This is a genomic window from Flavobacterium agrisoli (genome assembly GCF_016522065.1).
GTDB classification, from domain to species: Bacteria; Bacteroidota; Bacteroidia; order Flavobacteriales; family Flavobacteriaceae; genus Flavobacterium; species Flavobacterium agrisoli.
In genome coordinates this window covers 1-57,671 of the sequence record NZ_JAEHFV010000010.1, presented here as the reverse complement: position 1 = coordinate 57,671, position 57,671 = coordinate 1, and the positions used below count along the sequence as shown (strand labels likewise).

Annotated in this window: 53 protein-coding genes (1 of these 53 running past the window's edge); 51 read left to right on the top strand and 2 right to left on the bottom strand. The window is 33.0% G+C overall.

Annotated features, from left to right (window positions below; genetic code table 11):
- The 36 genes from I5M07_RS15780 to I5M07_RS15605 all read left to right on the top strand — a co-directional run.
- Positions 1-939 carry the 3' portion of a glycosyltransferase family 2 protein gene (locus tag I5M07_RS15780; RefSeq protein ID WP_200107415.1) on the top strand. The gene continues 72 nt to the left of window position 1, outside the view, so 939 of the gene's 1,011 nt are visible here — the last part of the coding sequence; its start codon lies off the left edge, out of view; the stop codon is at positions 937-939.
- A complete protein-coding gene (locus I5M07_RS15775) occupies positions 926-2,212 on the top strand; it encodes an HAD family hydrolase (RefSeq protein ID WP_200107414.1) in 1,287 nt (428 codons plus the stop codon). Before I5M07_RS15780 ends, I5M07_RS15775 begins: the two co-directional genes overlap by 14 nt.
- The gene (locus I5M07_RS15770) at positions 2,190-3,269 is read left to right on the top strand and encodes a glycosyltransferase (protein ID WP_200107413.1); all 1,080 of its coding nucleotides are present in this window, start codon (positions 2,190-2,192) and stop codon (positions 3,267-3,269) included. The genes I5M07_RS15775 and I5M07_RS15770 overlap by 23 nt, the downstream gene beginning before the upstream one ends.
- Positions 3,266-4,375 carry a right-handed parallel beta-helix repeat-containing protein gene (locus I5M07_RS15765; RefSeq protein WP_200107412.1) on the top strand — a complete coding sequence of 370 codons (1,110 nt, stop codon included), beginning with the start codon at positions 3,266-3,268 and terminating at the stop codon, positions 4,373-4,375. Before I5M07_RS15770 ends, I5M07_RS15765 begins: the two co-directional genes overlap by 4 nt.
- On the top strand, positions 4,375-5,454 hold the full coding sequence (locus tag I5M07_RS15760; RefSeq protein WP_200107411.1) for an acyltransferase family protein: 1,080 nt from the start codon (positions 4,375-4,377) through the stop codon (positions 5,452-5,454). The genes I5M07_RS15765 and I5M07_RS15760 overlap by 1 nt, the downstream gene beginning before the upstream one ends.
- 33 nt (positions 5,455-5,487) lie before the next feature.
- Positions 5,488-6,642, top strand: coding sequence for a glycosyltransferase family 4 protein (locus I5M07_RS15755; RefSeq protein WP_200107410.1), 1,155 nt, complete (start codon positions 5,488-5,490; stop codon positions 6,640-6,642).
- Positions 6,635-7,240, top strand: a complete 606-nt coding sequence (locus tag I5M07_RS15750; protein WP_200107409.1) for a sugar transferase — start codon at positions 6,635-6,637, stop codon at positions 7,238-7,240. The genes I5M07_RS15755 and I5M07_RS15750 overlap by 8 nt, the downstream gene beginning before the upstream one ends.
- Positions 7,227-7,841 carry an acetyltransferase gene (locus tag I5M07_RS15745; protein ID WP_200107408.1) on the top strand — a complete coding sequence of 205 codons (615 nt, stop codon included), beginning with the start codon at positions 7,227-7,229 and terminating at the stop codon, positions 7,839-7,841. The genes I5M07_RS15750 and I5M07_RS15745 overlap by 14 nt, the downstream gene beginning before the upstream one ends.
- Positions 7,842-7,960: 119 nt before the next feature.
- On the top strand, positions 7,961-9,109 hold the full coding sequence (locus I5M07_RS15740; protein WP_200107407.1) for a DegT/DnrJ/EryC1/StrS family aminotransferase: 1,149 nt from the start codon (positions 7,961-7,963) through the stop codon (positions 9,107-9,109).
- 452 nt (positions 9,110-9,561) lie between these two features.
- Positions 9,562-10,356, top strand: a complete 795-nt coding sequence (locus I5M07_RS15735) for a polysaccharide biosynthesis/export family protein (RefSeq protein ID WP_200107406.1) — start codon at positions 9,562-9,564, stop codon at positions 10,354-10,356.
- A 13-nt stretch (positions 10,357-10,369) separates the two neighbouring features.
- Positions 10,370-12,739 (top strand): GumC family protein, encoded by a 2,370-nt coding sequence (locus tag I5M07_RS15730; RefSeq protein WP_200107405.1) that lies wholly within the window; start codon positions 10,370-10,372, stop codon positions 12,737-12,739.
- A gap of 597 nt (positions 12,740-13,336) precedes the next feature.
- Complete coding sequence (locus I5M07_RS15725) at positions 13,337-14,335, top strand: mannose-1-phosphate guanylyltransferase (protein WP_200107404.1); 999 nt, start codon at positions 13,337-13,339, stop codon at positions 14,333-14,335.
- Positions 14,336-14,469: 134 nt separating this feature from the next.
- Positions 14,470-15,516: a dTDP-glucose 4,6-dehydratase gene (gene rfbB, locus I5M07_RS15720; protein WP_200107403.1), complete on the top strand. Its 1,047-nt coding sequence runs from the start codon at positions 14,470-14,472 to the stop codon at positions 15,514-15,516.
- A 125-nt stretch (positions 15,517-15,641) separates the two neighbouring features.
- Positions 15,642-18,074 (top strand): SLBB domain-containing protein, encoded by a 2,433-nt coding sequence (locus I5M07_RS15715; RefSeq protein ID WP_200107402.1) that lies wholly within the window; start codon positions 15,642-15,644, stop codon positions 18,072-18,074.
- 412 nt (positions 18,075-18,486) lie between these two features.
- A complete protein-coding gene (locus I5M07_RS15710; RefSeq protein WP_200107401.1) occupies positions 18,487-19,557 on the top strand; it encodes a Wzz/FepE/Etk N-terminal domain-containing protein in 1,071 nt (356 codons plus the stop codon).
- Between the two features lie 159 nt (positions 19,558-19,716).
- On the top strand, positions 19,717-20,415 hold the full coding sequence (locus I5M07_RS15705) for a GNAT family N-acetyltransferase (RefSeq protein ID WP_200107400.1): 699 nt from the start codon (positions 19,717-19,719) through the stop codon (positions 20,413-20,415).
- Entirely contained in the window at positions 20,403-21,536 is a 1,134-nt protein-coding gene (rffA, locus tag I5M07_RS15700; protein ID WP_200107399.1) for a dTDP-4-amino-4,6-dideoxygalactose transaminase, read from the top strand. Before I5M07_RS15705 ends, rffA begins: the two co-directional genes overlap by 13 nt.
- Before the next feature lie 3 nt (positions 21,537-21,539).
- Positions 21,540-22,901, top strand: coding sequence for a lipopolysaccharide biosynthesis protein (locus tag I5M07_RS15695; RefSeq protein WP_200107398.1), 1,362 nt, complete (start codon positions 21,540-21,542; stop codon positions 22,899-22,901).
- Positions 22,870-24,177, top strand: a complete 1,308-nt coding sequence (locus I5M07_RS15690; RefSeq protein ID WP_200107397.1) for a glycosyltransferase — start codon at positions 22,870-22,872, stop codon at positions 24,175-24,177. Before I5M07_RS15695 ends, I5M07_RS15690 begins: the two co-directional genes overlap by 32 nt.
- Before the next feature lie 75 nt (positions 24,178-24,252).
- Positions 24,253-24,888, top strand: a complete 636-nt coding sequence (locus tag I5M07_RS15685) for an LbetaH domain-containing protein (RefSeq protein ID WP_200107396.1) — start codon at positions 24,253-24,255, stop codon at positions 24,886-24,888.
- Positions 24,885-26,120, top strand: a complete 1,236-nt coding sequence (locus I5M07_RS15680) for a glycosyltransferase family protein (protein ID WP_200107395.1) — start codon at positions 24,885-24,887, stop codon at positions 26,118-26,120. Before I5M07_RS15685 ends, I5M07_RS15680 begins: the two co-directional genes overlap by 4 nt.
- Positions 26,120-27,265: a glycosyltransferase family 4 protein gene (locus I5M07_RS15675; RefSeq protein WP_200107394.1), complete on the top strand. Its 1,146-nt coding sequence runs from the start codon at positions 26,120-26,122 to the stop codon at positions 27,263-27,265. Before I5M07_RS15680 ends, I5M07_RS15675 begins: the two co-directional genes overlap by 1 nt.
- A complete protein-coding gene (locus tag I5M07_RS15670) occupies positions 27,262-28,533 on the top strand; it encodes an O-antigen polymerase (RefSeq protein ID WP_200107393.1) in 1,272 nt (423 codons plus the stop codon). The genes I5M07_RS15675 and I5M07_RS15670 overlap by 4 nt, the downstream gene beginning before the upstream one ends.
- The gene (locus tag I5M07_RS15665) at positions 28,530-29,618 is read left to right on the top strand and encodes a glycosyltransferase family 4 protein (RefSeq protein ID WP_200107392.1); all 1,089 of its coding nucleotides are present in this window, start codon (positions 28,530-28,532) and stop codon (positions 29,616-29,618) included. Before I5M07_RS15670 ends, I5M07_RS15665 begins: the two co-directional genes overlap by 4 nt.
- Positions 29,615-30,364, top strand: a complete 750-nt coding sequence (locus I5M07_RS15660) for a glycosyltransferase family 2 protein (RefSeq protein WP_200107391.1) — start codon at positions 29,615-29,617, stop codon at positions 30,362-30,364. Before I5M07_RS15665 ends, I5M07_RS15660 begins: the two co-directional genes overlap by 4 nt.
- Positions 30,365-30,386: 22 nt before the next feature.
- Positions 30,387-31,505 carry a GDP-mannose 4,6-dehydratase gene (gene gmd, locus I5M07_RS15655; protein WP_200107390.1) on the top strand — a complete coding sequence of 373 codons (1,119 nt, stop codon included), beginning with the start codon at positions 30,387-30,389 and terminating at the stop codon, positions 31,503-31,505.
- Between the two features lie 178 nt (positions 31,506-31,683).
- The gene (locus I5M07_RS15650) at positions 31,684-32,616 is read left to right on the top strand and encodes a GDP-L-fucose synthase family protein (RefSeq protein ID WP_200107389.1); all 933 of its coding nucleotides are present in this window, start codon (positions 31,684-31,686) and stop codon (positions 32,614-32,616) included.
- 70 nt (positions 32,617-32,686) lie between these two features.
- Positions 32,687-33,742, top strand: a complete 1,056-nt coding sequence (locus tag I5M07_RS15645) for an EpsG family protein (RefSeq protein ID WP_200107388.1) — start codon at positions 32,687-32,689, stop codon at positions 33,740-33,742.
- A 64-nt stretch (positions 33,743-33,806) separates the two neighbouring features.
- Complete coding sequence (locus I5M07_RS15640; protein WP_200107387.1) at positions 33,807-34,763, top strand: MraY family glycosyltransferase; 957 nt, start codon at positions 33,807-33,809, stop codon at positions 34,761-34,763.
- Positions 34,764-35,126: 363 nt separating this feature from the next.
- The gene (locus I5M07_RS15635; protein ID WP_200107386.1) at positions 35,127-35,549 is read left to right on the top strand and encodes a WxcM-like domain-containing protein; all 423 of its coding nucleotides are present in this window, start codon (positions 35,127-35,129) and stop codon (positions 35,547-35,549) included.
- A gap of 27 nt (positions 35,550-35,576) precedes the next feature.
- The gene (rfbC, locus tag I5M07_RS15630; protein ID WP_200107385.1) at positions 35,577-36,125 is read left to right on the top strand and encodes a dTDP-4-dehydrorhamnose 3,5-epimerase; all 549 of its coding nucleotides are present in this window, start codon (positions 35,577-35,579) and stop codon (positions 36,123-36,125) included.
- Between the two features lie 343 nt (positions 36,126-36,468).
- Complete coding sequence (locus I5M07_RS15625; protein WP_200107384.1) at positions 36,469-37,218, top strand: hypothetical protein; 750 nt, start codon at positions 36,469-36,471, stop codon at positions 37,216-37,218.
- A gap of 164 nt (positions 37,219-37,382) precedes the next feature.
- The gene (rfbD, locus tag I5M07_RS15620; protein WP_200107383.1) at positions 37,383-38,249 is read left to right on the top strand and encodes a dTDP-4-dehydrorhamnose reductase; all 867 of its coding nucleotides are present in this window, start codon (positions 37,383-37,385) and stop codon (positions 38,247-38,249) included.
- Between the two features lie 14 nt (positions 38,250-38,263).
- A complete protein-coding gene (locus I5M07_RS15615) occupies positions 38,264-38,569 on the top strand; it encodes a GxxExxY protein (RefSeq protein ID WP_200107382.1) in 306 nt (101 codons plus the stop codon).
- A gap of 123 nt (positions 38,570-38,692) precedes the next feature.
- Entirely contained in the window at positions 38,693-39,553 is an 861-nt protein-coding gene (gene rfbA / locus I5M07_RS15610) for a glucose-1-phosphate thymidylyltransferase RfbA (RefSeq protein ID WP_200107381.1), read from the top strand.
- A gap of 347 nt (positions 39,554-39,900) precedes the next feature.
- On the top strand, positions 39,901-41,829 hold the full coding sequence (locus I5M07_RS15605; RefSeq protein WP_200107380.1) for a polysaccharide biosynthesis protein: 1,929 nt from the start codon (positions 39,901-39,903) through the stop codon (positions 41,827-41,829).
- 282 nt (positions 41,830-42,111) lie between these two features.
- Here I5M07_RS15605 and I5M07_RS15600 read toward each other — a convergent pair whose 3' ends face one another.
- Positions 42,112-42,852 carry a tyrosine-protein phosphatase gene (locus I5M07_RS15600; protein ID WP_200107379.1) on the bottom strand — a complete coding sequence of 247 codons (741 nt, stop codon included), beginning with the start codon at positions 42,850-42,852 and terminating at the stop codon, positions 42,112-42,114.
- A 145-nt stretch (positions 42,853-42,997) separates the two neighbouring features.
- Between I5M07_RS15600 and I5M07_RS15595 the strand changes: the two genes are divergently transcribed.
- The 15 genes from I5M07_RS15595 (at position 42,998) to neuB (ending at position 57,289) form a co-directional block, all read left to right on the top strand.
- Positions 42,998-43,861 carry an ABC transporter permease gene (locus I5M07_RS15595; RefSeq protein ID WP_200107378.1) on the top strand — a complete coding sequence of 288 codons (864 nt, stop codon included), beginning with the start codon at positions 42,998-43,000 and terminating at the stop codon, positions 43,859-43,861.
- 88 nt (positions 43,862-43,949) lie between these two features.
- Complete coding sequence (locus I5M07_RS15590) at positions 43,950-44,324, top strand: four helix bundle protein (RefSeq protein ID WP_200107377.1); 375 nt, start codon at positions 43,950-43,952, stop codon at positions 44,322-44,324.
- 144 nt (positions 44,325-44,468) lie between these two features.
- The gene (locus tag I5M07_RS15585) at positions 44,469-45,788 is read left to right on the top strand and encodes an ABC transporter ATP-binding protein (protein ID WP_200107427.1); all 1,320 of its coding nucleotides are present in this window, start codon (positions 44,469-44,471) and stop codon (positions 45,786-45,788) included.
- Positions 45,776-46,624 carry a class I SAM-dependent methyltransferase gene (locus tag I5M07_RS15580; protein WP_200107376.1) on the top strand — a complete coding sequence of 283 codons (849 nt, stop codon included), beginning with the start codon at positions 45,776-45,778 and terminating at the stop codon, positions 46,622-46,624. Before I5M07_RS15585 ends, I5M07_RS15580 begins: the two co-directional genes overlap by 13 nt.
- A gap of 6 nt (positions 46,625-46,630) precedes the next feature.
- Complete coding sequence (locus I5M07_RS15575) at positions 46,631-47,629, top strand: glycosyltransferase family 2 protein (RefSeq protein WP_200107375.1); 999 nt, start codon at positions 46,631-46,633, stop codon at positions 47,627-47,629.
- On the top strand, positions 47,626-48,477 hold the full coding sequence (locus tag I5M07_RS15570; protein ID WP_200107374.1) for a glycosyltransferase: 852 nt from the start codon (positions 47,626-47,628) through the stop codon (positions 48,475-48,477). The genes I5M07_RS15575 and I5M07_RS15570 overlap by 4 nt, the downstream gene beginning before the upstream one ends.
- Positions 48,471-49,391, top strand: coding sequence for a glycosyltransferase family 2 protein (locus tag I5M07_RS15565; RefSeq protein ID WP_200107373.1), 921 nt, complete (start codon positions 48,471-48,473; stop codon positions 49,389-49,391). The genes I5M07_RS15570 and I5M07_RS15565 overlap by 7 nt, the downstream gene beginning before the upstream one ends.
- On the top strand, positions 49,370-50,209 hold the full coding sequence (locus I5M07_RS15560; protein WP_200107372.1) for a glycosyltransferase family 2 protein: 840 nt from the start codon (positions 49,370-49,372) through the stop codon (positions 50,207-50,209). Before I5M07_RS15565 ends, I5M07_RS15560 begins: the two co-directional genes overlap by 22 nt.
- Positions 50,210-50,239: 30 nt before the next feature.
- Positions 50,240-51,109: a beta-1,6-N-acetylglucosaminyltransferase gene (locus I5M07_RS15555; RefSeq protein ID WP_200107426.1), complete on the top strand. Its 870-nt coding sequence runs from the start codon at positions 50,240-50,242 to the stop codon at positions 51,107-51,109.
- Entirely contained in the window at positions 51,106-52,047 is a 942-nt protein-coding gene (locus I5M07_RS15550) for a glycosyltransferase family 2 protein (RefSeq protein ID WP_200107371.1), read from the top strand. Before I5M07_RS15555 ends, I5M07_RS15550 begins: the two co-directional genes overlap by 4 nt.
- 49 nt (positions 52,048-52,096) lie before the next feature.
- Complete coding sequence (locus I5M07_RS15545; RefSeq protein ID WP_200107370.1) at positions 52,097-53,302, top strand: glycosyltransferase family protein; 1,206 nt, start codon at positions 52,097-52,099, stop codon at positions 53,300-53,302.
- 57 nt (positions 53,303-53,359) lie between these two features.
- Positions 53,360-54,355: a glycosyltransferase family A protein gene (locus tag I5M07_RS15540; protein WP_200107369.1), complete on the top strand. Its 996-nt coding sequence runs from the start codon at positions 53,360-53,362 to the stop codon at positions 54,353-54,355.
- Positions 54,342-55,262 carry a glycosyltransferase gene (locus tag I5M07_RS15535; RefSeq protein ID WP_200107368.1) on the top strand — a complete coding sequence of 307 codons (921 nt, stop codon included), beginning with the start codon at positions 54,342-54,344 and terminating at the stop codon, positions 55,260-55,262. Before I5M07_RS15540 ends, I5M07_RS15535 begins: the two co-directional genes overlap by 14 nt.
- Before the next feature lie 265 nt (positions 55,263-55,527).
- Positions 55,528-56,217, top strand: coding sequence for an acylneuraminate cytidylyltransferase family protein (locus I5M07_RS15530; RefSeq protein WP_200107367.1), 690 nt, complete (start codon positions 55,528-55,530; stop codon positions 56,215-56,217).
- Positions 56,218-56,248: 31 nt separating this feature from the next.
- Positions 56,249-57,289 (top strand): N-acetylneuraminate synthase, encoded by a 1,041-nt coding sequence (gene neuB / locus I5M07_RS15525; protein ID WP_200107366.1) that lies wholly within the window; start codon positions 56,249-56,251, stop codon positions 57,287-57,289.
- A gap of 194 nt (positions 57,290-57,483) precedes the next feature.
- Here neuB and I5M07_RS16035 read toward each other — a convergent pair.
- Positions 57,484-57,671, bottom strand: a 188-nt coding sequence (locus I5M07_RS16035) for a hypothetical protein (RefSeq protein WP_233622085.1), incomplete at its 5' end; no start/stop codon positions are given.

The following is a 57,671-nucleotide window of genomic DNA, read 5'->3' as shown; positions in this document are numbered from 1 at the left end:
ATATTGAGTCAAACTTTTTCAAACTTTGAACTTTTAATTATTAATGATGGTTCATCTGATGATACAGAAAGTATTGTGAAGTCATTTAATGATGTGCGCATAAAATATATTAAAAATGTGCTTAATTTAGGGTTGATTGCTTCTTTAAATAAAGGGATTTCATTAGCTACAGGCAAGTATATCGCTAGAATGGATGCAGATGATCTCTCTAGACCAGAAAGATTTGAGAAACAAGTTACGTTTTTAGAAAACAATCCAGACTATGTAATATGTAGTTCTGCAAGAACTGAATTTACAGATAATTCAGAAATTAAACATAATAGTTATTTACCTATAGATGATACATCGATTCGTATTTCTGCAATATTTAGCACTCCATTTACACATCCATCTGTTATGTTTAAGAAATCTGTTTTTGTAGATAATGATTTACAATATAGTCCTAATTTTAAATATGCCGAGGATTACGAATTGTGGGTTAGATTTTTATCCTATGGGAAAGGATACAATTTTAGTGAAGTTTTAATTGATTATAGAAATACACCAAATAGTCAAACAAGTGTGGGCGGCATTGATTATCAAGAAAGAAAGAATACTATATCAAAAATCCAGCAAAGTGCATTGAAAAATATTGGTTTAACTTTATCTCCTAAGGATTTAGATTTTCTTTTTATGTTATCATTGAGTGAATACATCTGTAAAGTTGATTTTGAAATTTATACCATTTCCTATATAAAAGATTTTTTTAATTTGTTGCAAATTCATTTTGAAAAACTTTATCCCGAAGAGAAATCAAAAGTTTATTCTGTTTTAGGTAAAAGATACCTAAAAATAATTGTTTTTAATAAAAGGAAATTGACAATTTCAGAAATTACACGTTTAACCAATTTTAAACTAATAGCAGGTGCTATAAAAAATCTTAGAAATGGAAAAAAATAAATTAACGAGAAATAATTTTATATTATGCAATTTATTTTCTACTATAATAACTTTTCTATATATTTTTAAGGTGCCTGTTGTTTTTGTTGGTGTTTTTTCTATTTTAATTATGGGGTTACTTTATTTTAGATTCTATAAAAAAATTAATTTTGATTTTTTTTTATTATTAATGTTAGTATATACCTTACCATTCAGTTTTATATCTATCTTAGGAGAAAGTTTTTTAAGTTTATTTGTTATTATACAATTAATCTTGACATTATATTTATTTGGTAATGGTAAATATTATTATAAAAATATTTCTTTACATATATTATGTTTGATTAGTCTTTTTTTTATTTTAATTGTGTATACAATTAGTCAAAATATAAACCCAGATTATTATTTTGAAAGCTTAATTAAAATTTTATTATTTATTTTGATGATTTTGGTCGTTTCGACTAAAGCAAAAATAAAAAATAATGAAATTGATCAACTTTTAAAAGCTTATGTTATAAGTGCTTTTATTTCTGGTTTAGCCGTTTTAACACAATATTTGTTCTTCAAATATTTAGGACGAAATGATATCGGATTGCAGAGTGAAATGGGGGCAACAAGATTGGGGTTTGCAGGATTATTTTATGATTATAGTATTTCCTCTGTTTTCATTGCATCATCAACTATAATACTGATTCATGAAAAAATAAATAAAAAAATATTATTTACTAAATATATTGATATTGCATTGATGCTTTTTTTAATTTTTTTTAGTGTTTTAACTTCTGCAAGAACTGGGATAGCATCTTTATTTGTTGTATTTTGTATATTATTGATCTATTTTAAAAAAATAAAATGGATTCTTTTAAGCGTAATAATTGCATTACCTGTTGGTAAAATTATATTATTTATTTTTGAAGAAAATAGAGGTACAGATCTATCAAACGATTCAGGAAGATTAGCTAATTATCTAGATGCAATTGTTTTTTTTCAGGACAATTTTTTATTTGGTGCAAAATTTTTAGGATATTTTGAAATATCGCATAAGATGCTTGCGCATAATTTTTTGCTAGATTTTTTAGTTCAATATGGTGCTATTTTTTCAATTGTATTGATCTTTATTTTTGCTTATATTTTAGTTACGGCATATAAAATTAAGCCTGTATTGTTTTTTTTATTTTTATTAATGATTGTAGGAGGTAATTTTCATGCTTCATTTTTAAATACCCATTATATTATGATTCCAATTATTTTAATTCTAGCTTTAAAGAATTATGAAACTTTATCATGTAATTAATAGTTTGAGATTTGGTGGAGCTGAAAATCTTGTAGTAGATTTATTGGTTCAGTTCAATGCTACTGTTGAAGGAAAGATAGTAATAATTTTATTAGATGGAGTGGAGACACCTTTAAAAAGAAAACTATCCGAACACAAAAATATAAATATTGTTAGCTTAGGAACTTCACTATATTCTCCAAATATATTTATTCAATTAATTAAATTGTTAAAAGATGCAGATGTAATTCATGTGCATTTATTTCCTGCGTTATACTGGGTTAGTCTAACTCATTTTTTTTCATGTAATAAAGCAAAACTCATTTTTACCGAACACAGTACTGAAAATAATAGACGGAATAAATTGATTTTTAAAATTTTGGATCGTATTATTTATAATCAATTTTATAAAATAGTCTGTATATCAAATTCAACCCAATCTAATTTATTGAAACATATCGGATTAGGATATGAAAATGTTTGTACCATTATAAATAATGGTGTTAATTTAAAACAAATAGATGATTCTATTGCTTTGAATAGAACAGAAATAGCTTGTAACAAGAATGATATTATATTGTTACAAGTAGCGAGTTTTCGAGCTGCTAAAGATCAACCTACTGTGTTAAAAGCCTTGAGCAAGTTGCCTCAAAATGTGAAGTTGGTCTTTATAGGAGAAGGTCCTTCTTTAAAATCTTGCCAATCTTTAGCTGCTAAATTAAATATAGAAAAGAGAGTTCATTTTTTAGGAATTAAGAGCAATGTAGGCGATTATATGAAAATGAGCGATATAATAGTTGTTTCGTCAAATTATGAGGGTTTTGGGATCGTAGCTGTTGAAGGTATGGCATGTAGAAAACCAGTTATAGCTTCAAATGTGCCGGGCTTATCTGAAGTTGTTATAAATCATGGAGTTTTATTTGAAAAAGGAAACAGTGAAGAATTAAAGAATAAAATAGTTCAATTGATAAATAATCAATTGTTGTACGAACAAATATCAGACAAATGCTTTTTACGAAGTCGTGCTTTTAATATTAAATTAGTTGCTCAATCCTATCTAAATTTATATAAAAAATGAAAAAGCTATTTGTTTGTGCATGTATATTTTTAAATACTTTACTATTTGCCCAATTTAAATATAATGAAGTACCACTTAATTATATTAAGACTGTCGATATGGGAAATGATTATTTAAAATATTTGCATAGTGCTTATGATTTGGCTCAGGTACTCCCTAAAGGATTTGTAAAGGATGGAAGTATAGAATATACAGAATACATCCAAAGTGCATTAAATAAATATAAAATTGTAAAATTACCTAATTTTCCACTAGCAGTAAATAATAAAGGTTTGTCGTTAAGTTCTAATAGTGTTTTGATTTTTGATAAAAATTCTGAATTAATAATGATTCCCAATAATAAAAATGGATATTCTCTTATTCAAATAGTAAATAAAAATAATGTTAAAATATATAGTCCTAAACTTACTGGTGAGAGAGATAAGCATTTTGGTGTAACAGGGGAATGGGGAATGGGAATTAGTGTTAAAAATTCTGATAGCGTTTGGGTTTTTAATTGTAATATAAAAAATTTTTGGGGCGATGGTATTTATATTGGTGGAGTAAAATGCTCTTCTAATATTAATATTTCAGGAGGTTTTTTGGATAATAATCGAAGAAATGGGATTAGTATTATAAATGGAGATAAAATTTCATTAAATAATTTAGTTATCTCAAATTCAAATGGAATAAATCCTATGACAGGAATTGATATTGAACCAAATGATAATTCTAATATTTTAAGTAATATTTTCCTAGATAATATTATAACTTATAATAATGGAATTAGTGGTTTGTCTATGTATTTAGGTAGGCTTAAATCATTAAAAATTAATGTAGATATAGGGATTTTTGTTAATAATTATAGAGATATATATTCTAAGCGCGGAATTTCATTCTCGAATGTGAAATCTTCAAAATTAAAAGAACTTGGTGGAGAGATTAAGCTTTCTAATTTTTATTTAATTGGAAATAAAGTGCCTATAGCTTTTTTGTTTCATAACACTTCTTTGGATAATATTGTACTTAGTATGAAGAATTTCAATATTCTACATAAGGATAAAACAAAGTACATGAATGATATTAAGGAATTTCAAGAAAAAAAAATTATTTATAATAGAAATTAATGCAAGATCAAAAAATCAGAATTTCATTTTTAGATGGTATCAGAGGAGCCAGTGCTTTATTTGTTGTTTTATTTCATGCTATGCTTTTTACTAAAAGCGGATTTCATTTCTCAGATAATTTATTCCTTAATGTATTACAAAAGATAAATTCTATTGGACATATTTCTGTTTCAATATTTATTGTCCTATCTGGTTTTTGTTTAGCAATTCCTGTAGTAAATAATGATCTTTTATTAAAAAAAGGTTTTATAGTATATATTAAAAGGAGGTCAAATAGAATTATTTTCCCGTATTATATGGCGCTACTTTTTAGTATTATTTTATATTATATTTTTCCAATACTCCAGGAACCAGCTAATACTGTTTGGGATAGCAAGATTCCATTAACAGCACCAAGTGTAATTGCGCATGTTTTTTTAGTTCATAATTGGAATGTAGATTGGATTTATAAAATAAATGGAGCTCATTGGAGTGTTGCTACTGAATGGCAAATATATTTTGTGTTTCCAGTACTATTGTTTTTTTGGAGAAAATTTAATCTGATTACAGCCATTTTTTTTAGTCTAATTCTAACGATTATACTATACAAACTAGTTCCCTTTGCTGAACCACAATTTATTTTATTATTTTTTATGGGAGTTATTTCAGCTTATTTTACATTTTCAAATTCTTTCGAAATAAATGAAGTTCAATTATTGCCATGCTGTTTGTTATTGTTTATTCCTATGTGTTTAGCAGTTTATTATAAATTCCCTGCTAAAGCTATATATCAGGTTTTTTTCGGATTAAATTTCGCCTTTTTATTATATCTATTAACGAAGATTCAATTAAATGGTTTGTCTAATAAATTAATTAATGTTTTGTCTGGTAAGTGTCTCGGTTTTTTGGGTAAGATATCCTATAGCTTATATTTAATTCATGGGCCAATATTAGCTCTTTTTAATCTTTATCTCATGAAATATTTTATAATAAGTTATAATAATACATTGATGATTATGTGTTTTTTAGTAGTTCCATTTTGTGTTTTAATTTCATATGGATTTTACTATTTAATAGAAAGAAAATTTCAAAATAATTAGTCGTAATGAGACTCTAAGTTTTTATTAAAAGTAATGAAACAAAATAAATTAATACGCATAACGACTGTTCCTATTTCCCTTGATAAATTATTATCGGGGCAACTGAAATTCATGAGTTCCTTTTATGAAGTCATTGCCGTTTCTTCCGATAGCAATGCACTTAATAAAATTAGTAAAAAAGAAGAAGTGAAAACTTTTGCGGTGGAAATGACTAGGAAAATAACTCCTCTTCAGGATCTCAAAGCCGTTTGGCATTTGTATCAGTTTTTCAAAAGAGAACAACCCTTAATTGTCCATACCCATACACCAAAAGCGGGTACAGTAGGAATGATAGCAGCAAAACTGGCAAGAGTTCCTCATAGATTACACACTGTAGCAGGATTACCACTTTTAGAAGCCACAGGAAATAAAAGAAAACTATTGAATTTTGTTGAAAAAATTACCTATAAATGCGCCACTAAAATTTATCCCAATTCTTTTGGGTTAAAAGATATTATTATACAAGAACAATTTTGCCAACCAGAGAAATTGAAAGTGCTGGCTAATGGTAGTTCCAATGGTATCGATACCACTCATTTTAATTGCTCTCATTTTTCAAAAGAAGACAATCAAAAGCTGAGGGAAAAATGGAACATACATCCTGATAATTTTGTGTTTGTTTTCGTAGGACGTTTGGTAGGAGACAAAGGAATTAATGAGTTAATTGATGCTTTTTGTAAACTCGAAACTTTAGGTGCTAAATTATTACTTGTTGGTTCTTTGGAATCAGAATTAGATGCTTTACATCAAACCACTTTGGATGCAATTGCAACTAATACATCGATAATTAGTGTTGGCTTTCAATCAGATGTACGTCCCTATTTTGCTATTTCAGACGCCTTGGTTTTTCCGAGTTACAGAGAAGGTTTTCCGAATGTGGTAATGCAGGCGGGTGCTATGGGATTGCCAAGTATTGTCAGTAATATTAATGGTTGTAATGAAATTATAGTTGAAGGAGAGAACGGGATGATTATTCCGGTAAAAGATAGTGCTGCAATTTATGATGCCATGCAAAAAATGCTACAAAACGAAAGTTACCGCCATAAACTGCAAGCAAAAGCAAGGCCTATGATAGTCAATCGTTATGAACAAAAAGTAGTTTGGGAAGCTATTTTGGCTGAATATAAAAGTTTAGAAAGATATGTATAAGTATTTTTTCAAAAGACTACTTGATTTTGTAGCTGCTTTTCTAGCCTTGTTATTGTTTAGTCCGTTGTTTATTCTAGCAACAATTGGTTTGTTTTTTGCCAATCAGGGTAAACCTTTCTTTTTTCAATTGCGTCCTGGTAAAGACGAAAAATTGTTTTGTATCATCAAATTCAAGACCATGAATGATAAAAAGGACTCCAAAGGCAATTTGTTGTCGGATGCGGAGCGTTTGACGCCCGTAGGTTCATTTGTTCGTAAGACTTCTTTAGACGAACTGCCTCAATTGCTCAATGTGTTAAAAGGCGATATGAGCTTGATAGGACCGCGGCCTTTGTTACCACACTATTTACCGCTGTACAATGAAATGCAAAAAAGGCGGCATGAAGTTCGCCCTGGTATTACCGGGTGGGCACAGGTAAATGGGCGAAATGCAATTTCTTGGGAACAGAAATTTGAGTATGATGTTTGGTATGTGGATCGTCTTAGTTGGTGGTTGGATTTGCGTATTTTTTTTTTAACAATACAGAAAGTATTTAAGTCGGAAGGCATTAATGCTGTGAATTCGGCTACAATGGAACCCTTTAATGGAGAAAGATAAAGTTGTATTATATGGTGCTAGCGGTCATTGTAAAGTGATTGTGGACATTTTAGGATCTAATCAAATCGACGTTGCTTTTATTGTTGATGATGATCCAAAATGTAAAACTATTCTTGGTAATTTGGTTGTGCGTTCTGAAAATTGTTTTACTTTTAGAAATGTAATTGTTTCTATTGGGAATAATAGTATACGAAAAAAAATTGTCAAAAAACTGAATAGCAATTTTACTATAGCTATTCATTCTAAAGCTGTAGTTTCTCAATATGTTTCAGTAGGAGAGGGTACGGTAATTATGGCTGGGGCGATTGTGAATCCTGCTGTGCAGATTGGGAAACACTGTATTGTCAATACCGCTGCTACCTTGGATCATGATTGCGTATTGGGCGATTTTGTGCATGTGTCACCGAATGCTTCTTTAGCAGGAGGGGTGCATGTTGGCGAAGGTACTCATGTTGGTATCGGTGCTATTGTTATTCAGGGTGTGGTTATCGGGAAATGGGCTATTATAGGAGCTGGAGCAGTTATTTTACGGGATGTGCCTGATTATGCTGTTGTAGTGGGGAATCCGGGGAGGGTTTTGAGGTATGTTGAAGAGGAGTGAGGAGTGAGGAGTGAAGAGTGAGGAGTGAAGAGTGAGGAGTGAGGAACAGTGATGGTTGATGGTTGACTTGTGAGTGGTGATGGGGATATAGGATAGAAAATAGATAATTATAATATATAATGAGCAATTCAAAAATATGGCTTTCTTCTCCTCATATGGGAGGGAACGAACAAAAATTTGTAAAAGAGGCCTTTGATAGCAATTGGGTTGCGCCTTTGGGGCGTAATGTAAATGGTCTTGAAGCGGATTTAGTGGCTTATTTGGGAACGGATAGACATCAGGTGGCTGCTTTGAGTTCGGGTACTGCGGCACTTCATTTGGGGTTGATTTTATTGGGCGTGCAAGCGGGGGATGAGGTGATTTGTCAGAGTATGACCTTTTCGGCATCGGCCAATCCGATTGCCTATTTGGGAGCTACTCCCGTTTTTGTGGATAGTGAAAGCAGCACTTGGAATATGTGTCCGGTTGCGCTTGAAGAGGCTATCGTGGATCGTATGGCTAAAGGCAAAAAACCGAAGGCGATAGTGGCAGTTCATTTGTATGGGATGCCTTTTCAAGTGGAAGCGGTTGCTGCGGTTGCTGCCCGATATGCTATTCCCATTTTGGAAGATAGTGCTGAAGCGCTTGGGAGTTGTTATAAAAATCAAAAGTGTGGTACTTTTGGAACGATTGGTGTTTTTTCCTTTAATGGCAATAAAATTATTACCACTTCGGGCGGCGGTGCTTTAGTATTGGGAGATAAAGAGCTAAAAAACAAAGCTATTTTTCTTTCTACACAGGCTCGCGATAATGCCCCTCATTATCAGCATAGTGAAATTGGGTATAATTACCGCATGAGCAATATTTGTGCGGGTATTGGTAGGGGACAAATGGAGGTTTTAGATGCTCATGTGGCCTTACGACGAGCTATGCATGCTTTTTATGCTCGTTTTTTTGCGGGTATAAAAGGGGTTACTGTTTTGACGGAACCGGATGATCGCTATTTTTCGAACCATTGGTTAACGGCCATTACGATTGATCCAGCCGTTACGAATGGAAAAACCCGAGAAGGATTGCGCATTGCTTTTGATCGCGCCAATATCGAAAGTCGTCCCCTTTGGAAACCCATGCATTTGCAACCTGTTTTTAAATCCTATCCTTATTATGGCGGTTCGGTTTCGGAAACAATTTTTGAGCAGGGTTTGTGCTTGCCTTCGGGATCTAATTTGACCGATTCGGATCGGGAACGAATTTTACGGGTATTGGAGGGGTTTTTTAGTGAGGAGTGAAGAGTGAAGGGTGAAGGGTGAAGAGTGAGTAGCGTAATCAGTGGTCAGTGTTTTAGTGGTCAGGTTGTGGGTTGTGAGTAGTGAATGGTGTAATGAGTGGTCAGTATCTTAGTTATGGGTTGTGAAGAGTGAAGAGTGAAGAGTGAGGAGTGAGTAGTGAGTAGTGAATAGTGAATAGTGTAATCAGTGGTTAAGGTCTTAGTGGTCAGGTTGGGGGAGGAGTGAGGAAGTTGTACGTTGGTGCTGGGGACTAGGTATATTGATTGTTAATTGACAATTGATAATTATCAATTAACAATTCATAATTATCCATTATCATTTAACCATTATCCATTATCATTTAACCATTATCCATTATGAATTAACCATTTTACAATTTCGTAGGGGTAATATACTGCTGTTACAAAAGATTTTCCCTTTTTAAATTATATTTGTATTTCTAAAAAAAAAATATGTTCCATTTTGTCTTATTGAAGCGAATTGCTTTTTTATTCGTTTTTTTCTTTGTTTTTTCATGTGCTAGTCGAAAAGATGTGGTGTATTATCAGAATATCGATGCTGTGGCTTCTGATTCGGTTGGTGCTAACTATGAAATTACGATTCAGCCTGATGATTTGTTGTCGATTATCGTGTCTGCAGAAGATCCAGAGATTGCCATGCCATTTAATTTGCAAACGGCCAGTGTAGCTACTCCCACAAGACCTGAAGTGGTGCGTAGTCAAGAGACTTTGCAATTGTATTTGGTCGATGCGGAAGGGTATATTAATTTTCCGGTTTTGGGAAAGCTTAAAGTATCAGGGCTTAGTCGTGCGGCTGTTTTGTCACTATTGGAAACTAAAATAAAAGCCTATATCAAAGATCCGATAGTTACCCTGCGTATTACGAATTTTAAAGTTTCGATCCAAGGGGAGGTTGGGGTTCCGGGTGTTTATCCGGTCACGACCGAGCGTATTACTTTAATAGAGGCTTTGAGTTTGGCCAAGGATTTGACCATTCATGGTAAAAGAAGTAATATTTTAATCATACGTGAAATGGATGGGGTTAAAACCTTTAACCGTGTGGACATCACTAAAGCCGATTTTATTTCGTCTCCATTTTATTACTTAAAACAAAATGATGTGGTGTATGTGGAGCCCAATAAAAATAAAGTCAATGGTGCGGCCGTTGGTCCGAATACTTCTGTTGTCATTTCGGTGACCTCTTTACTAATTACCCTAATCACTTTAATTGTTTCGACTTCAAAATAATAGAATATAGTATATGGATTTTAATACGAATGAAGATTTTATAGAGGAAACGACCGATCTTAACGAAATTGTAGGTCAGTATCTTTACTATTGGCGTTGGTTTGTTTTAAGTATTGTTCTTTTTTTAGTAGGTGCTTTTGTGTACTTGCGTTATGCGATTCCGGCCTATCAGGTGACGACTACTATTTTGGTAAAAGATGAAAAAAAGGGTGGGATGCTGTCTGAGTTATCTGCTTTTTCGGATATGGGCTTGGGTGTAGTCGGTAATAATGTGGATAATGAAATAGAGATATTAAAATCGCGTACGATAGTAGAAAGTGCTGTGCGTAAATTAAATTTGGGTGTTTCGGTTATTGCAGAAGGGAGTATTATTGAGGCTAATTTATATGCCGTTAGCCCTATTCGTGTTGCTTTTGTAAGGCGAAAGACGGTAGGTTTTAAAAAACCTATTGAACTGTTTTTTTCGTCTGTAACTGCTAGTTCTTTTGATTTGTCTGTAGCGAATGGTGCTGATACGTTGCTCTTTTCTTCGGGTCAAAAAAAACGCTTTCGGTATACCGAAGCGATTAAAACAAAGTTGGGGGACTTGGTTGTTGTGCGCAACCTGGGAAACAAAACCCTTCCTGTTGGAAAAGAATTGAAGATTGTACTGCATCCGTTTGATGATATTGTGGATTCGTATCGCACGAAATTGCAAGTAACCCCTTTGAGTAAAACCAGTAGTGTTTTGTCGCTTTCCACTGTAGATGTAGTGCCTCAAAAAGGGGAAGATTTTTTGAATGAGCTTGTGGCGTCTTATAACGCCGATGCCGTGGCGGATAAAAACGCTATTTCGGAAAATACTTCGGCCTTTATTGCCAATCGGTTGGTTTTAATTACGGATGAATTAGACGGAGTTGAGCAAGATGTGGCACAGTTTAAAGAAAACAATAACATTACCGATATTGAATCGGATGTGAAATTGTATTTAGAAGGGTCTACTGAGTATAATAAAAAAGCGGTAGAAATTGCTATTCAGTCCAATGTTTTACAGTCTATGTTGGAGTATCTGGGCAAAAGCAGTAATTCTGATTTAATTCCTTCCAATTTATTATCGGGTGAACATGATGCTTCTGGGTTGATTTCGGATTACAATTCCTTAATTTTGAATCGAAACCGGATTTTAAAATCAGCAACACCTACTAATCCAACGGTGGTGAAGTTGGATCAACAAATTGCTTCTTTACGATCTACCATCAAGGCGAGTTTGCAACGTTACCAGTCGAGTTTGGTTATTCAGCAAAACAATCTCTCGAGCAGGGAAGGTGAATTGAATTCTAAGATTTCCAAAGTTCCCTTGCAGGAAAAGAAGTTCCGGTCTATAGCTCGCCAACAAAAAGTAAAAGAGGAGTTGTATTTGTATTTGTTACAAAAAAGAGAAGAAACAGCCATTTCATTAGCGGCTACCGAACCGAATGCACGCATTATTGATGTTGCCAAGGCCGAAAAAGTACCGGTCTCTCCTAAAAGAAAAATTATTTATTTGGCAGCATTATTGTTGGGTTTGTTGATACCGATAGGAGTCATTTATATCCTTCAATTGTTTGATAATAAAATCAAAAGTCGTTTGGACTTAGAAGGTAAAGTTGCGATTCCATTTATAGGGGATGTGCCTATATCGGAAAGTCCTAATGAGTTGATCCAATCGAACAGTCGATCGAGTACAGCGGAAGCTTTGCGGATTATTAGAACCAATTTGGAGTTTATGGTTCCTACTAATGCTGAGGTAAAAGCTAAAACCATCTTTATGACTTCTACCTTTCCTAAAGAAGGGAAAACATTTGTGTCTGTTAATCTTGCGGGAACTTTTGCACTTTCTGGGAAAAAGGTTTTGCTAATTGGTATGGATATTCGAAATCCTAGGTTGGATGAGTATTTGTCGCTACCGGAAAGGGGGTTGACGAACTATTTGTCTTCGAAAGAGGCCTCTTTGGAAGATTTAATAGTAAAACATCCCGATTTTGAAAATTTCTATATTTTGCCAGCGGGTACCATACCTCCCAATCCAGCAGAATTGTTAATGAGTCAAAAAATAGAGGTTCTTTTTGATCAATTGAAAATGGACTATGATTATATAATTGTGGATACGGCTCCTGTGAGTTTGGTAACGGATACGTTGCTTATAGCCAAACATGCGGATTGCTTTGTGTATGTTGTACGTTCGAATTTCTTGGAAAAAAGAATGTTGCATATTCCGAATACGTTGTTTAAAGAAAGGAAACTTCCTAATATGTGTTTGTTATTGAATGCTACGGATACCACTAAAGGCTATGGCTATGGTTATGGCTATGGGAATGAGGTAGTGAAAAAATCTTGGTATGAGAAGTTGTTGGGAAGGAAGTGAGTTGTGAAGAGTGAAGAGTGAGGAGTGAAGAGTGAGGAGTGAAGAGTGAAGAGTGAGTTGGCAGGATTTTAGTGGTCAGGTTGGAATTGTGGGTTGTGAGGCGTTGTGGTGAGGTGTTATAGAGGCGTTAAAAAAGTATAATTTGCTTTTTTAACGCTTTTTTTTTGGGTGCTTTTTGTTTCTGTTGCTTGTTATTGAGGGGGTTGTGTTTTTTGTGGGTTGTTGCTGAATAACAAATTCAAGGAAGGTTGTGAGTCGCTTGAATTAGTTGAGATAATGCGCTATATTTGCGCGATTCAAATTTTCAGTATTCTTAATCCGGTTGTGATTAGGAGTAGCGGAGCTATGAAAAGGAGGGATTTTTTTTATGTTAAAATTCTTTTGCAAGGTTGTAAAATGATATTGTGGATGCTGTTTTTTGATTTTGCTTTTTCGTATCATTTTGCTTTGCCCATTGCTTTGATCACGGCGTATTAGAAGGGTTTTGTTAGTCCTCTGCGGGGCATGTGCCAATGCTTTGTACTATGTTGGTTTGAATTAGTAGTTTAACAGTTTATTAAAAATAAAATATCCTTTGGGATGCTTAATACCGATACTATGGATACTATTGTACACGTTATATTGACAGGTGGCGTTGGAAGTCGATTATGGCCTTTGTCTCGTAAGAGTCAGCCGAAACAATATTTGGGTTTATTTGAAGGGCAATCGTTGTTTGAAAAAACCGTAGTTCGGAATCAAGATATGGCTGATTCGGTAATTGTAGTGGGAAGTGTAGATAATAGCCATTTGAGTCAGGCTACAATGGAGAAATTAGGGGTTTCGTATACCAATATTGTGGAAGCAACTCCTCGTAATACTGCTGCTGCTATTGCCTTTGCGGCTTTGGCGTCAGCTCCTGAAGCCGTTTTAGTGGTAACGCCTTCGGATCATATTATTGAAGGAGAAGCTGCGTACGAGCTGGCTTTGAAAGATGCGGTAGCAAAAGCACAGCATGGTGCGATTGTAACTTTTGGGGTGGTGCCCACCAAACCAGAAACGGGTTATGGCTATATTGAAGCTGATGGTGATCGCGTAGTGTCTTTCAGGGAAAAACCGAATGAAGTAACCGCCAAAGACTTTATTTCTAGAGGTGCTTTTTTATGGAACAGTGGGATGTTTTGTTTTAAAGCGGGCGTGTTTTTAGAGGAATTACAAAAATACCAACCGGAAGTTTTTGAGAAATCGAAAATTGTTTGGGAAAACAATCAAAACGGGCAGTTGGATTTTGCATTATCCAAAGAAATTCCATCTATCAGCGTCGATTATGCGGTAATGGAACGTAGTAAAAAAATAAAAGTAGTACCTGCTGCTTTTCAATGGTCGGATTTAGGGTCGTTTGAATCGGTCTATGATTATTTAGTAGCCAAAGGTCATGAAGTAGATGCCAATGGCAATATGGTAATCGGTTGCGATACCTATACCAGCTTTTTGGGACTTCAAAACACCATTTTTGTCCACACCCCAACCGCCAATTTAATTTTACAAAAAGAGCGTTCACAAGACGTAAAAGATATATACAACGCATTGGAAAAAGTGCAATCTAAGTTGTTGGAGTAGTGAGGTGTGAAGCGTGAGGAGTGAGGAGTGAGGAGTGAGGAGAACTTAAAATAGAAAACCATTTGCTATTGATAATTTACAATTTACAATTTACAATTTACAATTCACCATTCACCATTTGAAAAAAAAATAACATGAAAAACATAATCATCACCGGCGGAGCCGGATTTATTGGATCGCATGTCGTGCGTGAGTTTGTTACTAAGTATCCAAACTATAAAGTAATCAACTTGGATGCGTTAACGTATGCTGGCAATTTAGAGAATTTAAAAGATATTGAATCATTACCCAATTATGAGTTTGTGAAAGCTGATATTACTGATGCGGCACACATTTTTGAGGTTTTTCAAAAATACCAGCCCGATGGCGTAATTCATTTAGCAGCAGAATCCCATGTAGATCGATCCATTACGGATCCAACGGCTTTTGTAATGACCAATGTGATTGGTACCGTAAATTTGTTGAATGCGGCTAAAGAAATTTGGAAGGACAATTATGAAGGCAAACGTTTTCATCATGTGTCTACTGATGAGGTGTTTGGCGCATTAGGCGATACGGGTTTGTTTACAGAAGACACGAAATACGACCCACATTCACCTTATTCGGCTTCCAAAGCCTCTTCTGATCATTTTGTGCGTGCGTATCATGATACCTATGGTTTACCGATGGTGCTAACGAATTGTTCCAACAATTATGGACCGAATCATTTTCCGGAAAAATTGATTCCGTTATGTATTCATAACATTTTAAACAAGAAACCTTTGCCTATTTATGGAGATGGGAAATATACCCGCGATTGGTTGTTTGTTATTGACCATGCCAAAGCGATTGACAATGTTTTTCACAATGGGAAAAATGGTGATTCCTATAATGTAGGTGGATTTAACGAATGGCAGAATATCGATTTGGTAAAAGAATTGTGCAAGCAAATGGATGCCAAATTAGGTAATACAGCGGGTACTTCAGAACAGTTAATTACCTTTGTGAAAGACCGTCCGGGACACGATTTGCGTTATGCTATTGATGCGACTAAAATTAATGAAGAATTAGGCTATGAACCTTCTGTTACCTTTGAACAAGGATTGAGCATCACCATCGATTGGTATTTGAATAATCAAGAATGGTTGAATAATGTGACCTCTGGAGATTATCAGGGGTATTATGAAAAGCAGTATTCTTAGTTTTTTGGTGAAGAGTGAAGAGTGAAGAGTGAAGAGTAAGTAGTTGTAGTATAGTGAACAACACAATAACACAGGTTTTAATCCGTATTAAAATAAATAGCAAAAAAGTTTTTCAATAATTAAATATGAAAAGAATACTTTACATACTGGTAGTATGCATGGCAATGTTGGCTTCAACAACTACAAATGCACAGGATATTTTGAAAGGCAAAGATTTGAGTACCGTTCAAGTCGATTATATGTCTGATGCCGATATTCAAAAAATTAAAAGTCAATTGGATGCCAATAATATGACTATTGAGCAAGCGGAGGGTATTGTCATTGAAAAGGGGATGTCTCCTAGCGAGTATGCCAAACTGAAGCAACGTTTGAAAGATTTGGATGCTAAAAAAGGGCCGACAAATCCTTTGGAAGTTAAACCCAAAAAGGAAGACAATAAAAAAGAATTTGGTCGTGAACAAGAAAAAATTAAAAATCAAAAAGTAAAGGATTCCCTGAATGCTTTGGTATTTGGTTCGGAGTTGTTTGATAACCCAACTTTAAATTTTGAGCCAGATTTAAAATTGGCTACTCCGGTGCATTATGTGTTAGGGCCAGGAGACGAATTGCAAGTAAGTGTTTTTGGGGTACAGCAGTATTCTGAAACGGTACCCGTTAGTGTGGAAGGGAAAGTAAGCATTCAATATGTTGGGGAGTTGGCTGTGTCGGGAATGACTATTGAGGCTGCTACTTCGAAAATCAAAAATGCCATTGCACGTGTTTATAGTACGGTGGGTTCGGGTCAGTCGCAAGTCAGTGTTAGTTTAAGCCGAATACGCACGATTAAGGTCACTTTAATAGGGAGCAAACAACCGGGGAATTATTCTATTTCGTCTTTAGCTACCGTTTATAATGCGTTGTATTTAGGTGGTGGTCCGGGTAAAAATGGGAGTTATCGTACTATTGAATTGATTCGAAATAATAAAGTGTATAAGCAGATTGATATTTACCGTTTTTTGACCAAAGGCGATCAAAGTGATAATGTTGGTTTGAAAGACAATGATGTTATTCGAATTCCGAGTTATACAACACGCGTTAAGATGGAAGGAGAAGTGAAACGCCCTGGTATTTTTGAAATGAAGGAAGGGGAAACCTTTGCGGACTTATTGAATTTTGCTTCTGGTTTTACCGATTTGGCTTATACGGCTTCGGTAAACGTTTTGCAAAAAACGGGCAAGGAATTTAAAGTCCAGGATGTTAACCAGGCTGATTATGGTCGTTACCAACCTCAGTCTGGCGATGTGTTTCGTATTTCAAAAATTTTAAATCGTTTTGAAAATCGCATCACCATAGATGGGGCTGTTTTCAGACCCGATGTGTATTCTTTTTATGAAGGGATGCGTTTGTCGGATTTGGTTACGCAAGCAGAAGGTTTAAAAGAAGATGCCTACCGTCAGCGTGTGCGTATTATTCGTTTGAAGCCTGATTTGACTACGCAGATTATCAATACTAATTTAGAAAAAGCCTTAGGAGGAGATTTGGCAGCTGATGTGATTTTGCAGCGGGAAGATGTGGTGACCGTTTATTCTATTTTGGACTTTAGAGAAGCGTATACGGTGACTATTGAAGGAGAAGTAAAAAACCCGGGTACTTATGATTATTTTGATGATTTAACTTTGAACGATTTGGTGGTTCAAGTGGGAGGATTAACCGGAACGGCTTCTAAAAGAGTCGAAATTGCTCGTGTCATTAAGTCGGATAGCGTAGATGCAAACAATAAAAACCGTATAGAGCTTGTTAATTTGGAAATAGCTGCCGATAATAATGAGCAGGTTAAAAATTTTGTATTACGTCCTTTTGATGTGATTAATATTAGAAGAATTGCGGTGTATGAGAAGCCGGAGACCGTTATAGTATCGGGTTCTGTTTTGTATCCTGGTAACTATGCTTTGGCAACCAAAAAAGAAACGGTTTATAGTGTGATTATGCGTGCTGGCGGATTAACTACTGTTGGAAATCCGGCTGGTATGAAAATCAAACGTCCTATTAAAGAAGAACAAATTGAATTAATTGAAAGCGTTGATTTGAATTTAAAAGAAAATGATAGTCTTCCTGATAAATTGTCAAAAAAACTCAAAGAAGAATTGAAATTTGCTACTATACCGGTGAACTGGGATAAAATTGTAAAAAATCCCGATCATTATTCGAATGTTATTCTGTTTCCAGGTGATGAGATAGAAGTAGCTGAATTTAATGAAGGGGTGAAGGTTTCGGGGAATGTGTTGTTGACCTCGGAAATTCCTTATCGTAAAGGCAAAGGTTTTAAATATTATTTGAGTTCTGTTGGGGGAATTGATAGTAAAGGTTGGAAAAAGAAGGCTTATATTATATATCCTAATGGGAAAGCCGATGTAACGGGATCGTTTTTGTTTTTTAAAAACTATCCTAAAGTAGCACCCGGTTCTCAAATTGTTGTACCGGAGAAACCGGAAACAAACAAAATGAGTGTTGGCGAATGGGTGAGTATAGGTAGTGTGATTACCAGTTTGGCGTTGTTGATTGTTACGGCGTTTAATTAGTGAGGAGTGAAGAGTGAGGAGTGAAACGCTACATACCCTGTCATATAGAGCGCAGTCGAGAGAATGCATCTACAACCACCAACTGACAATATAAAATAGAATAAAGAGCAAAGAGCAAAGAAACTATAACCCAAAGCCGACAACGTTTGTGATTGGGAAGAGTGAGGGAATACACTAGTTGATCATCAGATGATCCGATTGTACTTGTTTTAAAGTCGGAAAGCAGAAGTTGACAATTAAAAGATTAAAAGATTAAAAGATTAAAATTTGACTTAAAGCTCAAAATCTAAAATCAAAATTGTCAACTCGAGCGTAGGCGAGAGACTACACCATAAGAAGAAAACTGATAACCCAAAACTGAGAACTGACAACTCACAACCCATAACCACATCAATATTCAAATAAAAAATATATGAGTGAAAATTTACCGCAACAAACGGAGGAGATTTCCTTAAAAGATCTCCTTTTAAAAATTCAGGAATGGTACCACTATTTGTTAGGCAAGTGGAAAATAATTGTGTTAGCTGGAATTGTCGGCGGTTTATTAGGTTTGGCCTATTCGTTTACTAAAAAACCAGTCTATACTGCTAGTTTGACGTTTGCTTTAGAAGATGAAAAATCTGGCGGAATAAGCGGTTTAGGAGCTTTAGCAGGTTCGTTTGGTTTCGATGTAGGAGGAGGGGGAGGTAGTATATTCAGCGGTGCCAATTTAAACGAACTTTTCAGATCCAGAGCTATGGTTCAACGTGCTTTATTGCAGGAAGTGACCTATCAAGGTAAGAAGATGTCTTTAATCGAGATGTATTTTCAATATAAAGAAATTCGTGAAAAATGGAGTGAAAATGATGCATTTAAAAACATACAGTTTTTACCTAAAAGTGATCCGAATAAATTTACAAGACAGCAAGATAGTATTATAACAAGTGTATACGGGGATATTTTTAATAATGTACTTTCGGTTAGCCAAAAAGATAAAAAAATCAACATCACCACTTTAGAGGTGAAATCTACTAACGAGTTGTTTGCCAAATATTTCAATGAACAATTGGCCAAAGTTGTTTCTGATTTTTATGTGTCCACTAAAAGCAAAAAAGCACGTGAAAACATGTTGATTTTGGAACGTCAAACGGATTCTATTAGGAGAGAACTAAATGCTGCCATTACTGGGGTTGCCGTTGCAAACGATAATACATTTAATTTAAACCCCGCTTTGAATGTTCGCCGAGCACCTTCGGCCCGTAGGCAAGTAGATGTACAGGCCAATACCGCTATTTTAAGTGAATTGATCAAGCAAATGGAAGTGGCTAAAGTAACTTTACGCAAAGAAACACCTTTAATCCAGGTGGTAGATCGTCCTATTTTACCTTTACCTAAAGAGCGTTTAGGTAAAACAAAAGCTTTTTTAATTGGAGGAATTTTGGTTGGAATTTTTACAATTGTTTTTTTGATATGTAAAAGATTAATTAGGCTGTTTTCTGCTTAAATACTATTTAACTAGTGATTAAATAAAGCAGATTGCCTTAACGTTTTAATAAAATTTTCAATTTTTAATGCGTAATTAGTTTTGTTTATGTTGAAGAAAATGTTTGTTTCACTGGAGATTTTTATATAGAATTAAGTTAAAATAATTTATTACATAAATATGTTTGGAATAGAGAGGTTGGAGTGGGATTCTTCTTTTTTTGGTTTTGAGGTAGGTAGAATTGGTATTGGTGATGAAAAGGAATTTGATTATAAATTGTTTAGCGAGTATTCTAAAAAATTTAAACTAGTGTATGTCTTTTCAAAAGTAAATTTGTTGTTCCCTAATTTTGAGTTGGTGGATAGAAAAGTGGTGCTAAATCAATTTACTTATGAGGTTGTTTTAAAGGAAAATGAATTAGTTATTGATTCTTTTAATTTGGATAGACATGATATAAAAGAGTTGAAGCAACTAGCTTTAAAAAGTGGTATCTATTCAAGATTTAATGTTGATCAAAACTTTACGAATAACGAGTTTGAAAAATTGTATATACAATGGATAGAAAATGCTGTAAATCATGAAGTTACGTTCGATATTATTGTGGTATTAAAGAATACTGCTATAATTGGATTTGTTACCTTAAATAAAAAAAATGAATTTTTAGCCGAAATAGGTTTACTTGCTGTATCTGAGAATTTCAGAGGTTGCGGCATCGGCCAACAATTAATTAGTGAGAGTATAAAAAGGAGTTACAATGCAGGCTTTAAAGAAATTCAGGTTGTAACGCAGCAGGAAAATATACCTGCTATGAATCTTTATCAGAAAACAAATTTTAAAATAAAAGAAATCAATAATATATACCATTCATGGAATCTATAATACCATTTAATAAGCCCTATTTAACAGGGAAAGAAACGCATTATATTTATGATGCCGTAAATTCTGGAAAAATTTCAGGTAATGGGAAGTATACGCAAAAATGCCAACAGTTTTTTGAAGAACGTTATAATTTTAAGAAAGTATTACTCACTACATCATGCACTGATGCTTTAGAAATGGCTGCCATTTTAGCCAATATACAACCCGGAGATGAAGTAATCATTCCTAGTTTTACTTTTGTCTCAACAGCAATTGCCTTTATTAGACAGGGAGCTACTATTATTTTTGCTGATTCATATAGCGATAATCCCAATATTGATGCCGACAAAATTGAGGAATTAATAACAGATAAGACAAAAGCAATTGTTCCTGTTCATTATGCTGGTGTTGCATGTGATATGGATAAAATTATGTATTTAGCTACTAAATATAATTTATTAGTTATTGAGGATGCGGCGCAGGCAATTGATAGCTTTTATATTGGGAAAGATGGAGTTAAAAAGGCTCTAGGCTCTATTGGCCATTTAGCAGCATTTTCATTTCATGAAACTAAAAATATTATTTCTGGAGAAGGGGGTATGCTTGTTATAAATGACTCACGTTTCAGTAGTAGGGCTGAGATTATATGGGAAAAAGGGACTAATCGTGCCGAATTTTTTAGAGGTGAAGTGAATAAGTATGGTTGGGTAGATACGGGTTCTTCTTTTCTTCCTTCCGAAATTATTGCCGCATTTCTTTGGGCACAAATAGAAAATTTAGAGCTTATCCAAAATAAAAGGAAAATGCTGCATAATTGTTATTATGACAATTTGCAAAGTTCGAATTTAATTACACTTCCTAGTTTACCTCCTTATGCAACAAATAATGGGCATATGTTTTATGTGGTTACTGAGAATAGTGAAATAAGAAGCGAATTGATTTCTAAATTAAAAGAAAAGGGGTATCATGCTGTTTTTCATTATATTTCGCTTCACTCTAGTGCGTATTATAGCGACAAACACGATGGTAGAGTATTATCAAATTCGGATAAATTTACCGAATGTTTATTGCGATTGCCACTCTTTTATGAATTAAATGAAGTTGATGTAGTGGATATGGCAAAGTGCATAAATAATTATTAATTAATGGCAAATAATTTAAATTTAGATTTTATTTTTAAGTTTTTTAAAAACAAAGACAGATCTAAAAATATCCAAGCCAACATAATAGGTTCTTTTTTTCTAAAAGGGATTAGTATTTTATTAAGTCTTGTAGTAGTTCCCTTAACAATGGATTATATAACGCCCTACCAATACGGTATTTGGGTTACACTATCTTCCGTCATTGGATGGTTAAGTTTTTTTGATATTGGATTTGGAAATGGCTTAAAGAATAAATTTGTTGAAGCAATAACCCATGGAAATATAAAATTGGCTAAAATGTATGTTAGTACAACCTATGCCATTATAACCATTATCATAAGTATCATTTGGATTGTCTCATTATTCCTATCTAGATTTATAAATTGGAATGAATTTTTGAATGTTGACAAAACAGAGAATATAGATTTACTTAGTGTTGTACATATAGTAATAACCACGTTTGCTTTCCAGTTTATTTTAGGTTTATTAAATACTATTTTAGTATCTATTCAAAAGCCAGTAATAACTTCGGTAATTAATGTTACAAGTCAAGTATTAATTTTAGTCGGGATATTTGTTTTAATGAATACTCATGAAGGATCTTTAACATCTTTGAGCATGGTAATGGGAGGGGCTAATACGCTAGTTTTATTGCTTTTTTCGTTATATTTTTTTAATACCTCTTTAGCCAAGTATAGCCCAAGTATAAAATATATTGAGTTTAAGTACACCAAAGACCTATTAAAAATTGGAGTTAATTTTTTTATTTTACAAATAATCGCCATTGTCTATTATGAAACGAATAACATCATTATCACAAAAACACTTTCACCATTAGAGGTTACGGTCTATAATTTAGCTTTTAAATATATGTCTATACTAGGCATGGGTTTTACCATCATTTTAACCCCATTTTGGAGTGCTTTTATCGAAGCTAGTGTTTTAAAAGATTATGATTGGATGAAGAAAGTTAAAAAAACATTATATAAAGCTTTTTTCATTTTTGTAATCTTGGGAATTTTTTTAATACTCATGTCGCCACTGCTTTATAAACTGTGGTTTGGTGACCGAGTTAAAATACCTATGATGTTGACAATTCTAATGGGGATATGGCAATTATGTAATATTTGGAATTCTTTACATTCGACTCTTATTTATGGCTTTAATAAAATTAAATTACAATTAATTTGCTCAATTGTGGTTGGCTTAGTAAATATTCCGTTAACCATTTTTTTATGTAAAAAATTAGGTTTAACAGGAGTGACTATATCGCAGATTTTTTTGGTGCTCTTAATATCATGGGTAGGTCCCATACAATTAAATAAACTTCTTAATGAAAAAGCCCGTGGAATCTGGAACAAATAAAAAGTTGAATGTTTTGATTTTAAGCAGTTTTATGCCCGTTGGTTCCCCGAAAATGGTATTGGATATGTATAAGGCTTTATCAACTACAAATGATGTTGATTTATTATTGAAATATCCTATGGAAAGTAAATTGAATGTGCTTTCAGTCTACAATACGTATGAACGTTTTTTAGAATATGGATTGCTCAAACTCAATACTTTTTTTTCAAAAATTAAAAATAAATTATCTAGAGGTACTATAATACAGCACGAGTCAAAATACCATTTTTTTGGAATTGATGATGCTCATCCTCCAGTTGCTACAAAAAAGATTCTAAATCAAATTCAGAAAGAATATGATTTTATATTGGTTTTTTTTTGGCAAGGTATGATTTCGGCCAAAACACTGTTTGATATTTATCAAAAAACAAAAAAGCCCATACTTTTATTTGCAGCAGATATGTTTCCTATGACTGGAGGTTGTAGCTATTTTTGGGACTGTACTAATCTAACTACATCATGTGGCAAATGTCCTGGGCTAAATTCTTCAGATGAAAATGATAGTACACGACAAAATTTTTTATACAAAAAGGATAAATTAAGTGCTATAAATACTGTTTTTTTGGGAAACAGTTGGATGAATAATTATGCCGCTCAATCTGGTTTGTTTAAGCATATCGAAAAAGCGTATCCTATTATTGATGAAAACATTTTTAAACCTCTGGATAAGGCATATGTAAGAAAACAAAAAAATTATTCGAACAAAAAAATTCTTTTTTTTGGAGCCGTTCAACCCAGTGAAGATAGAAAAGGGTACACTTACCTTATCGAAGCACTTAAATTACTAAAACAAAAACGACCAGACTTAGCGGATAACATTGTATTATTAGTTGCCGGAAATAATGTTGATTTACCAGAATTAGAAGATTTTGAAGTAAAACAAACGGGTTATTTAACATTTGAAGAATTAGCAGAATGTTATGCCATGTCGGACATTTTTTTAAGTCCTTCAATTCAAGATGCGGGTCCGATGATGTTGAATCAGTCTTTATTATGTGGAACTCCAGCAGTAGCTTTTAATATGGGGACTGCATGCGATATTATAAATTCGGATACGGGATATCTTGCTAAATATCGTGATAGTGTAGATTTTTGTCATGGTATTATAGGCTTACTAGATAAATCAGAAATAGAATTAGAAAATATATCCAAAGAATGTAGAAGACAATCAATGGGAAAATACTCATATGATGCTTTTAGAGAAAATATGGTACGTATTTACAATAAAATAAAATAATCAGGTGAAGTTTAAAAGTGGTTGTTTTTTAATTTTTTTTATAAAATAGCCAGCTATATTCAGTAAAAAATCTCAATGATAACTAAAAAGGTAATTCGAAAAATATTAATTAGTTCAATGCGTTTGATCTATTTTGTTTTTTCTCCAATATTTTTCAATAGGTTGGTTTTTACAAAAAATCAATTATATTCTTTTTGGAAAAGTAATGAGTTTAAGACTACAGGCAAAAAATATTTTTTTCAATATCCTCTATACTTACATGGAGGTAAGTATATTACAATTGGGGAAAACTTTAATTGTGGATTAAGATTACGGCTAGAAGCTTATGATATGCATTTAGGTTATTTCTTTTCTCCCAAAATCATTATTGGTAATAATGTAAGTATAAACCACGATTGTCACATAGGTGCTATAAATGAAATCGAAATTGGTGATGGTGTTTTAATTGCAAGTAAAGTTTTTATCACTGATCATTATCATGGTGAAATTTCAAGTGATGCAATAAATATCCCTCCATCAGAAAGAAAATTATATTGCAAAGGAAAAGTAAAAATAGAAAATAATGTTTGGATAGGTGAAGGTGTTGCTATCTTACCAAATGTAACTATAGGTGAAAATAGTATTATAGGAGCTAATTCGGTGATAACAAAAGATATACCCAAAAATTCAGTCATTGGAGGAAATCCAGCGAGAATAATAAGAACTTTATGAATAAAAATGTAGCATTTACCGTTTGTGCCAAAAATTATTTAGCACAAGCTTTTACATTAAGAGAATCTTTTTATAGACATAATCCCAACTGTGAATTTTTTATATTTTTATCAGACGATCCGGAGGGATTGGAAGATAATAAAAACGAAGTTGTTTTAATGGAGGATAGTTGGCTTCCTGAATGGAAAAAGATGGCATTCAAGTACAATGTAATCGAATTTTCGACTTCGATAAAGCCTTTTTGCTTCAAAAAATTATTTCTACAAAATTATGATAAAGTAATCTATCTAGATCCCGATACGTATGTAACGAGTCCATTAAATGAGATTTTTAATTTTTTAGATACTAAATCGATTGTATTAACACCCCATTATTGTAATATTCAAACGGATTATACAGGATCAATTACAGAGGAAGAGATTTTATTTGTAGGTATTTATAATCTTGGTTTTGCTGCTATTTGCAATAATGAGATAGGAGGTAAAATTGTTGATTGGTGGATGAACCGATTAGCTAACAAATGTTATGCTGATAAAATTGATGCGCTTCATGTAGATCAAAAATGGATGGATTTCATACCTGGTTTCTTTCCTAATGATGTTTTAATTACGCATCACATGGGAATTAATCCGGCTATCTGGAACTTACACGAGAGGGAATTAATTATTGAAAACAACCAGTTTTTAGTAAGGAATAATCTTTCTAAAGAAAGTTTTCCATTATTGTTTTTTCACTTTTCAGGATTTGATCCTTTCAACCCTAAGTTAATCAATAGAAGGCATCCAAAATACAATACCGATGTTTATCCTTCGTATATTCCTCTTTTTGAAGAATATATTCAAGGGATTTATAAAAATGGCTACGATCAATACTCCAAAATGGGGTATTCTTATAATTCTTTTGAAGATGGCGAAAATATTTTGCCTCTTTATAGACGTTTATATCGCGTGAATGAAGATAAATTTATAGAAGAAAATCCTTTTTTAACCAAAGAAATTTTTTATCGAATTCTTAAAAAAAACAAGTTGTTGTCAGGTGTTAAATCGAATAGTTTTTCTATTTATACAAATGAAGACCGAAATAAAAGAGGAACTATAGAAAAGATTGTTGTAGTATTGTTCAGTATCTTAAAGAAGGTAGTAGGCATCCGATATTATTTTTCATTCATCTCTTTTTTAAATAATTTTACAAGGTTAGAAAATCAACGTTTTTTAATCAAGAAGGATTTATAATGAAAATATTGATTGACGGCGTACGGCTTACAAATAGGCCTGCAGGAGTTATTGATATAACCATTTCAATAATTAATGCTTTAAGCAGGAATTTTCCAAATTATGAAATCCTAGTTATTACCCACAATGAATTGCATGTAGATGTTGCTTCGCAAATTGAAAACAGTAAAAATATCAAAGTCATTGTTGAGAAAACAGTTTTGTTTCAGTCCATAGGATTGTATTGGTCTTTGTTTAAAATTAATTCGATTGTTAGGAGAATAAAACCAGATCTTTTTATCGCCCCAAATTCGTTGCTATCGCCTTTCTTTTTTCCTAAAAATATCAAGGTTGCTCTTTATATTCATGATTTAGTTTATCTGTTATACCCTGAGTCGATGAGTTTAATTACTAAAATTCAGATGAAGGCATTGCAAAAGTTTTCAATTAAAAGAGCGGATTTTTTTTGGACAAACAGCAAGTATACTAAAGAACAATTAGAGTTGTTTTTTTCTGATGATGTGAAGCATAAAGCAATTTTTTCAGGGAGTGGTATCAATGCTAATTTTTTGAATAATTCAAGCATAGACAAACTAAATTCGGATAAATTTATTTTCCATGATAAAAAGTATTTGTTATTTGTAGGAACGCAAGAGCCTAGAAAGAACATTCTTTTTTTATTACAATTGTTTGCTGAAATTCGAGATAAAGATTATCATTTAGTTATAGTAGGGAATAAAGGTTGGGGGCAATTTGAAAAAAGTATAGATACAATACTAAATCAAGCAAATTACCCTAAGGATCGATTGCATTTTACAGGTTATGTTGAATTAGTTGATCTAATAGCAATATACAAACAGGCTACATTGTTTGTTTCCACTTCTCTCAACGAAGGACTCGGCTTGCCGCAATTAGAAGCTATGGCATTAGGAGTTCCCGTTATTTCACCTGACAATTCAGCGATGAAAGAGGTTGTTTCAGGCGCAGGGATTACAGTTACATCTTGGGATTTTAAGGACTGGAATACTGCAATAGAGGCAGTGGCGGCCAATAGATTGTTTTATATTGAAAAAGGATATCAAAGAGTTTTAGATTATAACTGGGATACGGTGGTGATTAATTTTGATATAGAAATTCTTATAAAATTGAAACAAAATTTAAAATGAGTTTTTTATTTGTAATCAATATTTTTATTTATTTCTATTTGCAGTTTATAAAGCTACGTTATCTTAGCTCTTATTTTAAGAATAGAAAATTTGCAGGAACAAATCCTTTCATTATTCTATTTATATTTAAGCTTCCTGTTGACATATTCAAAGTAGTAATTGGCCCTCCTTTTATATTGGAAAGTGGTATTGATAATATTTACTATAATATTGCCATTTTAATTACATCAGTATCACTTTTAGTAGATTACTTGTTGCTGCGTTTTGCTTTTTTAGTATCTAATAAATACACTTTTACTAGTTATAATTTGAATATTAAAACGAGATATTCCAAGATGATATACGCCTCGATAGTATTCTATTTTTTGTTTTTTCTGTCTTTTTTTCTGCTGTCTAGTTCTTCTTTTGGGTTTTTAAATTGGATAAAGGATCCTAGAACAGGTTATCAACTTCATAGGATGGGAGCAGGTCAGTTTTGGGTTTTTGCAATTTCTTTTTTATCTGTTTCTTTTACGATATTCGCCTTTAGCGTAAAAAAAAATATAAACCTAATCATGCTATTGGTTCCCTATCTATATTCGGCTTATTTGTTAGGGTCTAAAGGTATTGTTCTGGAGTTTTTAGTTTTCTTTTTGATAGTATTATGGATAAGAAGGTTTAAAAATTTGCGTAAAATTTTTCTTATAACCGTTCCTCTCGCGTTTCTATTGATGATAATTAACTTTTTTACGAGTGCGGGATATAATAGTGGTACAATGGATTATAAATCCATTTTATCTTACTTTGATTATTACGTAAATAGTGCAATGTACTATAAAGAATATTATGCAGGTGGTATTGATTTATTCTATGGGAAGATTTATTTTTCAGAATTCTGGAGTTTAGTTCCTCGAGGCTTTTATCCTAACAAACCTTATATTTATGGAATTATACACGTGAATGAGTATTTTTTTCCAGGAGCTGCCGAAGCCACCAATACGCCTGCATTTGGAGGGCCAGTTAACTATTTTGCTGATTTTGGAATTTTAGGAGTTGTTGTGCTAACTTTTTTAGATCCATTTAAGTTTATTTACTATTTCTTTTTATGTCAATTATTAAAGAGTTATGATTATGAAAGCATTAAAAATAATTTGTTTTTATTTTTATTGTTTTTATTTTTTACGGCTCCTTTTTTTCTTTTTTCGCTTTCTTTTCCATTAAATATGATCTTTCTATTTATGGTGGCTATGATATTGCTTTTTATGAATAAAATAAGATTTTCTAAATGAATATCGAAATAGACAATATTATTTTTTCACTGCAAAAAGCAGGTGGAATTTCAGTGGTTTGGCAACAACATCTGAAAAGATTGTTAAATGATGCCGAATTTAACTGCCGCATTATTGAATATGAAGGTGCTACAGCTAATTTTTTTAGACAGCAATTGGCAATTAATAACCAATTAATTGATTCTTATAGTAATGATTTATTAGCTCTTAAACGTTTTTTGAATTTAAAATCTCAAAACAAGGAAAAACACCTTTTTCACTCCTCATATTATAGGACCCAAAAAGGAAAAAATGTAATTAATATTACTACGGTTCATGACTTTACGTACGAGTATTATCGGAAAGGAATGTCTAAGACTATTCATTCTTGGCAAAAAAATGCTGCTATAACAAATGCTCAAGGAATTATTTGCATTTCGGAGAGTACCAAACGTGATTTACAGCTTTTTTTACCGAGCATAAAACCAGAAAATATTCGGGTTATATATAACGGAGTAGATGAAGTATATCAGCAATTAAAACAAGAGCAGGTTTTAACGATAACACAACCTTTTGAAGATTTTAGTTATGCGCTATATGTAGGAGATCGAAAATCTTTATACAAGAATTTTGATATGGCTGTTGCTACTTGTAAATTGGCTAACATGCGATTATTAATTATTGGTGGAGGTCCATTAAGTGAAAACGAACAGTATAATTTAAACTCGAAATTAGGGAAAGATAATTATAAAGAACTTCTTCATGTAAGTGAAGCAGATTTGAATTGTTTTTATAACAAAGCCTATTGCTTGTTGTATCCTTCATTTTACGAAGGTTTTGGGATGCCAATAGTTGAAGCGCAAAAAGCAGGTTGTCCAGTCATAGCAACAAATGCGTCATCGATACCCGAAGTTATCGGAAACCATTATTTTGCTGTTACGGATCCCAATGCTCAAAAGTTAGCAGATAAAATAAAAGAGTTGTCATTCAACAACAGTGTAAGAAACGAAACAATTGAGCAAGGGTTGTTAAAGGCACAACAGTTTAACTGGCAAAATTCGTACAACCAAACGATAGAATTTTACAAGGAAGTATATAACAAATGAAAATATCAATTATAACAGTCGTTTATAATAATGAGAAAACGATTGAAGATGCCATCCAATCTGTTTTGTCACAATCCTATCCCGATATAGAGTATGTAATCATCGACGGAGGATCAAAAGACAATACGGTTTCAATTATTAATAAGTATAAAGAGAAATTAGGATATTTTGTGTCTGAAAAAGACAGAGGTCTTTATGATGCGATGAATAAAGGTATTATAGCTAGTACAGGAGATGTAGTGGGTATATTAAACTCAGATGATTTATACCAAGACAGCACTGTTATTGCTGATGTAATGAAACAATTTATTGCCAATAATGCTTTGGATATAGTATATGGAGACTTGGTTTATGTAAAAAGTGATGACATTCATAAAGTGGTAAGATATTGGAAATGTAAGGAGTATTATAGTCGTTTTTTTGAAAATGCAAATGTACCACCACATCCAGCTTTATTTGTAAGGAAACGGGTCTATGATCAGGCAGGCTTGTTTAATTTAGATTATAAAATAGCCGCTGATTATGAATTGATGTTGCGAATGTTGAAAAAACATCAATTTTTTTCAAAATATATCAATAGGCTAATTGTCAGAATGCGGTTAGGAGGTGCTTCTAATGAAAATTTCTCTAGTATTGTAAAACAAAATAAAGAAGTGTTGAATGCTTGGAAAGTAAACAATCTAAAAAGTCCTTTTTATTTGATGCCTTTAAGGGTGTTTAAAAAAGTGGCTCAGTATCTAAAATAAGAAAAAAATAATATAAACACCTATGAAAGTAGCACTTATAACTGGAATTACAGGTCAAGATGGGTCGTATTTAGCAGAATTATTGTTAGAAAAGGGATACATGGTTCACGGTATCAAAAGAAGAGCCTCTTCCTTTAATACCCAAAGAATTGATCATATCTACCAAGATTTGCATGAAGACCATGTAAATTTTAAATTACATTATGGAGATTTAACAGATTCAACTAATATTATTCGAATTATTCAAGAAGTACAACCGGATGAGATTTATAATTTGGGAGCAATGAGTCATGTAAAGGTTTCTTTTGATTCTCCTGAATATGTGGCTAATGTAGATGGTTTAGGAACACTTCGTATTTTGGAGGCTGTTCGTATTTTAGGATTGGAGAAGAAAACTCGTATTTATCAGGCATCTACTTCTGAATTGTATGGTGGCTTGGCTGAAAATAAAAACGAGAAAGGATTTTATGATGAGAACTCTCCTTTTTATCCAAGATCTCCTTATGGGGCTGCTAAAATTTACGGATTTTGGATTACCAAAAATTATCGAGAAGCTTATAAAATGTTTGCCTGTAATGGTATTTTATTCAACCATGAATCGCCACGTCGTGGCGAAACTTTTGTTACGCGTAAAATTACGATGGCTACTGCTGCGATTGCTTTGGGAGCACAAGATTGTTTGTATTTAGGGAATCTGGAGGCTCAACGTGATTGGGGGCACGCTAAAGATTATGTAGAAGCTATGTGGCGTATTTTACAACAAGACACTCCTGAAGATTATGTGATTGCTATGGGAGAAACTACTTACGTACGAGATTTTGTGAGTATGGCATTTGCAGAGGTAGGAATTACTCTAGTATTTAAAGGGGAAGGAGTGGAGGAAAAAGGCTTCGTAGCTTCTTGTACTAATCCACTATACCAATTGGAAATAGGTAAACAAGTGATTGCTGTTGATCCTCAGTATTTCCGACCTACAGAAGTAGATTTACTAATTGGAGATCCTACCAAATCCAAAACGAAGTTGGGTTGGGTTCCTCAATATGATTTGCAAGGTTTAGTTAGTGAAATGATCGCCTCTGATCTGTTGTATGTAAAGGAACAAAAAATGGTCAAAGAAGTACGTTCGGCTGTTAGGTATTAGGGTTTTAGTTTTCGTTTCTCGATACGATTTTCTGCATTTCATTTAGTAAAAATCTACTCGAAAAGACGAGCGTCACCTCGAGTGTTTTTTGTCCAACGTAACGGAATAAAAAATGTATCGAGAGGTAAGTTGTCTTAAATTAATTAGCTGATAGTTAGTGATGAAAAATAATCAATGAATGAATAAACAAGATAAAATATACGTTGCGGGTCACCGCGGTATGGTCGGTTCGGCAATTTTAAGAAGATTAAAAGTAGAAGGATACTCCAACTTGGTTTTGAAAACATCTTCGGAACTAGATTTACGAAATCAAGCAGCAGTGGCCGAATTTTTTACTACAGAGAAACCAAAATATGTTTTTTTGGCAGCTGCCAAAGTAGGTGGCATCGTTGCCAATAATACTTTGAAGGGCGATTTTATATATGAAAATATAATGATACAAAGTAATGTAATTCATCAAGCGTTTCTCAATAATGTAGAAAAATTACTGTTTTTAGGTTCTTCTTGTATCTACCCCAAATTTGCTCCCCAGCCATTAAAAGAGGAATCTCTTTTAACTGGATTGTTAGAGCCTACAAATGAGCCCTATGCAATAGCAAAGATTTCGGGAATAAAAATGTGTGATGCTTATCGTGCACAATATGGATGTAATTTTATATCTGTAATGCCTACTAATTTATATGGGCCTAATGATAACTACGATTTAACTAATTCACATGTTTTGCCAGCAATGCTCCGAAAGTTTATTACTGCTAAACGAAATTGTGCCCCTGCAGTTACAATTTGGGGAACAGGAAGTCCTAAAAGGGAATTTCTGCATGCCGATGATTTAGCTTCAGCTTGTTTTTATCTAATGGAAAATTATAATGAAGAAGGCTTAGTAAATATTGGAGTTGGTGAAGATATTTCTATAATAGAACTTGCTCATTTAGTAAAAAAAATAGTGGGTTTTGACGGGCAGATACTTACGGATCAATCCAAACCAGATGGAACTCCTCGAAAATTAATGGATGTTTCAAAATTAAATAGTTTAGGTTGGAAAGCTTCTATACCATTAGAAATTGGAATTCAAAAAGTTTATGAAGAAATCAAAAACAATAATTGGGGATAGATTTGTTAAAATATAGTTACAATAATTGATTTACAGAATTTAACATGCAAATTGTTATAATTCAATCCACATGATATTTTATATTTTGCTGCTTTTAGGTGCATTTGTTTTAGTGTTTATAAGCTACAAACAACCTTGTTTAGAAAAGCAAGTTAGTTTTTCTCTATTAGGTATTATGATGGTTGTAGGGGGTTTTCGGGATCATATAGGTTGGGATTACAATGCTTATGTGCATTGGTATCTTTATGGTACTAGGGACCAAGATTTTGAATTTGGTTTTTTAGCTTTACTACAATTTTTTAGATATTTCAAGATTGATTATCGTTTTCTTTTTTTCTTTTTTTCTTTTTTTACATATCTCTTTGCTTATTTGGGAATAAGAGAATACACCAAGAAAACAAGTTTACCTCTTCTGCTTTATCTCGTAATTCCTGTTTTTTTTTTATATTCGTTTACGTATGTTAGACAGTTTCTAGCAGTTACTATTGCTTTTTATGCTTTTAGCTTTTTACTAAAAAAACAATATTGGAGTTATTTTTTGCTCATGTTCTTAGGTATATCCGTGCATAAAAGCTGTTTAATTCCATTGGTGTTTTTTTTATTGATTTATAAATGGGGTGAATGTATAAATCAGTATTATATAGTGCTACTGATGGGGCTTTCATTTGTAATATCGAAAATTGGACTTATTTACCTTTTGAGTTTACTTTTGAAAGATTCACATTATTTATTTTACGTGTCAAGTCAATTTGCAGTCCCTGTTCCTTGGACTAAATTAATTGGTTTAAATGCAATGGGCCTCATTGTTTTGATATGGTATCACATGTATGGGTTTCAAGTAGCGCATCAAAAAATACTAGTCATGCTCTATCTGTTTTCAGTAATTATTATTAATTTGTTTAGTGAATCTACTGAGTTGACAAGAGTTTATATTTATTTTAGAATATTTGAAATAATAATTGTTGCTGAAATTATAAGAAATAGTTTAAAAAGGAAACATCTTTATTTAATTACTTTTTTGAGTTGTTTTTATATAGTCCCTTTTTTTAGAGCTATCAAAATTGACTCAGAATATGGCCCAGAGAAATTAAAATTAATTCCTTACAAGTCATATTTAGTAGGATAGAATTATTTAATACTTTTACCCATCTTCAAATAAAATTTCATCTCTTAATTTTATAACCCTTTTAATGGAATTTATAATACTCGTAATCTTTTTGGTGGCTTTAATACTACTCTATTTTAAAGTAGCCAACCACTACAACATCATAGACAAACCTAATGAAAGAAGTTCTCACACAGAAGTAACATTAAGAGGAGGAGGGATACTATTTTGGTTTGCTTCCTTACTTTATTTTGTACAACATATACAAACTAATTATTACTTTTTTACAGGAATTACGCTGGTGAGTTTGGTGAGTTTTTGGGATGATATTCAGAGTCTGTCCAATAAAATTCGAATTGCTACCCATTTTCTATCCATTAGTTTGATTTTTTACGATTTAGGAATTTTTGAAACGCTGCCCATTTTTGGGATAATTGCTGCCTATATTTTATCAATAGGGCTAATTAATGCCTACAATTTTATGGATGGAATCAACGGTATTACTGGTTTATATACGATTATAGTTATGGGGTCATTAGTGTACGTAAACGAAAGCGGGTACCGGTTTACAGATAGTGGTTTTATTTATTATGCCATTGTAGCTTGTGTTGTTTTTTTATTTTTTAATTACCGAAAAAAAGCTAAATGTTTTGCCGGAGATGTGGGCAGTATTGCTATTGCTTTTTGGGTAATTTATTTGGTTTTACAATTGATTTTATGCACTCATTCGCTTGTGTGGTTGCTTTTTTTAGCTGTTTATGGCGTGGATGCTATTTGCACTATTTTACATCGGATGTATTTGAAACAAAACATTTTTGAAGCCCACCGCTTGCATTTGTATCAAGTTATGAGTAATGAATATAAAATGCCGCATCGATTGGTTGCTGCTGTGTATGCTTTTGTTCAATTATTGGTTTGCCTAATTGTTATTTGTTTGTATCAAAAAATTTCTGATTTAGGTTTGTTTACAATACTTATTATTCCGCTGCTTTTATTATATAGTTTTAAGTTTTATGTGTTGCGTAGCAAAACGACACCATAATTAACTTAAGCCGTTGGCAGAATTTCTTATAAAATCTTAATTCGAGTTTTTTGAATAATGAAGGGTAATACATAATTAATCTAGAAGTGATTTTAATTGTAATGTTCTTGTTTTAATGTCGTTTTTTTTTTCAAAAGTACTCAAACGGACAATTGTAAAATTACAAGCTGTTTGCAACCAATTATTTAGATTAGCGTGATTTTAGTTGTTCGTGTTGTGTGAAGGATTTTCAACGGGTGGGTTTTTTGTACTTTATCATTTTATGGACTTGCATTTTGATGGAATAGCATAATTGAGAATGGTGGTTTACAAGATTAGTACTAAATTTGCCTTTTAATTTTAAAAATAGTTTGAATTTTATATATGTTTCCAAAAATTATTGAAGGAGGTTGTTATGTTGATCAGCGTGGTAGTATTTCGTATGTAAATGATTTTCATTTTTCGGATATAGAACGGTTTTATTTAATTACTAACAGTGTGGATAACCCTATTAGGGGATGGCATGGTCATAAATTAGATGCTAAGAGTTTTTATTGTATTCGAGGGTCGATGAAAATTCATTGTGTAAAAATTGATAATTGGGAGCATCCTTCAAAAAATTTAAAGATTGAAACCATATTGGTTTCAGAAAATGAAAGTAAAATAGTTCAAATTCCACCTGGTTACGCCAACGCTATTGAATCGATCGAAAAGGATTCAAAATTGTTGTCGTTTTCTACTTTACCACTGTCAGAACTTGCGAATGATGATATACGCTATGATTTAGATTATTGGAAAGTAAAGTAGTATATAATTATGTGATTTTAAATAAACATGAAAATTGAACAAACCCCAATTAATGACTTAGTAATCATAGAGCCAGCCGTTTTTGGCGACGAGCGCGGTTATTTTTTTGAAGCCTATAGTCAAACCAAAATGGAAGCGGTAGGCATCAACATCACTTTTGTACAAGACAATCAGTCTTTTTCCAAAAAAGGCACGTTGCGTGGCTTGCATTATCAAAATCCGCCGTATGCTCAGACGAAATTAGTACGAGTACTGGAAGGGGAAATTATTGATGTGGCGGTTGATTTGCGTAAAGATTCGCCTACTTATGGAGAATCTTTTAGCGTGAAATTAACTGCAGAAAATAAAAAGCAATTGTTGGTGCCGCAAGGATTTGCCCATGGTTTTTCAGTATTAAGTGAAACGGCTGTGGTGCTATATAAATGCGACCAATTTTACAACAAAGCATCTGAGGGAGGTATCCGCTATGATGATCCTAGCTTGAACATCGATTGGGGTATGGATTTGAAAGATGCTATCGTGTCGGAGAAAGATCAGGTGTTGCCATTTATGGAGGTGTGTAATAGTTTGTTCTAAAGGGCTGTCAGCTCTGAGCCATGGGCTTTGAGCAATAGGAAACAAATTATAATTTTTTCCAACCTTTAGGGAGGGTAAAGAAAAAGGCAACTCTATAATCACCACTTGGTTCCAGCCTGTCGAATCCTGAGTAGGCATATGGAGTAAACCCTTTGTGTTTGTTTTTTGAGGAGCAAAACGTACTACTGCCAACTAGGATAAAACCGCCAACCTGTACCATCCGTCAGGATATTAATTTGGTCATCAAATTGTCAACTGATACCCATTAACTTATTGAATAATGAGCGTGTTAGGTATTTATTTTTTAATACTTTAGTTCTCCTAATTTTAATCTTTTTAATTTATGGCTAAAGTTGTCAGTGAGTTAGCGTTTAAGGGTACATTGGACGATATTACTTTTTACCAAACTGAGCACGGGAATATTGCTCGGATGAAAGGAAATACTGGTGTTACGAAAGAGGAGTTTAAAAATAATCCTATTTTTGATCGCATTCGACAACAAGGTGCTGCTTTAGGGTTTTGTACTTTAAAGTCAAAAGTTTTTAAAGGATTGGTACAGCCTTTTTATTCGAAAGCGCATGCTTCTTCTTTGTTTGGGCGTTGTAATCAATTATTGTTGGCTATTTTACGTGAGGGAATACCTCAAGAAGATTTGAATCAACAATTTTATGAAGGACTACAAACCGATACTGCCAAAAGATTTTTATTGGGATTTGAAGGAAATCAGTGTTGTCCTTTACCAGCAGTTTTTACACCACCCTTGTCCTTTGACTGGGAACGTAAACAGCTTTCGATCCAAGAGATTAGTCCCTTGACGATGATTATCTGGCCTGAAAAAGCTACGCAAGTTGAGGTTCAAATTGCAATTGCCAACTGGCATGGTCTGACTAATAACCGAGAAACTCTTTATAGTAATGTGATTTTGATTACAAAATCAGAAACTGAGGCGCAACTTACTTTTGATTTAGATGACTTGGAAGAACATGATTTATGGCTTGCTTACATCCATTTTCGTTTTAGTTATACCCAATACAACAAGGTAAAGTATTTGGATAAAGTTCACAACAGTGCTACTTTGATTGGGGTGAAGTGAGTTATGGGTTATGAGTTATGTGTTCAAGTAATCAGCTTTTAGTATTCAGGACTTTTTTTAGTAATCAGTTTTGTAGACTGGAAGTAGTAAACTGTTGACTGTGTTAGGATTTTATCCTTTAAAATTACAAAGTAAATAAGACGTTTTTAACGTTACAAAAATATATGAAAAAAATACTAGTAACAGGAGCCAATGGACAATTGGGATCTGAATTAAAAGTACTAGCGGCACAAAATGCCCAATTTGAATGGGTTTTTACCGATAGAGAGGAGTTGGATTTAACGGATTTGAAGGGGTTAGAAGCACGCTTGACCGACATCCATCCACAAATTATTCTGAATTGTGCGGCCCATACGGCTGTGGACAGGGCAGAAACCGAATATGATTTGTCGGATGTGTTGAACCACCAGTGCGTGGCTATTTTAGCCCAATGGTCGGCTGCACATGCTGCAAAACTGATTCATATTTCTACCGACTATGTGTTTGATGGTACTTCTGCTGTGGCTTTAACGGAAGAAGCGGCAGTTGCGCCTATCAATGTGTACGGTAAAACCAAATTAGCCGGAGAACAGGCTTGTTTGCGCGAAAATCCGGAGGCGATTATCATCCGTACATCGTGGGTGTATTCTACCTTCGGGGCGAATTTCGTTAAAACCATGTCCCGTTTGATGCAAGAGCGCGACAGCCTCAATGTGGTGAACGATCAAATTGGGAGTCCGACTTACGCAGCCGATTTGGCCAAAGCGATAGTCAGCATTTTAAACGCCGGATTTTGGAAATGTGGTATCTATCACTTCTCTAACGAAGGCGAAATCAGTTGGTTTGAATTTGCCCAAGCCATTCAAGAAATTGGCGGTTTTGATTGTGCTGTTTCCGGCATTCCAAGTTCTGCTTATCCCACACCAGCCCAACGTCCGAGCTATTCCCTCTTGGATAAATCAAAAATCAAACAGGTTTATGGCGTGGCGGTTCCTGATTGGCGAGAAAGCTTAGCGCAGTGCATGGATTTGTTACGAATTGAGGCGAATTAAAACGAATTAGACGGATGGATACTGGTGCTGAGATTTTTTATAAAGAAGAAAGTTATAAAATTATTGGGGCTTGTATGAAAGTACATCGTACCTTGGGAGCTGGTTTTTTAGAGGCGGTCTATGAAGAAGCAGTAGAAAAAGAATTTGCGGTACAAAATATACCCTATAAAAGACAAGTTAATTTGGAATTATTTTACGGTGAACAGAAGTTGAAAAAACACTATAGAGCGGATTTTATTTGTTATGACGCCATCATTTTAGAGCTGAAAGCCATTAACTATATTCCAGAACCGTTGTATGCCCAATTAAAAAACTATTAAAAATGTATCAAAATGGAGTTAGGAATCTTAGTTAATTTCGGTTCTACTTCATTACATTATAAAAGAATATTAAATTCGAACAATTCGTAACAATTCGGATTAATTCGTAAAAATAAATAAAAAATGAAAGGAATTATATTAGCCGGTGGATCCGGTACCCGTTTGCATCCGTTAACCTTAGCGGTAAGTAAACAATTGATGCCTGTTTACGACAAGCCGATGATTTATTATCCGTTGTCTACTTTGATGTTGGCTGGAATCCATGAAATATTAATCATTTCTACACCACAAGATTTGCCAAACTTTCAAAAATTGTTGGGAGATGGTTCGCAAATTGGGTGTAAATTCTCGTATAAAGAGCAGCCATCGCCTGATGGATTGGCACAGGCTTTTATTTTGGGGGAAGAATTTATTGGTGACGAAAAAGTAGCGTTGATTTTAGGAGATAATATTTTCTACGGTTCGGGTATGTCGAAATTACTGCAAGACTGCACCAAAGAAGAAGGTGGGGTGGTATTTGCGTATCCGGTACATGATCCAGAACGTTATGGGGTGGTGGAATTTGATGAAGACAACAAGGTACTGTCTATTGAAGAAAAACCTTTAGAACCGAAATCGAATTATGCCGTACCGGGTTTGTATTTTTATGACAATTCGGTAGTAGAGATTGCTAAAAATATTGAGCCATCCCCTCGAGGAGAATTAGAAATCACGGATGTCAACAAGGAGTATTTGAAGCAAGGGAAATTGCGCGTGGGTGTTTTTGACCGCGGTACCGCTTGGTTAGACACCGGAACATTTGCTTCGTTAATGCAAGCCGGACAATTTGTGCAGGTTATTGAAGAACGCCAAGGCATGAAAATTGGTTCTATTGAAGAAGTAGCCTACCGGATGGGATACATCAACAAAGAACAATTGATAAAAATAGCCACTCCTTTGAAAAAATCAGGGTATGGGGAGTATTTGTTGCGATTGGTGAAGTAGTGAAAAGTGAGCAGTTTGCATGTCTAATAAAGGGAATTAAGGTGATTGGACTGGATTTAAATCACGGATATTTAGTATATTAGGTGGTTATTTTTTTGTGGGATTTTTCATAAATATTTTTTTATCTTTATTGTTGAATGTTGTAAGTTGCCTTTCCAAAAATAGATAAGTTTACAGTAGCGGTATTCTGCCAGTTCCATTTTGAATAAACAGGAGTTGTATTGAATTAAAACAGTATCGGAATTAATTATAATAGTGGAAATAAAAATAAATATTTCATACAATTTATTTAGTATTTTTGGTGTTCTATAAATAATAGGTATAATTAAATAGAGTTAACATAATATATGTATAGTAAGTTTTCGAGAAAGAATTTAAAAGTAGATATTCATAATCTAGGGTATTTGCCGCGTTGGATTATTGTGGTTATGGATGTATTGGTGGTGTTATTTGCTTTTACCTTTACTTTCTTACTTTTTAAAGGAACGGGTTTAAAGTATATTTTATATCCGCAACATTTTTTGTTGGTCACTTCTTTAGTTTTGGTCAATGTTTTTTTCTTTTGGTTGTACCGCACCTATTCTGGTATTATCAGGCACTCCTCTTATATTGATGCCATTAAATTGTTTTTTTCGCAGTTGTCTGTGTTGGTGTTCTTTTTGTGTTTCAACTTTCTTTTTGATGTGTACACTGGTGAAAAAGCATTTCTAAATACGGCTTTGTTTATCAATATTGTTTTGTCCTTTTTGGGCTTGTTTTTGTACCGAGTGGTGGTGAAACAAACCTTTGAAATGTACTTTTCGGATACTACTTCTACTAAATTGATTAGAGCCGTGGTATATGGTACGGATGCTAATGCGATTTCAGTAGCGAATGCTTTGAAGTTTGAAACACCTTCACGATTTAAAATAGTAGGTTTCGTAGATAAAAACAGTCAGAATGCCTCTAAACGAATGTTGGATTTGCCTATTTTGATTCAAAAAAAGCGATTGCCTGCTTTGATGCGTTCGGTAGCGGCAGAGGGCGTTATTATAGCTGATAAAAGTTTATCCAAAGAAGAACAACTGGTTATCGTAGACCAATGTTTGGAATTTAACTACCGCGTGTATACCGTTCCCTTGATTACCGATTGGGAAAACCAAAAAGAGATTTCCCGTAAGGTCAAAAACATCCAAATCGAAGATTTACTCGAACGTAAACCGATTGTATTGGATGGAAAAGGAATCTCCAAACAATTAAAAGACAAACGCATCTTAATAACTGGAGCAGCAGGGTCTATTGGTAGCGAAATCGTAAGGCAAGTTATTTCGTTTGGACCAAGAGAAATTGTGATTTTGGATCAAGCCGAAACACCGCTACATTCGTTGTGTATTGAAATTCAGAAGCACCAATCCGACATTAAAATAACTCCCGCGATTGTTGATATTCGAAATAAAAAAGCGGTTGAACGGGTTTTCGAAAACTCCCGTCCGCATGTGGTGTTTCATGCAGCCGCCTATAAACATGTACCGTTAATGGAGGAAAATCCTTCTCAAGCAGTTATCACCAATGTTGAAGGGACAAAAAATTTAGCAGATTTGGCTTGTAAACATCAGGTTAAAAAGTTTGTGATGGTTTCAACAGATAAAGCGGTGAATCCAAGTAATGTGATGGGAGCGAGCAAACGAATCGCGGAGAAGTATGTACAATCCTTGTCTTTAAAAAATAGCGATACCGAAGGTTTTTCTACTAAATTTATTACTACCCGTTTTGGCAATGTATTGGGGTCTAATGGTTCAGTAGTTCCTTTGTTTACCAAGCAAATAGCCGCTGGCGGACCGTTAACCATTACCCATCCCGATATTATTCGGTATTTCATGACGATTCCGGAGGCTTGTCAATTGGTACTGGAAGCAGGTGCAATGGGCAATGGAGGCGAAATTTATATATTTGACATGGGGAAACCGGTTAAAATTCTCGATTTGGCTAAAAAGATGATCAAGCTCGCTGGTTTTATTCCCGATAAAGAAATTAAAATTGAAATAGTAGGTTTGCGACCGGGAGAGAAATTGTACGAAGAATTACTTAACGATACTTCTAAAACGTTACCCACCTATCACAATAAAATCATGATTGCACAAGAAATTCAAGATGAGTTTGCTGATTTACATGCCGATATTAAAGAGCTTATACTGATAGCCAATAGCTTTGATAATACCGAAATTGTAGCAAAAATGAAACATATTGTTCCTGAATTTAAAAGCTTGAATTCTACTTTTGCTATTTTGGATCGGTAAAAGAAGTCTTAAAGTCTCAAAGTCGTAATGGCTAAAGTCATAAAGTCTTGATGTCGTAAAGTGCTAAGTAAAAGGTGGTAAAGTTGAAAGTCATGGGGTCTTTTGTATTACTAACGTCACCTTACAACTTTATTGTCTATTTATTAAAAGTACACTTATTGTGGTTTATTTACATTATGATCGAGTCACTCTTGTGGGTTTTGAGATTAAGCTAAGAATTACAAAAAGGGTAGTATCGTTTTTTTTATTAAATCTGTTTATCACATTGTATCGTAATTTAGTTCAGACCATTCTAAAAAACTGATTGTTTGCAATAGTTTCTTTTAAGGAAATGGTGTTTTTAATCTTAATTTTCAGGTCAAAAGCGGCTATGTGATTGAGGTGATGCACATCAGACCCTACGAAATCATACCACCCTTTTTCTAATAATTTATCGGCAATTTTTGCTATTTCGGTTCCATAGTACCCGACTACTGATAAAAGATTTAACTGGAAGAGACAGCCCGCTTTTTTGAGTTTAAGATATTCTTCAAAATTATTGTGATAAAATAAATAGCGTTCTGGATGTGCTAATACGGGAATGTAGCCTGCCACTTTTAAATCAAAAAGAATGTTGTACAATTGTATTGGTGGATTGAGGTAAGACATTTCAACTAATACATAATTGTCTTTTAAGGTAAGTAGCTTATTTGTTTGAAAAAGTTTTACGAAAGAATCGTCCATTAAGTATTCTGCTGCGGCCTTAAAAGGGAGTTGAAGGTCGTTTTTTTCTAATGCTATAATTGTTTCATTTTGTTTTTGGATAATTCCTTCTTTTGTGTTTTCCCAAATGTGCTGGATTACATGGGGTGTGGTAATAATTTCAGTGACACCCCAGTTTAAAAAATGCTGAGTTAGTGTTAGCGTATCTGAGAAATTTTTTGCCCCATCATCAATTCCGGCTAATAAATGCGAGTGGATATCGACGTATCCTTGTGGAATTGTATCTTTCAGTATCGGTTTTTTTTTGGAAAAGAAAAGCATTATTTATTTATTAGTATGTTGGCAAAGTAAAGAAAAAATAAGCGTAGTACATTTCTTTTAACATAATTTTCAAAATAGAGATTGCTTGTTAAAGCGTATATTTGTTGGCCATTTAAACTCGCCAGTACAGTTAAACTGAATTTATATGAATGAAATACCCCAAGAAGAATGGTTGTTTGAAATAAAACCGAAGTCTTCTGTTTTTACTTTACAACTTGATGAGGTTTGGCGCTATCGCGACTTACTTTTTTTGTTTGTGAAACGAAATGTGGTGACCCTTTATAAACAAACCATTTTAGGGCCACTGTGGTATTTGATTCAGCCTTTGTTTACCACCTTAACATTTACCCTTATTTTTAATAAAGTCGCCGGTATTTCGACCGGAAGCGTGCCGCCTTTTTTGTTCAATATGGCGGGCGTTATTACCTGGAATTATTTTACCGCTTGCCTTACCGATACTTCGGATACTTTCAAAGCCAATGCCTCCCTTTTTGGTAAAGTCTATTTTCCAAGGTTGATTATGCCTTTGGCCACCGTTATCACCAATTTGATTAAATTGGGTATTCAATGTTTGCTTTTCTTAGGTTTTTACCTTTATTTTTATTGGCAAGGCATGTCGAATACCTTTTCTATCTACACCTTGTTTTTTCCGTTTTTAGTTCTCATTATGGGCGTTTTAGGCCTAGCACTCGGAATGATCATTTCCTCCATGGTAACCAAATACCGCGATTTGACTTTTTTGGTGGGTTTTGGTGTGCAGTTGCTCATGTACCTATCAGCAGTGATGTATCCTATCGCCTTAATAGAAGAAAAAATGCCCCAATTGGCCTATTGGGTGCAATACAATCCGTTAGCTTATATCATCGAAACCGCTCGTTTTCTGCTCTTGCAAGAAGGAACTGTGAGTCCGTTGGGATTGCTTTATACAGTAGCAGTAACCTTAATTTTGTTTCTTTTTGGTTTGGTGCTTTTTAATAGAACTGAAAGGAGTTTTATTGATACGGTTTAGGGGGGGCGAGTAGTGAGTAGTGAGTTATGGGTTGTGGGTTGTGGGTTGTGTATGTTTGTTTACTATTTTAAAATAAAATGGAATTGGTATGAGTGATTTTAAAAGTTATAAAGATTTAGATATCTACACTATTAGTATGGATTTATTTATAAAATTGCACCCGATTACATTAAAACTTCCAAAATATGAGTTGTATGAGTTAGGAAGTCAATTGCGAAGGTCTTCAGACAGTGTGGTGTCCAATATTGTGGAGGGGTATGGTAGAAGAAGGTACAAAGCAGACTTTGTTCGGTTTTTGGTGTTTTCTCATTCCAGTTGTTTAGAAACTATTAATCATATCAATAAAATAATCCTTTTATATCCCGATTTGAAAGATAATTTTCAGCCTTTTAATCTGCAATATGAAAATTTAGGAGGAAAGATTTATAATTTTATTAAATATGTGGAACAGAATTGGAAATAGAAGCGGTTGTGGGTTATGAGTTATGGGTTCACTAGACCACAACAACTCTACACAAAGTATGAAACCCCACAACCCACAACTTGTTGTCACCCTGTCGAAGGGCACAATTCACAACTCACAACTGAAAACAACTCAACACCAAGTATGAAACCCCACAACCCACACCCCACAACTCACAACGAAGTGATTCTAAAAGCCGAAAACATTTCCAAACAATACCGACTCGGAACGGTAGGAACCGGTACGCTGTCGCATGATTTAAACCGTTGGTGGCATAAGGTTAGGGGCAAAGAAGATCCGTATTTGAAAATCGGGGACACTAACGATCGCTCCACCAAAGGAACTTCTGATTATGTATGGGCGTTGCAGGACATTCATTTTGAAGTGCAACGGGGTGAGGTGTTAGGTATTATCGGAAAAAATGGTGCGGGAAAATCGACGTTATTAAAAATCCTTTCTAAAGTTACGGCACCTACCATAGGTTCCATAAAATCGAGAGGCAGAATCGCATCATTATTGGAAGTCGGCACCGGATTTAATCCAGAGCTGACCGGTCGGGAGAATATTTTCTTGAATGGTGCTATATTGGGCATGACCAAAAAAGAAATTGCATCCAAACTCGATGAAATCATTGCATTCTCCGGTTGTGAGCGTTATATCGATACGCCTACCAAACGCTACAGTAGCGGAATGACCGTTCGTTTGGCTTTTGCGGTAGCGGCTTTCTTAGAACCCGAAATTTTAGTAGTCGATGAGGTTTTAGCAGTAGGTGACGCCGAATTCCAGAAAAAAGCGATTGGTAAAATGCAGGATATCTCTAAAGGCGAAGGAAGAACGGTTTTGTTTGTGAGCCATAATATGGCGGCGGTAAAGAGTTTGTGTACAAGGGGGATTGTGTTAGAACATGGAAAAGTGGTTTTTGAGGGGGATATAGAGAATGCGATACAAAACTATCTTGAAGACCAGAATTCAACTGCACATCGTAATTGGAAAAATGAAGATCAAAGTAGACCAAAAGCTGATTTTATTGAGTTACTTGAAGTTCGAGTATTAAATAAAGAAGGCGCAATAGCAATTAACCATAGTATTTTTGATGAAGTGAAAATAGAATTTCAATATAATATACTTAAAGAAGGAGAGTTTTTTACACATGGGTTTAATTTGTTTAACGCGGAAAACATTCATATTCTAAGTTCACATGATAAAAATTCCTTGACTCTAAAAGAATCTTTACCGTTAGGTATTCATAAAAAAACGATTACTATTCTAGGAAATTTATTAGCAGAAGGAAGTTATAAATGTAGTTTTGCTATCATGAGATACGGACCGTTTCATGTCGAGTTTCACGAAATGGACGTTGTAGGATTTAATATTATTGATGAATTTGGGGATAAAACAGTTAGAGGAAGTTATTCAGGACATTATCCAGGATTAATAAGACCAGAATTAGAATGGAAAAATTAAAAAGAATGACAAGGAAATCTACAGGCGAAAGATTAGAATTTAATGATTTTTCGGATGTTACCATAGAACATTTGCATCGTTATGCAATTGCGAAAGATTTTGTTGAAAATAAAATTGTACTAGATATTGCTTCTGGTGAAGGTTATGGTTCTTTTATTTTATCTAAAAAAGCTTCAAAAGTTATTGGTGTTGATATTGATAAAGAAACTGTTTTTAATGCTAAAGAAAAATATACTAATGATAATTTGAATTTTTTCGTAGGATCAGCAGATAATATTCTCCTCGAAGCAAATTCTATAGATGTTGTTGTTAGTTTTGAAACTATTGAACATCATGATAAACATGAGGAAATGTTGTTGGAAATAAAGAGAGTTTTAAAAGCAGATGGGATTTTAATAATGTCATCTCCTGATAAAAAATATTATTCTGATATTCCAGGATTTAAAAATAAATTTCATGTTAAAGAACTTTATTTTGATGAATTTGAGAATTTGATAAATAAAAATTTTGAATCAGCTAAGTTTTACGTCCAAAAATCATATAATTTAAATTCTATTATTTCAAATTTATTGGATTTTAGTAAATTAAAGATTTATTCAGGGAATCAAGCAGAGGTTGACCCAATAGACAATCATCATCTTTATATTTTAGCTGTAGCATCCAATAAGCAGGTTAATGATCTTCCAACTTCAATTTTTAATGGTTCAGAAATAAGTAAGATTATAAGAGAATATGATCTAAATAGAATAACAGAGAATATAAAAAATACAAGTTCATATAAACTAGGAAACGCTATTATTAAGCCATTTTTTTTAATAAAAAAAATGTTTAAATAAAATACATTGACTCAGAATAATCTATCACTGCCATTAGTCTCTATAATTGTTCCGAATTATAATCATGAGAAATACCTAACTAAGAGGTTAGACAGTATTTTTAATCAAACGTATTCTAATTTTGAAGTTATATTGTTAGATGATTGTAGTTTAGATAATAGCTCAAAAATACTTTTAGACTATGTTAAAAATCCAAGAGTTAGTCATTGTGTTTTTAATGAAAAAAATTCAGGAAATACGTTTTGTCAATGGAAGAAGGGAATTGATTTGGCAAAAGGAGAATATGTTTGGATAGCAGAATCAGATGATTATTGCGGTTTTGATTTTATAGAAAAAGTGATAGCCCCTTTGTTGCAAAATGATGAAGTAGCCTTATCGTATTGCCAATCTAATAGAGTAGATGAAAATGACATTATTGTCGGAAATTGGAAAGAGCATTCGTACTCGTTAGATAGAAAGCAATTTGAGACAGATTTTGTATTAGATGGAAATTATTTTATTGAATATTTTTTAATCAATATAAATGTAATTCCAAATGCGAGCGCAGTAATATTTCGAAAAGAAAACTTAAAAATTTCGAATGAGATATTTTCTAATAATCATTTAAAATCTTGTGGAGATTGGATAATTTATCTTCAGCATATTATCAATCATAAAGTTGCATTTGTTTCAGAAATACATAATAATTTTAGATTTCATTCTAATAGTGTAATTGCAAAAACTGTTAAATTAGAAAATAGAGTTACTCTCATAGATATTAATTTGCAGATGCGAAAAACAATGATTTCTATCTTAAAAAAAAGTAATCCATTAAATTATAAAACAATGATTTCTAAAAACAAATCAATTGTTAAGTCTTTAAAATATGAAAAAGGAATGTATTTAATACAAGTTGGAGAGAAATGGAAAGGGATATTTCTATTATTTACTGTTTATGATGAATTTGTAAAACGTTATAATCTTCAGAAAAAATTAATATTAAAATTTAAAAATTTTTTTTCGTGATTTCAATTATTATTTGTTCTCGAACTCAAAAGGTGGACGGAAATTTGTTGATTAATATTAAAAATACGATTGGTTCTATTTATGAATTGATTATTATAGATAATTCAGAAAACAGATATTCTATTTTTGAGGCTTATAATTTAGGGATAGATAAAAGTATTGGTGAGTATTTATGTTTTATCCATGATGATATTCTTTTTCAGACCCAGAGTTGGGGGGGAGTTTTACATAAAATTTTTGATGAAAACCCTAATATTGGCTTGATAGGTGTAGCAGGTTCAAAAATTAAAACAAAAATGCCTTCTGCTTGGTGGGATACCCCTCAAGATTGTAATTCAACTCATATAATCCAACATCATAAAAATAAAGTAAAAAAATTACATAACGAAGGTTTTAATTTCGAAGAAAATGTTAAAGTCGTTGTTGTTGATGGTGTTTTTATGGTACTTCGAAAAGATAATCGTATACGATTTAGTACAAAATTAAAAGGATTTCATACCTATGATTTGAATTTGTGTTTCGAATGTAAAAAGATTGGTTATGATATTATTGTAACCAATCAGATCCTATTAGAACATTTTTCATCTGGAGAAATAAATGAAGAATGGGTAAAGTCCTCTTTTAAGTTACATAAAATATATAAGAACCAATTACCGTTGAATATTGTTGATAGAAAAGTAAGTTTAGAAAATGAAATTATTAATGCACAACGATTTATTAATAAATCTTTAAATTTAGGATTGAAAAAAATTGCAATTATAATATGGTTTAAATTGTTTTTAATTGCACCAATTGCAAAATATAATTTAAGGTTTTGGAAAAAAATTATAAAAGATGAATTATGTTAGCTATTGTCATACCATATTACAAACTCACTTTTTTTGAAAAAACCTTACAATCTTTAGCGGCTCAAACCGATAAACGATTTAAAGTGTATATAGGAGATGATGACAGCCCTGAAAATCCTAAAGATTTATTAGTAAAATACCAAGGACAATTTGATTTCCTCTATCATCGGTTTGAAAATAATTTAGGAAGGACTTCGTTAACGCAACAATGGGAGCGTTGTATTGCTTTATCGGCAGATGAAGAATGGATTATGATATTGGGTGATGATGATTATTTGTGTCCCACTGTGGTAAGTAGTTTTTATTTTTGTTTTAATAATTTTAATATAAAATCCAATCTAGTCAGGTATGCTAGTAAATTGATTGATGAAAATCAAAATAAAATATCTTTTGTTTTTTATCATCCTGTTTGGGAATCCTCTACAGATTCTTATTATAGAAAATTTAAAAAAGAATCACGTAGCTCACTATCTGAGTATATTTTTTCTAGAAAATCATATTTAAAGTATGGTTTTTATAACTATCCACTAGCTTGGAACAGTGATGATCATGCTTGGCTTGATTTCTCTGATGGGAAACCCATATATACAATTAATAATAGTATTGTTTTTGTTAGAGTATCATTTTTAAGTGTTACAGGAAGTAGAGATAATCTTTATGAGAAAAATTTATCAGAGATTCAATTTTATAAGTTTTTAATTTCAAATAAATTTATATGTTATGATAATACTCAAAGATTAGAATTAATAAAAAAATATGGTAAAGAAATTGGAAGAAATAGAAATTTATATTTTTCAGAATGGATTTTTATTCTTTTTAATTGTTTTATTTTTTTTAATCTTGGTTATGTAAAAAAAGGATTTAATATGTTGGTTTTTAAATTAGAATCATTTTGGAAAAAGTATCCATTGTAATCCCATGCTTTGAGCAAGCCGAATATCTTGAAGAGGCAATTGAGTCTGTTTTAAATCAGACTTATCAGAATTGGGAATGTATTATTGTTAACGACGGAAGTCAAGATGATACTGAAATCATTTCTAAAAAGTGGTGTAAAAAAGATAGTAGAATTATGTATTTGTATCAAGAAAATGGAGGTTTGTCCAGTGCTAGAAATTTTGGCATTGAAAAATCAAATTCTGATTTTATTTTGACCTTAGATGCAGATGATAAATATCATTTTTCATTTATTCAAAAGGCACTTTTAATTTTAAAAGAAAAACCCGAGATAGGAGTTGTATCTAGTTGGGTTTCGAGATTTAAAAATGAAAAAGAGATTGCTATTATAAAACCAAATGGTAAAGTTCTTGAAGATTTTTTATTTCAAAATGCATGTAATGGTACCTCATTGTTTAGAAAAGTATGTTGGGAAAAAGCAGGAGGATATGATGAAAATATGAAAAAAGGATATGAAGATTGGGAGTTTTATATCAGGGTTTGCAAAATGGGATGGGAGATGTATGTGCTACAGGAGACATTGTTTTTTTACCGACAACATGCGGTTTCGATGCGAACAGATGCGCAAAATAATTATGATATGGAAATTAAAAAATATATCTATCAAAAGCATGAAGCATTGTATAAAGAACATTATTCAGATTTAATTGATTATTTTTTGAAAACTATTGCATTAGAAAAAAAACAAAATTATAAAATACAAAATAGGATAGATTATAGAATTGGACAGTTGGTTTTAAAACCTTTTAGATTTATAAAAGCATTTTTTAGAAAGTAAAATTAAGTTCTATATGAAACAAGCTATTTTATTACTGCTTACAAAAACTATTATCATCTGGAGGAAATTATTCAATGTTTTGATGATAATTTTGAGTTGTATATTCATATTGACAAGAAAAGTAAAATTTCGGATGCCGAGTTAGTTAATTTGAGAGGTTACAATATTGTAAAGTTAGTTGAGCAAAAATACAAAGTCAATTGGGGCGGGTTCAATCATTTGAAAGCTATTTTATATTTAACAGAACAAGCATTAAAAAAAAACGATACTCAATATTTTCATTTGATTACAGGTCATGATTTTCCTGTAAAAAGCAGTTCGTATTTTGTGGATTTTTTTAATAAAAATGGAAATACCGAATTTTTAAGTCATTTTGACTTTCCAAATCCAAACTCGGGTTGGCCAGGAAATAATGGAATGGATCGTATCGAGTATTTTAATTTTTACGATTTTTGGAATACCAAAAAGCATAATGAAAATCAAAAAATCAAATTATTGATTCGGCTTCAAAAACGATTCGGCTTCAAAAGGAAAATTTCTTCAAAGATGCCTAAACTGTATGGAGGGTCAACGTATTGGAGTTTAAGTAGGGAATGTGTTCGCTATGTATTGGGTTTTACCATGAAAAATAAATTTGTTCTTAATAGATTCAAGCACGCCTTATGTTCAGAGGAGTTTTATTTTCAAACTGTCATTATGAATTCATATTTTTCAGGTAAAGTCATAAATAATAATTTAAGACATATTGACTGGGTAGCTCGAAATGGCAATAATCCAGCTGTTTTGGATGAAACAGATTATGATAAACTAGTGCAATCTGATGCATTATTTGCACGTAAATTTGATTATCCTTGCTCTATGGGTTTGTTAGATAAAATTAAAACCACAATCTCAAAATGAATCATCCAAAAGTAACCATTATTATGGCTACCTATAATAGAGCCCATTTTATTGTAGAAACGCTTCAATCGATTCAAGCCCAGACTTTTTTGAATTGGGAATGTTTTATTATAGATGATGGAGGAACTGACAATACAAAAGAAGTTGTACAACCCTTTTTGGAAGAGGATATTAGATTTCAATATCTAAAACGTCCAAATAATTATCTAAAAGGATTACCAGGTTGTCGCAATTATGGTTTGGATTTAGCTCATGGTGAGTATATAATTTTTTTTGATGATGACGATATTCCACATCCTCAAAATTTGGAATGTTGTGTTTATGAATTATCTACAAGTCAACATTCTTTTTGTCGTTATGTGCGTGAAGTTTTTTTTGGTGATAATTTCAAATACGAGTTTGATTATTCTAGGACTTACAGCTCATTCAAAATTTATGAAAAAGATATTGAAAAAATTTTAAACAATCAGCTGCAATTTAATTCCTGTGCTGTAATGTGGAAGGCAGTTTGTTTTAAAGAGAATAGATTCGTAGAGCATTTAATGTATGCCGAAGAATGGGAGTTGTATTCCAGAATAGTTTCTGAAGGTTTTAGTGGGATATCTATAAACAAAACCTTGTTTTATGGTCGAAAACATCTTAATTCAAATACAGGAGAATTTTATCAAAACAATCCTGTCAGAAGGGCTTCAAATGTAGATGCAATACTGTTAGTGCTTCAGAATTTAAAAGATAAAAACTTACTAACTTATTCTTTAAAACGCTATTTTATTGCCACTTCATTGGATTTCGAAGAATATCAGTTATTCAAAAATATATTAGACGTATTAGAATTACATACATTTGAAAAAATATATTGGATAACATTTTATTATGTATTACCTTCTCGTTTAAAGATACATAGTGTAAAGAAGAAAATTAAAAAATATTTTAAATAAACCATTGAATAGAAAAAATAAAAAATTGCAAAACAACTTAATATAGATAATGAAATTTTTAGTTATAGTTCAAGATTTAAGAGTTAGCGGAACTAGTGAAGGAATTGTTTCACGCTCTTTTTTGGCTAAATTAAGGATTGCTTATCCCGATTCCATAATTGATGTAGTTTATCTCAAGCAATATGCAAGCGAGGATCGATTGGATTTACTACCTGTAAATTCTATTAATGAATATGTTTTGGATTTAAAAACTCCTTTTTTCGTTAAATTTATAAATAGAGTTTATTGGAGGCTTTTTCATGTGTCTTTGAAAGAACGCTATATCCATAAACAATATGCAAAAGTTATTGCTAAAATTGATTATACCATTTACGATCATGTTTTTATAAGAAGCTCAGGAATAAATCACGAAACTATTTTGGCGGCTTATAATCTGCCAATTCTAAGAAAAGCCAATGTCATTTTCCATGATCCTTATCCTTTGGCCTGGTATGTAGGTTCTAAAAGCAGTTTGTCTAATTTGGAATTATTCAGATTAAAACGAATGATAGAAGTGGCTGCGCAGGCAAAAACCTGTTCGAGTTCAGCTCAGTATATGTCACACGATTTACAGCATTTATACGCTTCGAAAAAGAAATTTTATACTTTGGCACATCAGTTTGAAGCTTCCGTTTTTGATCTGTCTGATAAAAGCCAAATGCTCAATAAAACTAAAAAAGTGAGTATTTCGTATCATGGGGCATTGATGTTTGGAAGGAATGCAGAAAATTTGTTATTGGCTTACGAGAGTTTGATAAAAGAAAACTCTATTTATGAGGAACAAACGGAGTTTATTTTACGTTTAAAAGGAGATGGTATAAAAAAGCTGAAAGAACGATTCAAAAATATTTCTAATATTCAAATTTTGGATATCATTAATTTTTCTAATTCTTCCAATGAACAAATCCACGAAAGTGATATTGTTATTATTCTTGAAAATGGCCCTTTGTATTGTAATATTCTAGTGGGTAAAGCGCCTTTTTTGGCAGCTTATGGAAAACCAATTTTATGTATATCACCTGAAAAAAGCGAATTGAGAAAAATTATTACTGATGAAAGATGTATAGCCAATATACATGATGTCAAAGAAATTAAAGATAAATTAAAGATCTTAGTTGATAATAGAATGGTTTCGAACGAGAAATTTCAGCCTTTCGGCGATTATTTTTCGGATATCAATTTTAAAAAGCAATTAGATAAAATTTTGAGTTCATAAATATAACATAATGTTAGTTTTTTTAAATTGAATTATTTCTGCCCAAACAAAAAGAGTATGAGAATAGGGATGAACCCTCAAAAGCAAGAGAAAAAAGTTGTGTTAAATGTTTGTCACAGAATTGTTGTAGTTGTATATATTCCCAATGAGGAAGGATTTTATAAGGATTCTTTTAAAGTCTTTAAAACGTGCTTAGATTCATTAGTTTCAACGACAAATTCTAATGCTGCAATTACTGTGGTTAATAATGGTTCTTATGAAAGAGTTGGAGAGCTTTTAGCATTATATTATAAAGACAAAAAGATAGATACACTGATTTCTCATAATATTAACATTGGTAAAATTGATGCTCAAATTGGTGCAGCTAGAGGAGCAAGAGAAAAATATATTACACTCACTGATGCAGACATATTATTTGTGAAAGGTTGGCAAGAAAAGATTGAAGAAATTTTTTTCGCATTTAATAATGTTGGCTCCGTATCTCCAATTCCAATTCGTACTGGGTTGTATGCTGGAACAAGTTCAGTATTAAAACAAATTTTATTTAGAAAAGTTAAGTTTAAGTTTGTTTCAATACCTGAAAATCTAGTTGATTACAATAGATTTTTATCAAGTATAAATTGGGATTTAGAAACAGATGAAAATAAAAAATGGCCTATAGTAGAAAGAAATAGTGTGAAGGCTGTTATTGGTAGTGCGCATCAAGTTTTGACAATTAACAGGGATGTTTTATTTAAAACATCACCTTCAAACCCATCGTTGACACTAGTAGGAGGGAACTCTGAGCATAATTATGTAGATGTTCCTATAGATAAATCTGGTAAACTGAGATTAGCAACTTTTAATAATTACGCATTTCATATCGGAAATAAATTGGAAGATTGGATGATTGAATTACAGAAAAAAAATATTGAAAGCAATACAGTTTTCGAAAGTAACTCTAATCTTCCAAAATCATATGATTTGTTTAATTCAAAGATGAGTTACAAACTATATAATATAAAAAAAAGATATTTAAAAAAAATATTTTCTTTGATATATGGAAAAGAATAAGCCTGTTTTTTCAGTTCTAATTACTACCAAAAACAGACTTTCGAATCTCAGATTTACTTTGGGTAAAATTCAGTATTTGCTAAACAGGACTGATGTAGAATGTATTGTTTTTGACGATGGTTCAACCGATGGCACATGTGTATTTATAAAAAAGAATTATCCTGATATTATTTTATTAAGCAACCCATTTTCTAAAGGATTAATTTATTGCCGTAATCAGATGCTAAATCAAACCAAAGCTAACTTTGCTATTTCATTGGATGATGATCCTCATTTTATATCAGATAATGTACTCCAAAATATTGAAAAGCATTTTGCTGCCAATCCAAAATGCGGTGTTATTGCCTGCAGGATATTTTGGGGTTTAGAAGAGCCAAATAATACATTTTCGAAAGAAAAAACAGAAAGAACCAGAGGATTTGTCGGGTGTGGTCATGTATGGAATATGGATGCCTGGCGAGCTATTCCTAAGTATCCCGAATGGTTTGTGTTTTATGGCGAAGAAGAATTTGCCTCTTTTCAATTGTTTAAAAAAGGGTGGGAGATTCATTATCTGCCGGAACTATTTGTACATCACAGGGTAGATATAAAATCAAGAAAAAATAATGCTGATTATCAAATTCGATTGCGCCGTTCTTTGAGGTCAGGATGGTATTTGTATTTTTTGTTTTATCCCCTACATTTAATTCCGCGAAAAATGGGCTATTCTATATGGATGCAACTCAAACTAAAAGTTTTTAAAGGTGATTTTCAGGCTTTAAAAGCTTTATTTTTGGCATTTACGGATGTAGTGAGGAATGTTCCTAAAATCATAAAAAATAAAAACAGTTTGCGTGTGGAGGAATTTAAGAAATATCAACAAATTCCAACAGCTAAGATTTATTGGAAACCGCAAAAAAGTATTTAGAAGTTAACCCTTTCAAAGTTCCAAACGCTAGAAAGGGTTGATGAAATTATAAATTTTTGTGCAAATTGAAAGTGTTATTTTCAATTTGCACGTTTTTGTAGAGGTAAAGCGTTAGTTTTTTTGTAAATGAGGTTGTTATTTGTGTTGTTATTTTTTTTAATATAATAGCATGAATAAAAGTTAAACAGTACCTAATTGAATAAGTTGTTTAACCCTTTCAGAGTTCCAAACTCTGAAAGGGCTAGTAAAAAAAGAGTAGCATTAAATGAAAACCATCTCCATTATCCCCGCTCGAGGAGGCTCAAAAAGACTTCCCGAGAAAAATATAAAACTACTTGGTGGCATTCCGTTGATTGTGCATAGTATTTTGTATGCCCAAGCAAATAAAGAAATTATTGATGAAGTGTATGTTTCTACAGATGATCAAAAAATAAAAGAAATAGCTTTGCAATATGGGGCGAAGGTAATGGATAGACCTGAAGACATTTCAGGAGATTTTGAACCCACCGTATCGGCAGTAAAACATACTTTAGAACAAATTACTGATGAGGTAGAAAATGTAGTTTTATTACAACCTACCAACCCCTTGCGTCCTGAAAATTTAATGAAAGAGGCTTTTCAAGAATTCATAAAAAACAATTGCGATAGTTTATTTACGGTAACTCGAAATCATCAGAAGTTTGGAAAAATTATTGCGGATAAATATATTCCATTTAATTACGAAATAGGACAACGTAGTCAGGATTTAGAACCCTTATATTTTGAAAATGGATTACTTTATATTACGAAAGCCAGTTTGATTTTGCCTCTCGACTGCGCTCGAAGTGACAGTAAAATTATATCTGAAAATGCGTATCCCTTCGACGTAAATCATGTTTTTGCGAATGTTGATATTGACACCCAAGAAGATTTTGATTATGCAGAATATCTTTATAAAAAGCTGCAAACCCCATAAACCGATAACCCATAACTCACAACCCAAAAAGATGAACCCTTACATAGAAATAGCCGGCCGAAAAATTGGCCAAGATTACCCCCCCTTGGTTATTGCCGAAATCGGAATCAATCACGAAGGCTCATTACAAGTAGCCAAAGAAATGGTAGATGCAGCTCATAGAGCAGGAGTTGAGGTTGTCAAACATCAAACGCATATTGTAGAAGACGAAATGTCTGGTGCAGCAAAAAAAGTGATTCCCGGCAATGCCGATGTTTCGATTTATGAAATAATGGAGCGTTGCGCTCTGAATGAAGCCGATGAATGGGAACTGAAAAAGTATGTCGAAAGCAAAGGCATGATTTTTATTTCGACACCATTTTCGCGTGCAGCTGCCGAACGATTGAAGAAATTTGATATTCCAGCTTATAAAATTGGTTCGGGCGAATGTAACAATTATCCATTATTAGAACATATTGCATCTTTTGGAAAACCGGTTATTTTAAGCACCGGAATGAATACCATTGAAAGTATTCAAAAAGCGGTAGTTATTTTTGATAAACACCAAGTTCCTGTAGCTTTATTACATACTACCAATTTATACCCAACACCCATTCATTTAGTGCGTTTTGGTGCGATGCTAGAAATGCATTCTGCCTTTCCGGATAAAGTTTTTGGGTTGAGTGATCATACCTTGAACAATAATGCCTGTCTGGGAGCTGTGGCTATGGGGGCTTCTATTTTGGAGCGCCATTTCACAGACCACATGCACCGTACAGGACCCGATATTGTATGCAGTATGGATGAAAAAGCGTGTCGTGAATTAATCGTAAACAGTGCAGAAATAGCCCAAATGCGTGGCGGTACTAAAAAACCAGCCACAGAAGAACAAGTGACTATTGATTTTGCTTTTGCTACGGTTTGTACTATTGCACCAATAAAAAAAGGAGACATTTTAACTAAAGAAAATATTTGGGTAAAACGCCCCGGAACAGGGGAAATTTTAGCAGAACATTTTAATGATTTACTGGGTAAAACGGCTTTGAGAGATATAGGAAATGATGAGCAGTTAAGTTGGGAGGATTTTGAATAGTAGCAGAATCAGTTCCCTCCTTGAGGAGGGTTAGGGAGGTGTAAAGATGTTTTGAACAGTTAATAAAACACACCCCAGCCCCTCTCGATAGGTGAGCTAGGACAATCAGTTATCTCCTCGAGGAGGGCTAGGGAGGTGTAGGAAGAGGAGGTATTTAAAAAGTTTTCAATAGAAGTATTAATTTGAATTAAACACTATTTAGTTCCCTCCTTGAGGAGGGTTAGGGAGGTGTAAAGATGTTTAGAATAGTTAACAAAAACACACCCCCAACCCCTCTTGAGAGGGGAGCTAGGACAATCAGTTCCCTCCTCGAGGAGGGCTAGGGAGGTGTAGGAAGAGGAGGTATTTAAAAAGTTTTCAATAGAAGTATTAATTTGAATTA

Coding starts and splice junctions, on each gene's coding strand:
- gmd (WP_200107390.1), top strand. CDS start 30,387: ATGAAAGTAGCACTTATAACTGGAATTACAGGTCAAGATGGGTCGTAT.
- I5M07_RS15760 (WP_200107411.1), top strand. CDS start 4,375: ATGCAAGATCAAAAAATCAGAATTTCATTTTTAGATGGTATCAGAGGA.
- I5M07_RS15645 (WP_200107388.1), top strand. CDS start 32,687: ATGATATTTTATATTTTGCTGCTTTTAGGTGCATTTGTTTTAGTGTTT.
- I5M07_RS15590 (WP_200107377.1), top strand. CDS start 43,950: ATGAGTGATTTTAAAAGTTATAAAGATTTAGATATCTACACTATTAGT.
- I5M07_RS15725 (WP_200107404.1), top strand. CDS start 13,337: ATGGATACTATTGTACACGTTATATTGACAGGTGGCGTTGGAAGTCGA.
- I5M07_RS15710 (WP_200107401.1), top strand. CDS start 18,487: ATGAGTGAAAATTTACCGCAACAAACGGAGGAGATTTCCTTAAAAGAT.
- I5M07_RS15670 (WP_200107393.1), top strand. CDS start 27,262: ATGAGTTTTTTATTTGTAATCAATATTTTTATTTATTTCTATTTGCAG.
- rffA (WP_200107399.1), top strand. CDS start 20,403: ATGGAATCTATAATACCATTTAATAAGCCCTATTTAACAGGGAAAGAA.
- I5M07_RS15540 (WP_200107369.1), top strand. CDS start 53,360: ATGAGAATAGGGATGAACCCTCAAAAGCAAGAGAAAAAAGTTGTGTTA.
- I5M07_RS15580 (WP_200107376.1), top strand. CDS start 45,776: ATGGAAAAATTAAAAAGAATGACAAGGAAATCTACAGGCGAAAGATTA.
- I5M07_RS15600 (WP_200107379.1), bottom strand. CDS start 42,852: ATGCTTTTCTTTTCCAAAAAAAAACCGATACTGAAAGATACAATTCCA.
- I5M07_RS15775 (WP_200107414.1), top strand. CDS start 926: ATGGAAAAAAATAAATTAACGAGAAATAATTTTATATTATGCAATTTA.
- I5M07_RS15625 (WP_200107384.1), top strand. CDS start 36,469: ATGGCTAAAGTTGTCAGTGAGTTAGCGTTTAAGGGTACATTGGACGAT.
- I5M07_RS15740 (WP_200107407.1), top strand. CDS start 7,961: ATGAGCAATTCAAAAATATGGCTTTCTTCTCCTCATATGGGAGGGAAC.
- I5M07_RS15745 (WP_200107408.1), top strand. CDS start 7,227: ATGGAGAAAGATAAAGTTGTATTATATGGTGCTAGCGGTCATTGTAAA.
- I5M07_RS15545 (WP_200107370.1), top strand. CDS start 52,097: ATGAAATTTTTAGTTATAGTTCAAGATTTAAGAGTTAGCGGAACTAGT.
- I5M07_RS15615 (WP_200107382.1), top strand. CDS start 38,264: ATGGATACTGGTGCTGAGATTTTTTATAAAGAAGAAAGTTATAAAATT.
- I5M07_RS15765 (WP_200107412.1), top strand. CDS start 3,266: ATGAAAAAGCTATTTGTTTGTGCATGTATATTTTTAAATACTTTACTA.
- I5M07_RS15695 (WP_200107398.1), top strand. CDS start 21,540: ATGGCAAATAATTTAAATTTAGATTTTATTTTTAAGTTTTTTAAAAAC.
- rfbA (WP_200107381.1), top strand. CDS start 38,693: ATGAAAGGAATTATATTAGCCGGTGGATCCGGTACCCGTTTGCATCCG.
- I5M07_RS15605 (WP_200107380.1), top strand. CDS start 39,901: ATGTATAGTAAGTTTTCGAGAAAGAATTTAAAAGTAGATATTCATAAT.
- I5M07_RS15585 (WP_200107427.1), top strand. CDS start 44,469: ATGAAACCCCACAACCCACACCCCACAACTCACAACGAAGTGATTCTA.
- rfbC (WP_200107385.1), top strand. CDS start 35,577: ATGAAAATTGAACAAACCCCAATTAATGACTTAGTAATCATAGAGCCA.
- I5M07_RS15715 (WP_200107402.1), top strand. CDS start 15,642: ATGAAAAGAATACTTTACATACTGGTAGTATGCATGGCAATGTTGGCT.
- I5M07_RS15690 (WP_200107397.1), top strand. CDS start 22,870: ATGAAAAAGCCCGTGGAATCTGGAACAAATAAAAAGTTGAATGTTTTG.
- I5M07_RS15685 (WP_200107396.1), top strand. CDS start 24,253: ATGATAACTAAAAAGGTAATTCGAAAAATATTAATTAGTTCAATGCGT.
- rfbB (WP_200107403.1), top strand. CDS start 14,470: ATGAAAAACATAATCATCACCGGCGGAGCCGGATTTATTGGATCGCAT.
- I5M07_RS15770 (WP_200107413.1), top strand. CDS start 2,190: ATGAAACTTTATCATGTAATTAATAGTTTGAGATTTGGTGGAGCTGAA.
- I5M07_RS15675 (WP_200107394.1), top strand. CDS start 26,120: ATGAAAATATTGATTGACGGCGTACGGCTTACAAATAGGCCTGCAGGA.
- I5M07_RS15640 (WP_200107387.1), top strand. CDS start 33,807: ATGGAATTTATAATACTCGTAATCTTTTTGGTGGCTTTAATACTACTC.
- I5M07_RS15565 (WP_200107373.1), top strand. CDS start 48,471: ATGTTAGCTATTGTCATACCATATTACAAACTCACTTTTTTTGAAAAA.
- I5M07_RS15730 (WP_200107405.1), top strand. CDS start 10,370: ATGGATTTTAATACGAATGAAGATTTTATAGAGGAAACGACCGATCTT.
- I5M07_RS15705 (WP_200107400.1), top strand. CDS start 19,717: ATGTTTGGAATAGAGAGGTTGGAGTGGGATTCTTCTTTTTTTGGTTTT.
- I5M07_RS15660 (WP_200107391.1), top strand. CDS start 29,615: ATGAAAATATCAATTATAACAGTCGTTTATAATAATGAGAAAACGATT.
- I5M07_RS15680 (WP_200107395.1), top strand. CDS start 24,885: ATGAATAAAAATGTAGCATTTACCGTTTGTGCCAAAAATTATTTAGCA.
- I5M07_RS15550 (WP_200107371.1), top strand. CDS start 51,106: ATGAATCATCCAAAAGTAACCATTATTATGGCTACCTATAATAGAGCC.
- I5M07_RS15635 (WP_200107386.1), top strand. CDS start 35,127: ATGTTTCCAAAAATTATTGAAGGAGGTTGTTATGTTGATCAGCGTGGT.
- rfbD (WP_200107383.1), top strand. CDS start 37,383: ATGAAAAAAATACTAGTAACAGGAGCCAATGGACAATTGGGATCTGAA.
- I5M07_RS15530 (WP_200107367.1), top strand. CDS start 55,528: ATGAAAACCATCTCCATTATCCCCGCTCGAGGAGGCTCAAAAAGACTT.
- I5M07_RS15750 (WP_200107409.1), top strand. CDS start 6,635: ATGTATAAGTATTTTTTCAAAAGACTACTTGATTTTGTAGCTGCTTTT.
- I5M07_RS15595 (WP_200107378.1), top strand. CDS start 42,998: ATGAATGAAATACCCCAAGAAGAATGGTTGTTTGAAATAAAACCGAAG.
- I5M07_RS15650 (WP_200107389.1), top strand. CDS start 31,684: ATGAATAAACAAGATAAAATATACGTTGCGGGTCACCGCGGTATGGTC.
- I5M07_RS15735 (WP_200107406.1), top strand. CDS start 9,562: ATGTTCCATTTTGTCTTATTGAAGCGAATTGCTTTTTTATTCGTTTTT.
- neuB (WP_200107366.1), top strand. CDS start 56,249: ATGAACCCTTACATAGAAATAGCCGGCCGAAAAATTGGCCAAGATTAC.
- I5M07_RS15665 (WP_200107392.1), top strand. CDS start 28,530: ATGAATATCGAAATAGACAATATTATTTTTTCACTGCAAAAAGCAGGT.
- I5M07_RS15535 (WP_200107368.1), top strand. CDS start 54,342: ATGGAAAAGAATAAGCCTGTTTTTTCAGTTCTAATTACTACCAAAAAC.
- I5M07_RS15755 (WP_200107410.1), top strand. CDS start 5,488: ATGAAACAAAATAAATTAATACGCATAACGACTGTTCCTATTTCCCTT.